This window comes from Kitasatospora griseola, from assembly GCF_014648555.1.
Classification (GTDB): domain Bacteria; phylum Actinomycetota; class Actinomycetes; order Streptomycetales; family Streptomycetaceae; genus Kitasatospora; species Kitasatospora griseola.
The window spans coordinates 30240-80199 of the sequence record NZ_BMRI01000015.1; the positions used below are offsets into that span (position 1 = coordinate 30240).

41 protein-coding genes, 1 tRNA gene, 1 other RNA gene, 2 pseudogenes and 1 riboswitch are annotated in these 49960 nt (G+C 73.5%); of the genes and pseudogenes, 36 read left to right on the top strand and 9 right to left on the bottom strand.

The genetic code is table 11. The features are described from left to right. Positions 1–513, top strand: a pseudogene (locus IEZ12_RS38770) (NAD-glutamate dehydrogenase domain-containing protein); the annotation flags it as partial. Between the two features lie 67 nt (positions 514–580). Further along, on the top strand, positions 581–1114 hold the full coding sequence (locus IEZ12_RS20200; RefSeq protein ID WP_189273334.1) for an SMI1/KNR4 family protein: 534 nt from the start codon (positions 581–583) through the stop codon (positions 1112–1114). Here the strand turns inward: IEZ12_RS20200 and IEZ12_RS20205 are convergent. Next, positions 1065–2201, bottom strand: a complete 1137-nt coding sequence (locus IEZ12_RS20205; RefSeq protein WP_229847720.1) for a sensor histidine kinase — start codon at positions 2199–2201, stop codon at positions 1065–1067. The two genes, IEZ12_RS20200 and IEZ12_RS20205, sit on opposite strands and share 50 nt — an antisense overlap. Next, positions 2198–2860, bottom strand: coding sequence for a response regulator transcription factor (locus IEZ12_RS20210; RefSeq protein WP_189273504.1), 663 nt, complete (start codon positions 2858–2860; stop codon positions 2198–2200). The genes IEZ12_RS20205 and IEZ12_RS20210 overlap by 4 nt, the downstream gene beginning before the upstream one ends. Before the next feature lie 142 nt (positions 2861–3002). On the opposite strand from IEZ12_RS20210, the gene IEZ12_RS20215 reads away from it, so the two are divergent. Next, the gene (locus IEZ12_RS20215) at positions 3003–3536 is read left to right on the top strand and encodes a M15 family metallopeptidase (RefSeq protein WP_189273336.1); all 534 of its coding nucleotides are present in this window, start codon (positions 3003–3005) and stop codon (positions 3534–3536) included. A 27-nt stretch (positions 3537–3563) separates the two neighbouring features. On the opposite strand, the gene IEZ12_RS20220 is transcribed toward IEZ12_RS20215, so the two are convergent. Further along, a complete protein-coding gene (locus IEZ12_RS20220) occupies positions 3564–6269 on the bottom strand; it encodes an FtsK/SpoIIIE domain-containing protein (protein ID WP_189273508.1) in 2706 nt (901 codons plus the stop codon). Positions 6270–6611: 342 nt separating this feature from the next. Here IEZ12_RS20220 and IEZ12_RS20225 point away from each other — a divergent pair, with 342 nt between their 5' ends. The 3 genes from IEZ12_RS20225 to prfB all read left to right on the top strand — a co-directional run bounded on the left by IEZ12_RS20225 (position 6612) and on the right by prfB (position 10967). Continuing rightward, entirely contained in the window at positions 6612–8447 is a 1836-nt protein-coding gene (locus IEZ12_RS20225; protein WP_189273338.1) for a serine/threonine-protein kinase, read from the top strand. 130 nt (positions 8448–8577) lie between these two features. Then, positions 8578–9828: a serine/threonine-protein kinase gene (locus IEZ12_RS20230; RefSeq protein ID WP_189273339.1), complete on the top strand. Its 1251-nt coding sequence runs from the start codon at positions 8578–8580 to the stop codon at positions 9826–9828. A 35-nt stretch (positions 9829–9863) separates the two neighbouring features. Next, complete coding sequence (gene prfB / locus IEZ12_RS20235; protein ID WP_043916412.1) at positions 9864–10967, top strand: peptide chain release factor 2; 1104 nt, start codon at positions 9864–9866, stop codon at positions 10965–10967. 96 nt (positions 10968–11063) lie between these two features. Here prfB and IEZ12_RS20240 read toward each other — a convergent pair whose 3' ends face one another. Beyond that, entirely contained in the window at positions 11064–11252 is a 189-nt protein-coding gene (locus tag IEZ12_RS20240) for a hypothetical protein (RefSeq protein WP_189273341.1), read from the bottom strand. Between the two features lie 261 nt (positions 11253–11513). On the opposite strand from IEZ12_RS20240, the gene ftsE reads away from it, so the two are divergent. The 10 genes from ftsE to IEZ12_RS20290 all read left to right on the top strand — a co-directional run bounded on the left by ftsE (position 11514) and on the right by IEZ12_RS20290 (position 22989). Next, positions 11514–12203 (top strand): cell division ATP-binding protein FtsE, encoded by a 690-nt coding sequence (gene ftsE / locus IEZ12_RS20245; RefSeq protein ID WP_033253741.1) that lies wholly within the window; start codon positions 11514–11516, stop codon positions 12201–12203. 11 nt (positions 12204–12214) lie between these two features. Further along, positions 12215–13123 carry a permease-like cell division protein FtsX gene (gene ftsX, locus IEZ12_RS20250; RefSeq protein WP_043914200.1) on the top strand — a complete coding sequence of 303 codons (909 nt, stop codon included), beginning with the start codon at positions 12215–12217 and terminating at the stop codon, positions 13121–13123. Positions 13124–13166: 43 nt separating this feature from the next. Beyond that, on the top strand, positions 13167–14276 hold the full coding sequence (locus IEZ12_RS20255) for a S41 family peptidase (RefSeq protein ID WP_189273344.1): 1110 nt from the start codon (positions 13167–13169) through the stop codon (positions 14274–14276). Between the two features lie 44 nt (positions 14277–14320). Next, positions 14321–14797, top strand: a complete 477-nt coding sequence (gene smpB, locus IEZ12_RS20260) for an SsrA-binding protein SmpB (protein WP_043914198.1) — start codon at positions 14321–14323, stop codon at positions 14795–14797. A gap of 90 nt (positions 14798–14887) precedes the next feature. Beyond that, positions 14888–16156: an alpha/beta hydrolase gene (locus tag IEZ12_RS20265; RefSeq protein WP_189273345.1), complete on the top strand. Its 1269-nt coding sequence runs from the start codon at positions 14888–14890 to the stop codon at positions 16154–16156. Between the two features lie 78 nt (positions 16157–16234). Then, entirely contained in the window at positions 16235–17521 is a 1287-nt protein-coding gene (locus tag IEZ12_RS20270) for an alpha/beta hydrolase (RefSeq protein ID WP_189273347.1), read from the top strand. A gap of 90 nt (positions 17522–17611) precedes the next feature. Continuing rightward, positions 17612–17990, top strand: a transfer-messenger RNA (tmRNA) gene (gene ssrA / locus IEZ12_RS20275). A 173-nt stretch (positions 17991–18163) separates the two neighbouring features. Continuing rightward, positions 18164–20464 carry a HelD family protein gene (locus IEZ12_RS20280; RefSeq protein ID WP_189273348.1) on the top strand — a complete coding sequence of 767 codons (2301 nt, stop codon included), beginning with the start codon at positions 18164–18166 and terminating at the stop codon, positions 20462–20464. Between the two features lie 328 nt (positions 20465–20792). Next, entirely contained in the window at positions 20793–22268 is a 1476-nt protein-coding gene (locus IEZ12_RS20285) for an NAD-dependent malic enzyme (protein WP_189273350.1), read from the top strand. A gap of 439 nt (positions 22269–22707) precedes the next feature. Beyond that, complete coding sequence (locus IEZ12_RS20290; protein ID WP_014136004.1) at positions 22708–22989, top strand: HU family DNA-binding protein; 282 nt, start codon at positions 22708–22710, stop codon at positions 22987–22989. A gap of 75 nt (positions 22990–23064) precedes the next feature. On the opposite strand, the gene murA is transcribed toward IEZ12_RS20290, so the two are convergent. Then, entirely contained in the window at positions 23065–24420 is a 1356-nt protein-coding gene (gene murA / locus IEZ12_RS20295) for a UDP-N-acetylglucosamine 1-carboxyvinyltransferase (protein ID WP_043914191.1), read from the bottom strand. A 218-nt stretch (positions 24421–24638) separates the two neighbouring features. Here murA and IEZ12_RS20300 point away from each other — a divergent pair, with 218 nt between their 5' ends. The 9 genes from IEZ12_RS20300 to IEZ12_RS40120 all read left to right on the top strand — a co-directional run bounded on the left by IEZ12_RS20300 (position 24639) and on the right by IEZ12_RS40120 (position 35475). Next, a complete protein-coding gene (locus tag IEZ12_RS20300; RefSeq protein ID WP_043914190.1) occupies positions 24639–25217 on the top strand; it encodes a YqgE/AlgH family protein in 579 nt (192 codons plus the stop codon). Between the two features lie 60 nt (positions 25218–25277). After that, a complete protein-coding gene (locus IEZ12_RS20305; protein WP_030459614.1) occupies positions 25278–25553 on the top strand; it encodes a DUF3039 domain-containing protein in 276 nt (91 codons plus the stop codon). 69 nt (positions 25554–25622) lie between these two features. Continuing rightward, positions 25623–27254 (top strand): beta-N-acetylhexosaminidase, encoded by a 1632-nt coding sequence (locus IEZ12_RS20310; RefSeq protein ID WP_189273352.1) that lies wholly within the window; start codon positions 25623–25625, stop codon positions 27252–27254. A gap of 221 nt (positions 27255–27475) precedes the next feature. Continuing rightward, on the top strand, positions 27476–28372 hold the full coding sequence (locus tag IEZ12_RS20315; protein WP_189273354.1) for an FAD binding domain-containing protein: 897 nt from the start codon (positions 27476–27478) through the stop codon (positions 28370–28372). Beyond that, on the top strand, positions 28369–29418 hold the full coding sequence (locus IEZ12_RS20320; protein ID WP_373295503.1) for a (2Fe-2S)-binding protein: 1050 nt from the start codon (positions 28369–28371) through the stop codon (positions 29416–29418). Before IEZ12_RS20315 ends, IEZ12_RS20320 begins: the two co-directional genes overlap by 4 nt. Next, positions 29415–31733, top strand: coding sequence for a xanthine dehydrogenase family protein molybdopterin-binding subunit (locus tag IEZ12_RS20325; protein WP_189273356.1), 2319 nt, complete (start codon positions 29415–29417; stop codon positions 31731–31733). The genes IEZ12_RS20320 and IEZ12_RS20325 overlap by 4 nt, the downstream gene beginning before the upstream one ends. A 390-nt stretch (positions 31734–32123) precedes the next feature. After that, positions 32124–33479 carry a S8 family serine peptidase gene (locus tag IEZ12_RS20330; RefSeq protein WP_229847721.1) on the top strand — a complete coding sequence of 452 codons (1356 nt, stop codon included), beginning with the start codon at positions 32124–32126 and terminating at the stop codon, positions 33477–33479. Between the two features lie 129 nt (positions 33480–33608). Beyond that, on the top strand, positions 33609–33938 hold the full coding sequence (locus tag IEZ12_RS20335) for a hypothetical protein (RefSeq protein WP_100588588.1): 330 nt from the start codon (positions 33609–33611) through the stop codon (positions 33936–33938). A gap of 55 nt (positions 33939–33993) precedes the next feature. Further along, complete coding sequence (locus IEZ12_RS40120) at positions 33994–35475, top strand: WXG100 family type VII secretion target (RefSeq protein ID WP_444542894.1); 1482 nt, start codon at positions 33994–33996, stop codon at positions 35473–35475. 175 nt (positions 35476–35650) lie between these two features. Here IEZ12_RS40120 and IEZ12_RS20345 read toward each other — a convergent pair. After that, positions 35651–35722 (bottom strand) — tRNA-Cys (locus tag IEZ12_RS20345). Positions 35723–35999: 277 nt separating this feature from the next. Then, a riboswitch (guanidine-III (ykkC-III) riboswitch) is annotated at positions 36000–36066 on the top strand. A 33-nt stretch (positions 36067–36099) separates the two neighbouring features. On the opposite strand from IEZ12_RS20345, the gene IEZ12_RS20350 reads away from it, so the two are divergent. Next, positions 36100–36414: a DMT family transporter gene (locus IEZ12_RS20350; RefSeq protein WP_189273362.1), complete on the top strand. Its 315-nt coding sequence runs from the start codon at positions 36100–36102 to the stop codon at positions 36412–36414. Between the two features lie 97 nt (positions 36415–36511). Beyond that, complete coding sequence (locus tag IEZ12_RS20355; RefSeq protein WP_189273364.1) at positions 36512–37954, top strand: MFS transporter; 1443 nt, start codon at positions 36512–36514, stop codon at positions 37952–37954. Positions 37955–37969: 15 nt separating this feature from the next. Here IEZ12_RS20355 and IEZ12_RS20360 read toward each other — a convergent pair whose 3' ends face one another. Further along, entirely contained in the window at positions 37970–39271 is a 1302-nt protein-coding gene (locus tag IEZ12_RS20360) for a polysaccharide deacetylase family protein (protein ID WP_189273366.1), read from the bottom strand. A gap of 286 nt (positions 39272–39557) precedes the next feature. Between IEZ12_RS20360 and IEZ12_RS20365 the strand changes: the two genes are divergently transcribed. Together IEZ12_RS20365 and IEZ12_RS20370 are read left to right on the top strand one after the other, a co-directional pair. Next, on the top strand, positions 39558–42080 hold the full coding sequence (locus IEZ12_RS20365; protein WP_189273367.1) for a phosphatidylglycerol lysyltransferase domain-containing protein: 2523 nt from the start codon (positions 39558–39560) through the stop codon (positions 42078–42080). A gap of 91 nt (positions 42081–42171) precedes the next feature. Next, on the top strand, positions 42172–42792 hold the full coding sequence (locus IEZ12_RS20370; protein WP_189273369.1) for a class F sortase: 621 nt from the start codon (positions 42172–42174) through the stop codon (positions 42790–42792). A 35-nt stretch (positions 42793–42827) separates the two neighbouring features. Here the strand turns inward: IEZ12_RS20370 and IEZ12_RS20375 are convergent, their stop codons facing one another. Continuing rightward, positions 42828–43322 carry an SsgA family sporulation/cell division regulator gene (locus tag IEZ12_RS20375; RefSeq protein WP_189273371.1) on the bottom strand — a complete coding sequence of 165 codons (495 nt, stop codon included), beginning with the start codon at positions 43320–43322 and terminating at the stop codon, positions 42828–42830. Between the two features lie 125 nt (positions 43323–43447). Between IEZ12_RS20375 and IEZ12_RS40620 the strand changes: the two are divergent. The 7 genes and pseudogenes from IEZ12_RS40620 to IEZ12_RS20405 all read left to right on the top strand — a co-directional run. After that, positions 43448–43795 (top strand): annotated as a pseudogene (locus IEZ12_RS40620) (RNA polymerase sigma factor); the annotation flags it as partial. Positions 43796–43922: 127 nt separating this feature from the next. After that, positions 43923–44393: a hypothetical protein gene (locus IEZ12_RS38785; protein WP_229847724.1), complete on the top strand. Its 471-nt coding sequence runs from the start codon at positions 43923–43925 to the stop codon at positions 44391–44393. 184 nt (positions 44394–44577) lie between these two features. Further along, the gene (locus IEZ12_RS20385) at positions 44578–46401 is read left to right on the top strand and encodes a DEAD/DEAH box helicase (protein WP_189273512.1); all 1824 of its coding nucleotides are present in this window, start codon (positions 44578–44580) and stop codon (positions 46399–46401) included. A 215-nt stretch (positions 46402–46616) separates the two neighbouring features. Then, positions 46617–46853, top strand: coding sequence for a TM2 domain-containing protein (locus IEZ12_RS20390; RefSeq protein ID WP_043914175.1), 237 nt, complete (start codon positions 46617–46619; stop codon positions 46851–46853). An 80-nt stretch (positions 46854–46933) separates the two neighbouring features. Continuing rightward, positions 46934–47311, top strand: coding sequence for a DUF2752 domain-containing protein (locus IEZ12_RS20395; RefSeq protein ID WP_189273514.1), 378 nt, complete (start codon positions 46934–46936; stop codon positions 47309–47311). Positions 47312–47665: 354 nt separating this feature from the next. Further along, positions 47666–48316: an IclR family transcriptional regulator gene (locus IEZ12_RS20400; RefSeq protein WP_043914174.1), complete on the top strand. Its 651-nt coding sequence runs from the start codon at positions 47666–47668 to the stop codon at positions 48314–48316. Between the two features lie 60 nt (positions 48317–48376). Beyond that, positions 48377–49192, top strand: a complete 816-nt coding sequence (locus tag IEZ12_RS20405; RefSeq protein ID WP_229847725.1) for a S16 family serine protease — start codon at positions 48377–48379, stop codon at positions 49190–49192. A 73-nt stretch (positions 49193–49265) separates the two neighbouring features. Here IEZ12_RS20405 and IEZ12_RS20410 read toward each other — a convergent pair. Further along, on the bottom strand, positions 49266–49960 hold a 695-nt coding region (locus IEZ12_RS20410), incomplete at its 5' end, for a helix-turn-helix domain-containing protein (RefSeq protein ID WP_189273375.1).

Sequence of the window (49960 nt, forward strand, 5' to 3'; positions counted from 1 at the left end):
AAGCCGCTGCGCGGCGAGGACCTCGCCTGGTACGAGTCGGTGTACCAGAAGCTGTCCTCGGCCGGCGTCCCCGACGAGCTGGCCGGCCGGATGGCCGGGCTGTCCTCCGCGTTCCCGACGCTGGACATCGTCGGTGTCGCGGACCGCTCGGACGCCGACGTGATGGACGTCGCCGAGCTGTACTACGACCTCGGCGACCGCCTGGAGATCAGCCACCTGCTCGACCGGATCATCGAACTGCCGCGCACCGACCGGTGGTCCTCGATGGCCCGCGCCGCGATCCGCGAGGACCTGTACGCCGCGCACGCCGCCCTCACCGCGGACGTGCTGGCCGTCCGCCCCGCCGGGGCCAGCCCCGAGGAGCGCTACACCGAGTGGGCCGACCTCAACGGCAACCTGCTCAGCCGGGCCCGCACCACCCTCGACGACATAAGGGGTTCGGACAACTACGAGCTGTCCAGCCTCTCGGTCGCCATGCGGGTCATCCGCACCCTGCTGCGCGCCGGTCGCTGACCGCACCGAAGGGGCCCCGGGCACTGCGCCCGGGGCCCCTTCGGGCGTTTCCGGCACAATGGCGGGCATGACCGATCCCGTGTTCGACCGGCTCACGGAACTGCTCGGCGAGCCCGACCGGCAGGCCGCGCACGGCAGTTGGGACGCCGCCGAGACGTACCTCGGGGTCCGGCTGCCGACCGGCTACAAGACCTTCGTGGACCGCTGGGGCGCCGGCACCCTGGACGACTTCCTCAGCGTCGTCGGACCGGTCGACGGCAGCTCGGAGGAGGCCCGCGGGCTGTGGGGGGTGTGGTACGGCTCGCAGCCCGGCCAGACACGCAACCACGACATCGACCCGTTCCCGTACCACCCCGAGCCCGGCGGGCTGATCGGCTGGGGAGTCGACAAGTACGGCGGCGCCTGGTTCTTCCTCGCCCAGGGCCCCGACCCGGACCGCTGGCCGATCGCCGTGGTCAGCGACACCGGCCAGTGGTACGCCACCCGCGGCGCCTTCCCCGAGTTCCTGCTGCGCTGCCTGGAACGCCGGGACTACCCGCTGTTCCTCGACCTCACCTGGCCGCGCCCGCAGCCCCACTACCGGCCGTACCGGGCAGACTGAGCACCGCCGTCAGCCCCCCGTCCGGGTTGCCCGCCAGCCGCAGCCGCCCGCCGTGCGCCTCCGTCACCGCCGCGACGATCGCCAGCCCCAGGCCGTGTCCGCGCCGCACCGGACCGCGCTGCGCCGTCCGGCCGCCGCCGCGCAGGAACGGCTCGGTGAGCGTGGCGACCAGCGAACCCTCCAGCACCGGGCCGGAGTTGCGCACCGTCAGCCGGACCCGGCCCGGATGCTCCGGGTCCGGCCCGGTGGCCAGCTCCACCCGGCCGCCGGCCGACAGATTGTGCCGGACGGCGTTCTGCAGCAGGTTCACCGCCGCCTGCCGCAGCAGCACCTCGTTGCCGACGGCCGGAGCGGCGGACAGCTCCGCGTCGATGGCGACACCCAGCTCGGCGGCCTCGGCGGCCACCGCCGCCAGCGCCTCGCGGACCGGCGCGGACAACTCCAGCGGCGCCGACTCCGGCGCGCCGTGCGAGAGTTCGGCGAGCTGCAGCAGCGCCTCGGTGACCTCGATGCCGCGCCGGTTGGTGTCCAGCAGCCGCTCCACCAGCCGCGGCCAGTTCTGCCCCGCCGGGTCGGCCGCCGCCACCTGCAGCATCGTCCGGTTGATCGCCAACGGCGTGCGCAGCTCGTGCGAGGCGTTCGCCGCGAAACGCTGCTGCGCCTCGAACGAGCGCTCCAACCGGGCCAGCATCTCGTCGAAGGCGTCCGCGAGTTCGGTGAACTCGTCCCTCGGCCCCGCCAGCGCGATCCGGTGCCCCAGATCCCCGCCGGACGCCCGCCGGGCCGCCGCCGTCACCTCCTGCAACGGCCGCAGCACCCGCCCCGCCACCAGCCAGCCGCCCGCCATCCCCACTGCCGTCAGCAGCGTCAGCGCGTACCCCGAGGCGGTCAGCAGCGAGTCCAGGATCTCCTGCCGCGACGGGGCGTCCGAGCGGTAGCGCGGATTCGCCGACGTCAACGGGTAGTTGGGGACGTACTTCATGCCGACGTACACCACGCCCAGGCACAGCACGCCGGTGGTCACGGTGAACAGCGTGTAGCTCAACGTCAGCCGCAGCCGGGCGGTCAACCGGCGCGGGCGGCTCACACCGCGTCCAGGCGGTAGCCGACGCCCGGCACGGTGTGGATCACCCACGGCTCACCGAGACGCTTGCGCAGACCCGAGATGGTGATCCGCACCGCGTTCGTGAACGGGTCCGCGTGCTCGTCCCAGGCACGCTCCAGCAGGTCCTCCGCGCTCACCACCCCGCCGCGCGCCGCCATCAATACCTCCAGCACCGCGAACTGCTTGCGCGCCAGCGCGACGTACCGCCCGTCCCGGAACACCTCGCGCCGGAACGGATCCACCCGCAGCCCCGCGAACTCCAGCACCGGCGGCGCGGACTGCTCCGGCCGACGGGCCAACGACCGCAGCCGCACCACCAGTTCGGCCAGATCGAACGGCTTGGTCAGGTAGTCGTCCGCGCCCAGCTCGAACCCCGCCACCTTCTGGTCCAACCGCGCCGCCGCCGTCAGCATCAGCACCCGGCAGCCCAGTTCCGCCGCGACGATCCGCCGGCACACCTCGTCGCCCGACATCCCCGGCAGGTCCCGGTCCAGCACCACCACGTCGTAGCGGTGCACCCCCAGCCGCTCCCACGCGGCCTCACCGTCCTCCGCCACGTCGCACGCGATCGCCGCCAGCCGCAACCCTGCCTGCACCGCCTCGGCGAGGTACACCTCGTCCTCCACCACCAGCACCCGCACGCACAGCTCCGCTCCTCGACGATCGAACATCCATTGAACCCGACCCCGCATCTCGAAAACGTATGCAGAAACGCAGACGCCCTCGCAACACCGCCCGCCCTGCAATGGAGCCCGGAAACAGCGCACGGAGCAGGAGGCGGATATGCGGAAGACCACACGGCGGACGATCACCGCGGCGGGGACGGTGGCGGTGCTCGGAGCGGTGGCGGCGTTCGCCGTGGGGGGATCGGAGCAGGTGCGGGCCGCCGACGGCGAGCTGGCCGCTGGTGTCTCGGCCAGTCCGTTCGACGACGGTTCGGCGGCGGTGAGCAGGCTCGATCCGGCGCTGCTGGCCGCGTTGCGGGCGGCGGCCACGGACGCGAAGGCGCAGGGGATCGAGCTGCGGGTCACCTCGGGGTGGCGCAGCCGGAGCTATCAGCAACGGCTGCTGGACGCCGCGGTGGCGAAGCACGGCAGCCTGGAGCTGGCACGGCGGTTCGTGAACACGCCGGAGAAGTCCTCGCACGTGTCCGGCAAGGCGGTGGACGTCGGGCCGACCGACGCCGACGACTGGCTGAACCGGAAGGGCGCCAGGTACGGGCTGTGCCAGGTGTACGCCAACGAGATGTGGCACTTCGAGCTGCTGACGACGCCGGGCGGCCGTTGCCCGGCGCAGCTTCCGGACGCCGCCGGCTGAGCGGCGCCGTCCGGAAGCCCCAAGAGGTCAGCTCTCGGTGGCGCGGCGCAGGGCGGAGGCGAGCAGGGCGAGGTCGGTGGGGCCGTTGCCGAGTTCGCGGACGGGGCGGGGGGACGGGGCGGCGCCGTGGTCCTCCAGGCGCTGGGCGACGACGGTGGGCCGGAGCGTCGCGGTGCGCGGGATGCGGCCGCTGACCCGGGCGCCCTGGAAGGCGGTGACGGCGCCGTCGGGGCGGCGCAGGTAGCCGCGGCCGGGGGTGGTGCCGGGGAGGGCGGCGGCGTCGGGCAGGTCGATCAGGAGGTCGGAGTCGCCGGGCTGGTCGGTGCGCAGGGCGATCCGCAGCTGTGCGGCGTCGTCGAGTTCGGTGCCGACGGTGGCCCCGGGCGAGCCGGTCGCGGCGACCACGTGCACGCCGAGGCGGGCGCCGCGGGTGGCGGCGGCGGCCAGGGCACGGGCGAGCGGCCGGCCGCCGGGGGAGGCGGGGCCGAGCAGTGCGTCGAGGTCGTCGACGACGACGACCAGGCGGGCGGGGGCGGTGTCGGCGGACGGGGCGTCGGGGGAGCGGCGGGGTTCGACCACCCGGCGGCGGTCGCCGGGGTCGTCGGCGGGGCCGCCGACCAGTGCGGGGGTCTTGTCGAAGATCTGCCGGGTGTGCCACTCGGTGAAGCTGAGGCCGTCGAACAGGGCTTCGCGGTGGGCGAGTTCGTCGAGCAGGCGTTCGGCGGCGAGGAGGGCGCCGCGCGGGTCCTCGGCGGCGTTGACGTGGTCGGTGACGTGCGGCAGGTCGGTGCAGCCGGCCAGGCCGCCGTCCTCGGCGCGGTCGCCGTCGATCATCAGCAGCGACAGCCGGCCGGGGCGTTCGGAGACGGCGAGCGAGGCGGCCAGGCTGCGCAGCAGTTCGGACTTGCCGGAGCCGGGGCCGCCGCCGATCAGCAGGTGGTCGCCGTCCTCGGCGAGGTCGACGGCGCAGGTCTCCTCGCCGGCCGGGCCGCGGGCGGTGCCGAGCAGGGCGGCGGCGGCGCCCGCGCCGGCGGGCAGCGCGTTCCAGTTCTCGGCGAGCCGGGCGGGGGAGAGCGATTCGGAGCGCAGCAGGTCGAGCAGGCGCAGCGCCTCGGGGAGCGGCCCGCGGGCGGCCTCGGTGTCGGTGGCGGCCTCGCGCAGCGGGGCGAGGGTGCGGGCGAGGCGTTCGGCCCAGGCGGGGGAGACCGCGTCGAGGGCGATGTCGGTGAGGCGTTCGCGGGCGCCGCCGACCGGGCGGTCGAGGGTGAGGCGGGTGGCGACCTCGCCGGTGATCAGGCCGAACGCACCGAGCCCGGTGGGGAGGTCCTCGGGGGCTTCGGCGAGGCAGAGGACGAACACGCCGGCCGCGGGGCCCTGTCGGAGCAGCAGGCCGAGGGCGCGCCGACCGGCCTCGGTGCCGGGGTCGCCGTCGATCAGGACGACGGTGGCGGGGACGGCGGCGGTGGCGGAGGCGAGTTCGGTGAGCCGGGCCTCGGCCTGGTCGGGGCCGAGGCCGTACAGCAGTCGGCAGGCCTGGTTGTGGGCGGGCCGCAGGTGGGGCAGCCACTGGGCCCAGGCCCAGTCCTCGGCGTGCTGCTCGGGGGCGATCACCACCAGGGCGAGGCCGCTGGGCGGGTGCAGCGCGGCGAGTTGGGCGAGCGCGGCGCGGGCCAGGCCGGTGAGGCGGTGGCGCGGGCCGGCCAGGCCGAGGCTGCCGGCGGTCTGCAGGTCGACGGTGGCGGGGACGGCGGGCAGCAGGGTGCCGGGGGCGGTGCCGGGGCCGCCGGGGAGGTCGGCGGTGCCGAGGCGCAGGGTGAGCGCGTCGGGGTGGTCGGGGCCGCGTTCCCACAGCCGGGGGCCGGCGCCGAGGGCGGCGAGCAGCAGGGCGGCCGGGTCGGGCCAGCGTTCGCGCTGGTTGGCGGCCTGCCGCAGGCGGGCGGTGGCGTGCTGCCGGTCGGTGTCGACGGCGGGCGGCTCGGGGCGGGTGCGGCGCAGCCAGCGGCCGCGGCGCTCGCCGGTCTCGGCGGCGGGTTCGGCGGCGGGTGCGGGGCCGGCCGGGCGGGCGGGCGCGGTGCGGGCGGTGGGGCGGGGGGCGAGCCGGAGCCGGCCCTCGCCGTCGGGGGTGGCGGTGCGGGCCGCTATGTCGGCGGGGTGGGCGAGCTGGAGGGTGGACTCGCCGATCCGCAGCAGTGCGCCGGGCGCGAGGTCGGCGCTCTCCTCGCGCAGGTAGCGCTCGTCCAGCAGGGTGCCGTTGGTGGAGCCGAGGTCCTGGACGGTGGCGTGGCCGTCGGCGGTCAGGTGCAGGGCGAGGTGCAGCCGGGACACGTCGGGGTCGTCGAGCGGCACGTCGGCTTCGGTGGAGCGGCCGATCCGGATGCGTTCGCCGTGCAGGCGGTGGACGCCGCCGGCGTCGGGGCCGCCGACGACGCGCAGTTCGGCGGCGGGCCGGCCGGCGGTGTCCTCGGTGTCCGGGTCGGGTTCGCCGAGGGCGAGGACGGCGCCGTCGACCAGCGGGGGGTGGCCGAGCGGGAGCTGCTCGTCCAGCCGTTCCTCACCGGCGTACAGGTGGACGTGGGTGGCGGAGCGCGGGCCGCGGACGCCGACCGCTCCGGCCAGCGCGGTGGCGACGGCGCCGAGCGTGGTGCCGGCCGGTGCGGTGACCAGGACGTCGGCAGAGCTCCCGGGGCCGGTCGGGCCGCTGCGCGGTCGAAGGACGGTGAGCCGGATCTGCATCACGCCCGGGGTCCCTTCTGCACACGTGTGGTGCCTGCCATCCTGCCACTCGGGACGGACAGTCCGCGCACGGTACCGGATTTGACGATCTTGCGATCATCGACATGGTGAATCCGACGCCGAGTCAGGTCAAGGATGCCCGGACACCCCAGGTGGCCGACAGTGCGCGTCCGACCTCGGCAACACCTCGGAAACCCGCACGGGCACCGTTAGAGTTGCCGAAAAACCGGGAGCCCTCGCGCGCGGGCGGTTCACCGGAGGCCCCGGCGCCGTTCACGGGAACGGGGGAGTGCCGGAACGCGGCCCCGCAGCGGGCGCGGGGTGACCGAACGGAGTGCACAGGTGCGGCCTGTCGGAAGCAAGTACTTGCTCGAGGAGAGCCTCGGACGCGGAGCGACCGGCACGGTCTGGCGCGGCCGGGTGCGCGAGGACGTCGCCGTGCCGGGCCTGCAGCCCGGCCAGGCGGTCGCGGTGAAGGTGCTGCGCGAGGAGCTCGCCGCCGACCCGGACGTGGTGATGCGCTTCCTGCGCGAGCGCTCCGTCCTGCTGCGGCTGACCCACCCCAACATCGTCCGCACCCGCGACCTGGTGGTCGAGGGCGAGCTGCTCGCCCTGGTGATGGACCTGATCGACGGCCCCGACCTGTTCCGCTACCTGCGCGAGTCCGGCCCGCTGTCGCCGATCGCCGGCGCGCTGCTGATGGCGCAGATCGCCGACGCGCTGGCCGCCAGCCACGCCGACGGCGTGGTGCACCGGGACCTGAAGCCCGCCAACGTGCTGCTGGCCACCCTGGCCGTGGACGGCGGCGAGCAGATGTACCCGATGCTCACCGACTTCGGCATCGCCCGCCTCGCCGACTCCCCGGGCATCACCCGCACCCACGAGTTCGTCGGCACCCCCGCGTACGTCGCCCCGGAGTCCGCCGACGGCCGCCCGCAGACCGCCGCGGTGGACGTCTACGGCGCCGGCATCATGCTGTACGAACTGGTCACCGGCCGCCCGCCGTTCCAGGGCGACAACCCGCTGGCGATCCTGCAGGCCCACCTCGCGCAGGAGCCGCAGCGCCCGCGCACCATGCCCGAGCCGCTGTGGACGGTGGTCGAGCGCTGCCTGCGCAAGGACCCGGCCGAGCGGCCGACCGCCGTCTCGCTGGCCGAGGCGCTGCGGGTGGTGGCGGCCGGCATCGGCGTGCACTCCTCCCCGGCCGCCGTGGACGCCGCCCTCTCGGTCGGCGCGCTGCTGGTGCCCGACCCCGCGCTGGCTCCGCCGGCGCCCGCCCACGAGCCCGGGCTCGGCGGCAACGGGTACGACCCGGCGGCCGCCACCCAGGTCATGACGCACCGTCAGGCCGTCCCGGGCGCCGAGGACCGCACCCAGCTGATGAGCCCGCAGCCGCCCGCGCCGCCCGCCGACCGGACCGCGGTGATGCCCTCGGTGCCGCCGGCGCCGCCCGAGCAGCAGCCGGACGGGCCGCACCCGTGGCAGACCCAGATGCAGGCCGCCCGGGACCGCAACGAGCAGACCCGGATCGGCTACTTCGAGCCGGAGGACCTGGCCGACCCGCAGGTCGCACCCCGCCCGTACCAGGCCGGCCAGTACCCGCCGCCCGGGCAGCGCCCGCCGGTCGCCCCGCCGCCGTACCAGGCCCCGCACCCGCAGCAGCCCGGCGGCGGCCGGTACGCCCCGCAGCAGGGTCCGTACCAGCCGCAGCCCGGCCGGCACCCGCAGCAGGGCGGTCAGTACCCGCAGCAGGGCGGCGGCCGGCAGGGCGGCCAGTACCCGCAGGGCCGCGGCGGGCGTCCGCCGGTCGCGCCGCCGCCGTACCAGGCGCAGCAGCAGCCCGCCGGCCCGCCGCCCGGCTACGACGGCCGGCCGCAGGGCCACGGGGCGCCGCAGCGCCGGGCCGAGCCGGCCCCGCCGCGCCGCCAGGAGCCGCCGTACCGGGAGCCGGAGCCGTCCCGCGAGCGGGAGCGCGAGCCGCGCCGGCGCAGCCGCAACCGGATGTGGATCCCGGGCCTGGGCTGCGCGAAGGGCTGCCTGCTGGTGCTGGTGGTGCTGGCGCTCGGCTGCCTGGCGCTGTGGAACTTCACGCCGCTGCCGCACTACTGGGACAACGTGGTGGGCTGGTTCGACTCGGCGAGGGACTGGGTCGGCAGCCAGACCGGCAACCAGAATTGACGCTTTGTCGACAATGCCGCGAAATTCCACCGGATCGGAACCCCTCCGGGGGCCCTCCACGGCCCCCGGATGCCGCTCGGACGCGTAGGTTGTTCGTCGAGCACCGACCTCACGAGCCCACGGAGCAGCATTGGCACGCAAGATCGGCAGCCGGTACACGGTCCACCAGGTGATCGGCCGCGGCTCGGCCGGCACGGTGTGGCTCGGCGAGGGCCCGGACGGGCCGGTGGCGGTGAAGCTGCTGCGCGAGGACCTGGCCGCCGACCAGGTCCTGGTCGGCCGCTTCGTCCAGGAACGCACCGCCCTGACCTGCCTCGACCACCCGCGGGTGGTCGGGGTGCACGACATGGTGGTGGACGGCAGCGACCTCGCCCTGGTGATGGACCTGGTGCAGGGCACCGACCTGCGCACCCGGCTGGAGCACGACGGCGTGCTCGCCCCGCTGGTCGCCGCCTCGGTGATCGCCGACGTCGCCGACGGCCTGGCCGCCGCGCACGCCGCCGGCATCGTGCACCGCGACGTCAAGCCGGAGAACGTGCTGCTCGACCTGGCCGCCCCGCCCGGACCCGGCGGCGCCCCGCGGGCCAAGCTCACCGACTTCGGCATCGCCCGCCTGGTCGACGCCCCCCGCCGCACCCGGGCCACCCGGATCATCGGCACCCCCGACTACCTCGCCCCCGAGATCATCGAGGGCCTGGAGCCGCGGGCCGCCGTCGACATCTACGCCCTCGCCACCGTGCTGTACGAGCTGCTCACCGGCACCACCCCGTTCGGCGGCGGCCACACCGGCGCGGTGCTGCGCCGGCACGTCACCGAGAACGTCCCCCCGGTCGAGGGGATGCCGGACGGCCTGTGGCGGATCATCTCCGAATGCCTGGCCAAGGCCCCCGCCTCCCGGCTGCGCGCCTCCGAGCTGGCCTCCCGGCTGCGCCTGCTGCTGCCCGAGCTGGCCGGCGTCGGCCCGCTCGCGGTGCCCGCCCAGCGGACCGCCACCGAGGAGGCGCCCACCCCCGGCGAGGCCGTCTACGCCGAGGCGGACTCCGGCCGCGGCACCCACCGCCGCCGGCGCGGCCCCGCCGTCCCGCTGGTGCCCGGGCCCACCCCCGACTCCACCCGGGACACCCACACCAGCCTGCGCCGCCCGTCCGCCGGGGAGCTCGCCTCCTACGCGGAGGAGTCCCGCGCCCAGCGCACCCAGCCCGCGCCCGGCGCCCACCGGCGCACCCGGGCGCAGCAGATCCGCCGTCGCCGCACGCTGGCCGTGCTGATCGCCGTGATCCTGCTGCTCGCGGGGGCCGCCGCCGCCTGGACGGCGTTCGCCGCCGAGCCCCCCGCGCACGCCGCGGGCGCCCTGTCCGGCACCTGGCACCCCCGGTTGTAGCCGAGCCCCCCCGGCGAACCATTACCCTTGTGGGCGTGGCAGCCGTCGATCCTTCCGAAGAGCTCAAGAACCTCGATTCGACCATGGCGTCGATCGAGGCCGTCCTCGACCTGGACAAGATCCGGGCCGACATCGCGACCCTGGAGGAGGAGGCAGCCGCCCCCAGCCTGTGGGACGACGTCGCGAACGCGCAGAAGATCACCAGTCGCCTCTCCTTCCTGCAGGGCGAACTGCGCAAGGTGGAGTCCCTGCGCGGCCGGGTCGAAGACCTGGGCGTCCTGTTCGAGCTCGCCGAGGCCGAGGACGACGCGGACACCCGCGTCGAGGCCGAGAACGAGCTGGAGGCCGTCAAGAAGGCCGTCGAGGAGCTGGAGGTGCGCACGCTGCTCTCCGGCGAGTACGACGCCCGTGAGGCCCTCGTCAACATCCGTGCCGAGGCGGGCGGCGTGGACGCCGCCGACTTCGCCGAGCAGCTGATGCGCATGTACCTGCGCTGGGCCGAGCGGCACGGCTACCCGACCGAGGTCTACGACACCTCGTACGCCGAAGAGGCCGGCATCAAGTCCGCGACCTTCACCGTCAAGGCCCCCTACGCCTACGGCACCCTCTCCGTCGAGCAGGGCACCCACCGCCTGGTGCGCATCTCCCCGTTCGACAACCAGGGCCGCCGGCAGACCTCCTTCGCCGGCGTCGAGGTGCTCCCCGTCGTCGAGCAGTCCGACCACGTCGACATCGACGAGGGCGACCTGCGCATCGACGTGTACCGCGCCTCCGGCCCCGGCGGCCAGGGCGTCAACACCACCGACTCCGCGGTCCGCATCACCCACATCCCCACCGGTGTGGTGGTCTCCTGCCAGAACGAGCGCTCGCAGATCCAGAACAAGGCCTCGGCGATGAACGTCCTCCAGGCCAAGCTGCTGGAGCGGCGCCGCCAGGAGGAGCGCGCCGCGATGGACGCGCTCAAGGACAGCGGAAGCTCCTGGGGCAACCAGATGCGCTCCTACGTCCTGCACCCGTACCAGATGGTCAAGGACCTGCGCACCGAGCACGAGGTCGGCAACCCGCAGGGCGTGCTGGACGGCGACATCGACGGCTTCATCGAAGCGGGCATCCGCTGGCGCAAGCAGCGCGAGAGCTGAAACCGGCAGTAGCGAGCCGAAGCCGGTAGTCACCGGCATGAAGAAGGGCCCCACCGCCTCGGCGGTGGGGCCCTTCCCGTCGAACGGTCCCGGGGGTCAGCGCATCAGCAGTGCCAGCGCGAGCACCGCGGCGCACAGGACGGCCAGCAGCACCGTCGGGTTGAGGGTGGCGAACGGCCCGTGCTGCTCCTGCTGGAGCCGGGCGCGGTTGGCGCGACACACCGGGCAGCGGCCGTCGACGACGCGGCCGTTGCAGTTGGCGCACACCAGTTGGTCGCAGGTCATGCGTGTCCTCCTTGCTGCAGAGCCAACGTGCCGGAGGCGGCTTCGGTTCCGACTCTCCTACCACTCTGCCAGGTTCCGGACACCTGGGCCCCCGGAGGGGAAGGGTCGGCGGGCTGTGACGTAGCTCGCAATTCCGGGTCCGAACCGGAACCGAAGCACACGGAATCCCGATCGGTAGCCGTGCGGTTACTGCGGGTACGCGAGGACGTCGCGTAAGGTCACTGGCTCCGATCCACCTAGGATGGCCCCCGTGATGCAGCCGTGATCAGATTCGACAACGTCTCCAAGACCTATCCCAAGCAGAACCGTCCGGCCCTGGACAACGTCTCGCTGGAGATCGAGAAGGGCGAGTTCGTCTTCCTGGTCGGCTCGTCCGGTTCGGGCAAGTCGACGTTCCTGCGCCTGTGCCTGCGCGAGGAGCGCCCGTCCACCGGCGCGGTGCACGTGCTCGGCAAGGACCTGGGCAAGCTCTCCAACTGGAAGGTGCCGCACATGCGGCGCCAACTGGGCACCGTCTTCCAGGACTTCCGCCTGCTGCCGAACAAGACCGTGGGGCAGAACGTGGCGTTCGCCCTGGAGGTCATCGGCAAGCCGAAGAGCGCCATCAACAAGGTGGTGCCCGAGGTGCTCGACCTGGTCGGCCTCGGCGGCAAGGAGGAGCGGATGCCCGGCGAGCTGTCCGGCGGTGAGCAGCAGCGCGTGGCGATCGCCCGCGCGTTCGTGAACCGGCCGATGCTGCTGATCGCCGACGAGCCGACCGGCAACCTCGACCCGCAGAACTCGGTTGGCATCATGAAGCTGCTGGACCGGATCAACCGGACCGGCACCACCGTGCTGATGGCCACTCACGACCAGGCGATCGTCGACCAGATGCGCAAGCGCGTCATCGAGCTCGACAAGGGCCTGCTGGTTCGCGACCAGGCCCGCGGCGTCTACGGCTACCAGAGCTAGAAGAGAGAAGCATGCGCGCCCAGTTCGTTCTGTCGGAGATCGGCGTCGGTCTCCGCCGCAACCTGACCATGACGATCGCCGTCGTGGTCAGCGTCGCGCTCTCGCTCGCCCTCGCCGGTGCCTCGCTGTTGGTCCGCGACCAGGTCAACTCCATGAAGGACTACTGGTACGACAAGGTCGAGGTCAGCATCTACTTCTGCGCGAAGGCGGACCACAACTCGCCCCAGTGCGCGGCCGGAGCGGCCACCGACGACCAGATCAAGCAGGTCAAGGCCGATCTGGACAAGCTGACGCCGCTGGTGCAGAGCTCCACCTTCGAGAGCCCGCAGGAGGCGTACCAGCACTTCAAGCAGTCCAACCCGGACAACCCGCTGCTCGCGGCGGTCGGTGCGGACGCGCTGCCGGCGTCCTGGCGGGTCAAGCTCAGCGACCCGACCAAGTACGACGTGATCCAGAGCGCCTTCGCCGGCAAGCCCGGCGTGAAGTCGGTCGAGGACCAGCGCAAGATCCTGGAGAACCTGTTCGGCCTGCTGCGCGGCCTGCAGACCGCGGCGTTCGTGATCATGGCGCTGATGCTCTGCGTGGCGCTGCTGCTGATCGTCAACACCGTCCGCGTCTCGGCGTTCAGCCGACGGCGTGAGACCGGCATCATGCGACTGGTCGGCGCGTCCAACTTCTACGTGCAGATGCCGTTCATCGCGGAGGCCGCGTTCGCGGCGCTGCTCGGTGCGGGGCTGGCCTCGCTGCTGCTGGTGGGCGGGCACTTCTTCATCCACGGGTGGCTGGCGAAGAAGGTGCTGTTCATCAACTTCATCGGCCTGTCCTCGGTGTTGGCGGTCATTCCGCTGCTGGTGGTGGTCGGCATGGCGATGGCCGGCATCGCCGCGTTCTTCACCCTCCGCAAGTACCTGAAGGTCTGACGGTCCGTCGGCGGACCCGGCGGGTGGCCCTACACTCGCCGGTATGCCGTCAGGACCGCGTGTACGCCAGGGGATGACCCTCGGCCTGGTGTTCGGCGCCGTGCTGTTCGCCGGAGCCGCTTCCGGGGCCTGGGGCGAGCCGATCGGTTCGCCCCGGGCCCCGTCGTCGTCCGACGGGGCCCGCGGCGCCGACCTGTCCGGGGCGGACCTGAGCCCGCAGGAGGCCCGGCAGCTGGTCGGCGCCAGCGGCGACCGGTGGGCGGCCTACCTCAGCCCGCAGCAGTACCGGGACTTCACCGGCGGCCGCTACCCGGGCATCGGGCTGTCCCTGGACCGCGCCGCCGACGGCCCCACGGAGGTGGCCGAGGTGCTGCCCGGCTCGCCCGCCGCCCGGGCCGGGATCACCGCCGGCGAGAAGCTGGTCAGCGTGGACGGCGTCCCGGCCGACCGGCTGCCCGTGACCGAGGTGGTGTCCCGGCTGCGCGGCGGCCCGGCCGGCAGCGCGGTCGCGGTCGGCGTGCAGGGCGGCGACGGGCCGGTCCGCGAACTCAGCCTGACCCGGGCCGAACTGGCCGCCCGCGAGGTCGAGTCCGACCGTCCCCGCCCCGGGGTGGCCCGGATCGCCGTGCACGCCTTCACCGAGGGCGTGGCCGACCAGGTGCGCGCCGCCGCGGCCGGCGCCCGCGGCGTGGTGCTGGACCTGCGCGGCAACTCCGGCGGCCTGGTCGAGGAGGCCGTCGGCGTCGCCTCGGCGTTCCTCGACGGCGGCCCGGTGGCCAGCTACCAGGCGCACGGCGAGCGCCGCGAACTGACCGCCGCCCCGGGCGGCGACACCGCGGTCCCGCTGGTGGTGCTGGTCGACGGCGGCACCATGAGCGCCGCCGAACTGCTGGCCGGCGCGCTGCAGGACCGCTCCCGGGCCGTCCTGGTCGGCGGGCGCACCTTCGGCAAGGGCACCGTCCAGCAGCCCAGCCGGCTCGCCGACGGTTCGGTGGTCGAACTCACCGTCGGCCGCTACCAGACCCCGGCCGGCCGCTCCCCGGACGGCACCGGCGTCCAGCCCGACGTTCCCGCCCCCGCCGGCGACGACGACGGGACGGACGCCCTGGCGCTGAGGGTGCTGGAGGGGCTGAGTCCGACCGGCGCGCCGTAAAGGGGCTGCCGAGGCCGCCCCCGAGGTGCGAGAATGACGGAGCTATGGCAAAGGAAACGGGCAAGAAGCTGGTCGCGCAGAACAAGAAGGCGCGGCACGAGTACACCATCCTCGACACCTACGAGTGCGGCATGGTGCTCACCGGAACCGAGGTCAAGTCGCTCCGCGAGGGCCGGGCCAACCTGGTCGACGGCTACGCGTACATCCAGGGCGGCGAGGCCTGGATCGACAACGTCTTCATCCCCGAGTACACCCAGGGCACCTGGACCAACCACTCGGCCCGCCGCAAGCGGAAGCTGCTGCTGCACAAGATGGAGATCCGCAAGCTCGAGTCCAAGGCCAAGGACACCGGCCACACGCTGGTCCCGCTGTCCCTGTACTTCAAGGACGGCCGCGCCAAGCTCGAAATCGCCCTCGCCGTCGGCAAGAAGCTCTACGACAAGCGGCAGACCCTGCGCGAGCGCCAGGACCGCCGCGAGTCCGACCGCGCGGTGGCCGCGGCCCGCCGGCGGCAGGGCTGACCCCGCCGCCGGGGAACGGCTGAACCGGAGTCAGGTAAACAGTACCTCCCGGTTGTACGCGGACAGTTGGCGCGACCGTACGATCTGTGCGTGGAGATCTCACTGCTCAGCGGCTGGCTGCCCTGGACCTTGCGGATACTGGCCCTGGTGGCGGTCGCGGCGGCGCTGGCCCGCATCAGCCCGTTCTGGCTGCGCCGCAGACTGCCCTGGGTGGTCGGCGGCTCGATCGGCCTGACGGCGCTGACCGCGCTGCTGGTCGCCCTGGTCGGCGGCGTCGACGACCCGCTGCCGTTCGGCCTGTGGTTCTGGCTGTGCTGCGCCCTGCTCGGGCTCGGCGGCCTGGCGGCGGGCCTGCGCAACTCCAGCTGGTGGAACCTGGCCGCGGTGCCGGTGGCGGCCGGGCTGTCGCTGCTGTGCGCCGCCAACTCGCTGAACATCTCCACCGGGTACTACCCGAGCGTGGACGCCGCCGTGGGCGACCTGTCGGGCGCCCCGGTGCCCCAGCAGATGAGCCTGGACGAGGCCCGCAACACCGTCGGCAAGGCGACCGAGGGCCGGGTCGTCCAGGTCGACATCCCCGCCGAGCCGAGCGGCTTCAAGCACCGCCGCGAGCTGGTCTACCTGCCGCCGGCCTGGTTCCGCAGCAAGGTGCGGCCCAAGCTGCCCGTGCTGGAGATGATCGGCGGCCAGTACGCCGCCCCCGACAACTGGATCCGGGCCGGCGAGGCGATCAAGACCGCCGACGAGTTCGCCGCCGCGCACAACGGCTTCGCCCCGATCCTGGTGATGGTCGACGCCACCGGAAGCTTCAAGACCGACACCGAGTGCGTCAACGGCGCCCACGGCAAGGCCGAGGACCACCTGGTCAAGGACATCCCGCAGTACATGGAGAAGACCTTCGACACCGCCACCGGGCCGCGTTCCTGGGGCGTGATCGGCTGGTCGATGGGCGGCACCTGCGCCGTCGACCTGGCCGTGGTCCACCCCGACGTGTTCGGCCGGTTCGTCGACATCTCCGGCGACGACGGCCCCAACGTCGGCAGCAAGCAGGTCACCATCGCCCAGCTGTACGGCGGCGACGCGGCCGCCTGGGAGGCGCACGACCCGGCGACGGTGCTCGGCAAGGCCAAGAAGGGCGTCTACCAGAACTCCAGCGGTCTGTTCGTGGTCGGCGACCAGGAGACCGAGAAGCACCTCACCGCCGCGCAGAACCTCGACAAGGCCGCGAAGACCGCCGGCCTGGCCACCGAGGTGCGGGTCCGCCCCGGCAAGCACGACTGGCAGCTCGGCTCGCTGGCCTTCAAGGAGTCGCTGCCCTGGCTGGCCAAGGAATTCGGCCTGCCGGGCGTCACCGGCTGACCGGCGGCACTGTCGCAGCTTCGTCACCGTCCGCCGGGCGGTCCGCACCGGGGCCGCCCGGACGCCTACCATCCCGGGGTGGACATCTCGCTTCTGGACGGCTGGTTCCCGTGGACGGTGCGGGCGCTCGCCGTCGCCGCGCTGCTGGCCGTGATCGGCCGCCGTGGGCGCGCCTGGTGGCAGCGGCGGCTGCCGGTGGCGGTCGCCGCGGCGGCCGGCACGGCGGCGCTGCTGGCGGTCGGGGTGCTGGAACTGTCCGGGATCACCGACCCGCTGCCGACCGCGCTGTGGATCTGGCTGGGCGTGGCGCTGCTGGCCGTCCTGGCCGTGGCGCTGGGCCGCCGCGGGGCCCGCTGGTGGCACTGGGCGGCGGCGCCCGTCGCGGTGCTGCTGGCGGTGCTGGCCGGCGCGAACACGCTGAACGCGGAGACCGGCTACTACCCGACGCTGGGCGACGCGGTCGGCGAGCTCTCCGGCTCCCCGGTGCCCGACCAGATGAGCCTGGACCAGGCCCTGCACACCACCGGCCGCACCGGCACCGGCCGGGTGGTCGCGGTGGACGTCCCCGCCGACCCGAGCGGCTTCGCGCACCGGCAGGAGCTGGTGTACCTGCCGCCGGCCTGGTTCCGCAGCAAGGTGCGGCCCAAGCTGCCGGTGGTGGAGATGGTCGGCGGCGAGTTCGCCGCCCCCGACAACTGGGTGCGGGCCGGCAACGCGGTGAAGACCGCCGACCGGTACGCGGCCAAGCACAACGGCTTCTCCCCGGTGCTGGTGTTCGCGGACGCCACCGGCGGCTTCAAGGTCGACACCGAGTGCGTGGACGGCCCCGCCGGGAACGCCGCCGACCACCTGGTCAAGGACCTGCCGAAGTACGTCGAGAAGACCTTCAACGCGTCCGCCGACCCGAAGAAGTGGGCGATGGCCGGCTGGTCGATGGGCGGCACCTGCGCGATCACCCTGACCGCCGCGCACCCCGAGGTGTTCGGCCACTTCCTCGACATCTCCGGCGACCTCGGCCCGTACATCGGCGACAAGCAGCAGACCATCGCGAAGCTGTACGGCGGCGACGCCGCCGCCTGGGCCGCCTACGACCCGCAGACCGTGCTGGCCGCGCACCGCGGCAAGTACCGGGGCGTGACCGGGATGTTCGACGTCGGCGACCAGGAGAGCGGGCAGCTCGCGCACGCCAAGCAGCTGGAGGCGGCGGCCGGGAAGGCCGGGCTGGCCACCCACCTGAGCGTCGAGCCCGGACGCCACGCCTGGCAGTTCGCCGCGGGCGCGTTCGAACGCCAGCTGCCGTGGCTGGCCCAGCAGTTGAGCACCCCGGGGACGGTCGGGAAGAACCCGCCGGCCGCCGCCGGTTAATGCGCTGGACCCTTGACGCGCTGCCCGAGTACTATGGCAGCGCATCACCCGGAGGGCTCGTCCCGCCGGTGCTGTTTGTCAAATCAACATGGGGATGATCGGTTTCGACAGTGGTAGTCGAAACAGGAGAAGCGAGCCGAGGAACGCGGCAATGATCTCGTTAACCATCTGTCGCAAAAAAATAATCGCCAACTCTAAGCGCGATTCCCAGCAGTTCGCTCTCGCTGCCTGATCAGCGAAAGTGAATGGGTGTCAGCCCGGGGCGTTCCCGACCCGGATCCTGGCATAATCTAGGGAACTCAACCTTCCACCCCGGCCGCGGGGGTGGCGGGGAAACCAAACAGTGGCTGGGCCTGTTGGCGGCTTGTCCGCGTGACCGCCAGGGCCGAGAAACTCACAGCGGACTGCGCTCGGAGAAGTCCTGAATCCGCTCCACTGGACCCGGGTTCGATTCCCGGCATCTCCACCACCCCATGTGCATCGCAGAGCCGTCCTCCGCCCGGAGGGCGGCTCTCGTGCGTTCCGGAACGTGCGGTCCGGCCCGGGCCGCCCGCACGCTTCGGGGCGGGGGACCTCGTCGGCGGAACAGTTCATCCCTTAAGATCGTCCGTCCGCCTTTTTCTCCGCACCTCTGGGGGCTCCTTGGGCGCGCACGGCTCTGCCGAGCACCACACCGACACTGTCCGCGACCGCGAGATCGCGGGGGAGCAGCAGCATCTCGACACCGTCTACCAACGGCTCGAGGAGAAGCTCGCCGAGGCGGAGTACATCCTGGAGGACGCCGCGAAGCGCGTGCAGGTGGGCACACCCGGCGCGCTCGCCGAGCGTGACGCCCAGGTGTACCGCGCCGGCGCGCACCTGCAGCGACTCAACAACGAGTTCGAGGACTTCCTCTTCGGACGCATCGACCTCCAGCAGGCCGACGCGCCCGAGGAACACGGGATCCCCTCGCAGACACCGATGGACCCGGCCGACCCGGCGGTCGCCGAGAGCCTGCACATCGGCCGGCTCGGCGTGCTCGACGCCGAGTTCGGCCCGCTGGTGATCGACTGGCGGGCCCCCGCGGCCGCGCCGTTCTACCGGGCCACACCGCTGGAGCCGGGCCGGGTGATCCGCCGCCGGGTGATCCGCTCCAAGGGCCGCAAGGTCATCGGCGTCGAGGACGACCTGCTGCGTCCCGACCTGACCCCGACGCTGGACGGCGAGGAACTCGCCGTGGTCGGCGACGGCGCGCTGATGGCGACGCTGGGCCGGGCCCGCGGCCACACGATGCGCGACATCGTCTCGTCCATCCAGAAGGAACAGGACGAGGTGATCCGGGCCGCCGCGGCCGGCGCCACCCTGGTCACCGGCGGCCCCGGCACCGGCAAGACCGCCGTCGCCCTGCACCGCGCCGCGTTCCTGCTCTACCAGGACCGCCGCCGCTACGCGGGCGGCATCCTGGTGGTCAGCCCGACGGCGCTGCTGGTCTCCTACACCGAGGGCGTGCTGCCCTCGCTGGGCGAGGAGGGCCAGGTGGCGATCCGCGCGGTCGGCAGCCTGGTCGACGGCATCGAGGCCGGCCGCTACGACACCCCCGAGACGGCCCGGATCAAGGGCTCCTCGCGGATGGTGCAGCTGCTGCGCCGGGCCGCCCGCGCGGCCCTGGAGCTGGGCGCGCCGACCGAGCTGAAGGTGTTCGCCCGCGGCCGGGCGCTGCGGCTGGACGCCGGACGGCTGAAGACCGTGCGCGGCAACGTGGTCGGCGGCGGCGGCACCCCGCTGAACCTGCTGCGCCCGCGCGCCCGCCGCCTGCTGCTGGACGCGCTCTGGTCGGAGGCGGTCCGCGACCTGCCGAAGCCGGTCAGCCACGGCGAGCGCGAGCAGCGCCAGGAGGAGCGTGAGTCCTTCGACGAGTACGTGTCCGACGAGGCGGTGTTCCTGGACTTCCTGGACGCCTGGTGGCCGGCCGTCACCCCGCGCCGGGTGCTGGCCACGCTGCGCCAGCACCGGCACACCAACCGGATCGCCCGCCGGGCCGTCACCCCGGAGGAGTCCCGGCTGCTCGCGGCGTCCTGGCGGCACCTGGACGACCGGGGCGCCGGCGAGCTGTCGGCGCACGACGTGGCGCTGGTCGACGAACTGCAGGTGCTGCTCGGCGAGCCGGCCCGTCCGAAGGTCCGCGAGGTCGACGCGATGGACCTGCTGACCGGCCTGGACGAAGTCACCACCTACGGCGAGCGGGCCTACGGGCGGCGCGAGCGCGAGAGGGTCCCGGAGGAGCGCCGCGAGTACGCGCACGTCATCGTCGACGAGGCGCAGGACCTCACTCCGATGCAGTGGCGGATGATCGGCCGCCGCTCCCGGATGGCGACCTGGACGATCGTCGGCGACCCCGCGCAGTCGTCCTGGCCGTTCCCCGAGGAGGCGCAGGCGGCGATGGACGAGGTGCTGGCGGGCAAGCCGCGCCGCCGGCACACGCTGACGGTCAACTACCGCAACCCGGCGGAGATCGCCGAGGTGGCGGCGAAGGTGCTGGCGCTGGCCGCGCCCGGCACCCCGTCGCCGAGCGCGGTCCGGGCGACCGGCGCGCACCCGCGGTTCGCGGCGGTCCGGGACACCGGCGCGGAGTCCTTCGGCAAGGCCGCCCGGGCCGAGCTGGAGCGGCTGCTGGCCGAGGTCGACGGCACCGTCGCGATCGTCGTCCCGATGGACCGCCGGGCGGAGGCCGCGAGCTGGGCCGAGGGCCTGGGCGAGCGGGTGGTGGCGCTGGGCAGCCTGGAGGCGAAGGGCCTGGAGTACGACGCCACCGTGGTCGCCGACCCGACCGGCATCGCGGGCGAGTCGGAGGCGGGCCTGCGGGTGCTGTACGTGGCGCTGACCCGCGCCACCCAGCGGCTGACGGTGCTGTCCGGCCCGGACGACCTGCCGGATGCCGCCGGAGTCCCCGCCCTGCTGAAGTAGCGACCAGCACGAAGGCCCCCCACCAGGAGGTGGGGGGCCTTCGTCAAGCAGAACACCGACCCGCCATGCTCGCCTCGCGGCAAGTGGTCCCTCGAAGGGACGAAGGTTGGGCCCGGGGGCTTGGATCGAGCCGGTGCCGTTCCAATGTAACGCATCCGGGCCCACGGGCAAGGAGGCCGCCGGTCGGGCCCGGGCCGGTTTGTCGGATCCGCACACTCAATGAACGTTATTTCTGGCTAGCCCTCGGTAGGTGCGACGATCGATACCTAGCATGCTGCGCGATTACCAGGCCGTACACGGTCTGCTGATTCTAGGAAGAAGGACGTCGATGGCGACGGTGCCCAGTGTCTCGAACTCGATCACGGTCCGGTTGGAGGTGCCGGCCACCGGCAACGCGGTGAGCTCCATCACCACCGCGGTCGAGTCCTCCGGCGGCTCGGTCACCGGCCTCGACGTCACCGCCTCCGGCCTGGAGGCGCTGCGCATCGACGTCACCGTGGCGGCGTCCTCGGTGGCGCACGGCCAGGAGATCGTCGAGAAGCTCCGCGCGATCGACGGCGTCACCATCGGGAAGGTCTCCGACCGGACGTTCCTGATGCACCTCGGCGGCAAGATCGAGATGTCCTCGAAGCTGCCGATCCGCAACCGTGACGACCTCAGCATGATCTACACCCCGGGCGTGGCCCGGGTGTGCATGGCGATCGCGGAGAACCCGGAGGACGCCCGCCGCCTGACCATCAAGCGCAACTCGGTCGCGGTGGTCACCGACGGCTCGGCGGTGCTGGGCCTGGGCAACATCGGCCCGAAGGCCGCGCTGCCGGTGATGGAGGGCAAGGCGGCGCTGTTCAAGCGCTTCGCCGGCATCGACGCGTGGCCGCTCTGCCTGGACACCCAGGACGCCGACGAGATCGTGGCGATCGTCAAGGCCATCGCCCCGGGCTTCGCCGGCATCAACCTGGAGGACATCTCCGCGCCGCGCTGCTTCGAGATCGAGGCCCGGCTGCGCGAGGCGCTGGACATCCCGGTCTTCCACGACGACCAGCACGGCACCGCGATCGTGGTGCTGGCCGCGCTGACCAACGCGCTGAAGGTGGTCGGCAAGGAGATCGGCGAGATCCGGGTCGTGATGAGCGGCGCCGGCGCCGCGGGCACCGCGATCCTCAAGCTGCTGATGGCCGCGGGCGTCTCGCACGCCACCGTGGCGGACGTGCAGGGCGTGGTCCACCTGGGCCGCGAGGACCTGAACGACAACCTGCGCTGGATCGCCGAGAACACCAACCGCTCCGGCCGCACCGGCACCCTCAAGGAGGCGGTGGCCGACGCCGACGTGTTCATCGGCGTCTCCGCCCCGAACGTGCTGGACGGCGACGACCTGGCCACCATGGCCAAGGACGCGATCGTCTTCGCGCTGGCCAACCCCGACCCGGAGGTCGACCCGGCGGTGGCCCGGCAGACCGCCGCGGTGGTCGCCACCGGCCGCAGCGACTTCCCCAACCAGATCAACAACGTGCTGGTCTTCCCGGGCGTCTTCCGCGGCCTGCTGGACGCCCAGTCCAGCAGCGTCGACACCGAGATGATGCTGGCCGCCGCCCGTGCGCTGGCCACCACCGTCACCGACGACGAGCTGAACCCGAACTACATCATCCCCAGCGTCTTCCACCCGGGCGTCGCCAAGACCGTCGCCACGGCCGTCCGGGACGCCGCCGTGGCGGCCCGTGGCGACGCGGAGACGGCCCCGTCGAAGCCCACCCCGGGCATCGTCGGAACGCTCGACACCGCCGCGTTCCCGGCCGTTCAGCTCTGAGTCGGTGAGCGCCCGGCGCGTTCGTCGCACCCCGATTGCGGCGAACGTGCCGGATCCCTTGCGACACAAGGGAAAGGGGCGTGTTTGGGCTTGTCGGTGCCAGGGCGTACGGTAGCCCTGCGACGGGGTGGCGTGTCCGACAAGTACGGAACGTCCCTTGTTGCGCAACGGCGTGTCGTCCCGGCCGCCGCCCGCCCCGGCCACCCCGGAGCCGACGGAGCGTCACACCTCTGTCCGGTGGGCGCTGTTCGGGTCAACCACGCCGGTGCCCGATTGGCTTTCTCAGTGCCGGTCGGGGCAGGATTCGTACCCAGGCGGGCAGTTTGCGGCGCTTCGCGGTGCGAGCCCGGCCCCTGACCACCCCTCGCCTGAACGAGCACCGTCGCGCGGACCGGCCATGCCTCCGCGCACGGCAGAGCAACAGACCACAGGAGTACACATGAACCGCAGTGAGCTGGTGGCCGCGCTGGCCGAGCGCGCCGAGGTGACCCGCAAGGACGCCGACGCCGTGCTGGCCGCCTTCGCCGAGATCACCGGCGAGGTCGTCGCCAAGGGCGACGAGAAGGTCACCATCCCCGGTTTCCTGACCTTCGAGCGCACCCTGCGCGCCGCCCGCACCGCCCGCAACCCGCAGACCGGCGAGCCGATCCAGATCGCCGAGGGCTTCAGCGTCAAGGTGAGCGCCGGCTCGAAGCTGAAGGAAGCCGCGAAGGGCAAGTGACCCTCCGCTGAACGCACCGGTGGCCGGTCTCCCCTCGGGGGAGGCCGGCCACCGGCTTGTGCGGGCCCTGCGCGGTCAGGCGGTCAGCTGGACCTCGGCCGACTCGACCTCCGACGGCAGCTCGATGTGCGCGCCCAGGTCGCGCAGCTTGTCCATGAAGTTCTCGTAGCCGCGGTTGATCAGGTCGATGCCGTGCACCGTGGAGGTGCCCTCGGCGGCCAGCGCCGCGATCAGGTACGAGAAGCCGCCGCGAAGGTCGGGGATGACCAGCTCGCCGCCCATCAGCTTGGACGGGCCGGAGACCACCGCGGAGTGCTTGAAGTTGCGGGCCCCGAACCGGCACGGGGTGCCGCCCAGGCACTCGCGGTACAGCTGGATGTGGGCGCCCATCTGGTTCAGCGCGCCGGTGAAGCCCAGCCGGGACTCGTACACCGTCTCGTGCACGATCGACAGGCCGGTGGCCTGGGTCAGCGCCACCACCAGCGGCTGCTGCCAGTCGGTCTGGAAGCCCGGGTGCACGTCGGTCTCCAGGGCGATCGCCTTGAGCTCGCCGCCCGGGTGCCAGAACCGGATGCCCGCGTCGTCGATCTCGTAGGCGCCGCCGACCTTCCGGAAGGTGTTCAGGAAGGTCATCATCGGGATCTGCTCGGCGCCGCGGACGTAGATGTCGCCCTTGGTGGCCAGCGCCGCGCAGGCCCACGAGGCGGCCTCCAGGCGGTCCGGCAGCGCCCGGTGGGTGTAGCCGTCCAGCTCGTCCACACCGGTGATCAGGATGGTGCGGTCGGTGCCCAGCGAGATGATCGCGCCCATCTTCTGCAGCACGCAGATCAGGTCGACGATCTCCGGCTCGATCGCGGCGTTGCGCAGCTCGGTGACGCCCTCGGCGAGCACCGCGGTCAGCAGCACCTGCTCGGTGGCGCCGACCGACGGGTACGGCAGCTCGATCTTGGTGCCGCGCAGCCGCTGGGTGGCCACCAGGTAGGTGCCCTGCGGGTGCTTCTCGATGGTGGCGCCGAACTGGCGCAGCACCTCGAAGTGGAAGTCCACCGGCCGGCCGCCGATGTCGCAGCCGCCCAGGCCCGGGATGAAGGCGTGGCCGAGGCGGTGCAGCAGCGGGCCGCAGAACAGGATCGGGATGCGCGAGGAGCCGGCGTGCGCGTCGATGTCCGCCACGTTGGCGCTCTCGACGTGCGACGGGTCGAGGATCAGCTCGCCCTCCTCGTCGCCGGTGCGGACGGTGACCCCGTGCAGCTGCAGCAGGCCGCGGACGACCTTGACGTCCCGGATGTCCGGCACGCTGCGCAGTCTGCTGGGGCCCTGGCCGAGCAGCGCGGCGACCATGGCCTTGGGGACCAGGTTCTTGGCGCCGCGGATCTGGATCTCGCCTTCGAGCGGGTTTCCGCCGTGGACCAGCAGGACGTCGTCGGTCATCGTTCTCGCAATCCGGGTGCGCAGGGGAGGTTTTCGGCTGCGGAGCTGAGGGAACGGCCCTTCGCCACCTCATAGATGGTAGAGGGTGGGCGATTGGTTCCCGTGTGCCCTATTGGTGATCATGCTGTGAGGCGTGCCGACCGGCACCGCCATTGGGCCGGACGGGTGGCCCTGCGCACGGCCTGCCGGGTGTCCCGCAGGGCCCGTCGGGAGGCATCATGGCAGGCATGGAAGCGGCCCCCGTGCTCACCGGCCGACTGCTCGTGGCCACGCCCGTGCTGACGGACCCGAACTTCGCCAGGTCGGTCGTCCTGCTGCTCGACCACGACTCCCAGGGGGCGCTCGGGGTGGTGCTCAACCGGCCCACCCCGGTGGACGTGGCCGCCGTGCTGGACGGCTGGGCCGCGCTGGCCGGCGACCCCGCGGTGGTGTTCCAGGGCGGGCCGGTCGGGCTGGACTCGGCGCTGGCGATCGCCGTGGTGCCCGGCGAGGAGACCCACCCGGGGCCGCTCGGCTGGCGGCGGGTGCACGGGGCGATCGGCCTGGTCGACCTGGAGGCCCCGCCGGAGGTGCTGGCCGGGGTGCTCGGCGGCATGCGGGTGTTCGCCGGCTACGCGGGCTGGTCGCCGGGCCAGCTGGAGCAGGAGATCGCCGAGGGCGCCTGGTACCCGGTGGAGTGCGAGGCCGGCGACGTCTCCTGCGTCGAGCCGGACCGGATGTGGCGGGCCGTGCTGCGCCGCCAGCGCGGGCCGCTGGCGATGCTCGCCACCTACCCGGACGACCCGACGCTGAACTGACCGGCGGGCCGGTTCCACATGGTGGCCGGGTTCCGGGCGGCCCCCATAGACTTGGCACCCATGAGCACTCTTGAGCCCGAGCGCGGCCTCGGCACCGGCACCCTGGTCGAGCCCGTCCCGCAGACTTCGCACGGGGACGGCGACCACGAGCGCTTCGCCCACTACGTCCAGAAGGACAAGATCATGGAGAGCGCGCTCTCCGGGTCCCCCGTGGTGGCGCTGTGCGGCAAGGTCTGGGTGCCCGGCCGCGACCCGAAGAAGTACCCGGTCTGCCCGATGTGCAAGGAGATCTTCGACGGGCTGAACAACCCGGGCGGGGACGACAAGAAGGACTGACCGTCCGGTCGGAGCGAAGCCCCCGAGTGGTCTATGCCAATCGGGGTGAACCGGGGCAGGATGAGGCGCATGGACCTCATCCCTGCCCCGTTGCACGTCCACGCCCCCGCCGACGCCGCCCCGTTCGAGCTGCACGCCGGCACCCGGATCGCCGCCGCCCCCGGCGCCGAGGGCGTGGCCCGTCGGCTGCGCGCCGAGCTGTCCGCCGCCACCGGCTTCGACCTGGACCCGGCCCCGGCGGGGCAGGAGGGCGGCCTGGTGCTCGCACTGGACGACGCCCTCGCCGCCGAGGAGTACCGGCTGAGCGCCGGCCCGGACGCGGTGCGGCTCACCGGCGGCGCCGCCGCGGGCCTGTCGTACGCCGCCCAGACGCTGCGCCAGCTGCTCGGCCCCCCCGTGTACCGCACCGCCCCGCTGCCCGGCGCGCGCTGGACGGTTCCCGCGGTGGAGATCCACGACGCGCCCCGGTTCGGCTGGCGCGGCGCGCTGCTGGACGTCTCCCGGCACTTCATGCCGAAGGCCGGGGTGCTGCGGTTCATCGACCAGCTGGCCGCGCACAAGCTGAACGTCCTCCACTTCCACCTGACCGACGACCAGGGCTGGCGGATCGAGGTCAAGCGCTACCCGGAACTCACCGGGACCGCCGCCTGGCGGGAGCGGTCGATGGTCGGCTTCCGGGCCGGCCGGCGGCACGACGACCAGCCGCACGGCGGCTACTACACCCAGGACGACCTGCGGGAGATCGTCGCCTACGCCGCCGCCCGGCACATCACCGTCGTCCCCGAGGTCGACCTGCCCGGCCACAACCAGGCCGCCATCGCCGCCTACCCCGAGCTCGGCAACACCGACGTGGTGGACACCGCGGCGCTCGGCACCTGGACCGACTGGGGCGTCAGCGAGAACATCCTGAACGCCTCCGAGGCCACCCTGCGGTTCTACGAGCACGTGCTGGAGGAGGTGCTGGAGATCTTCCCCTCCACCTTCGTCCACCTCGGCGGCGACGAGTGCCCCAAGGACCAGTGGAAGGCCAGCCCCGCCGCGCAGGCCCGGATCGCCGAACTCGGGCTGAGCGACGAGTTCGAGCTGCAGAGCCACGTCATCCGGCACTTCGACGGCTGGCTGGCCGAGCGCGGCCGCCGGCTGATCGGCTGGGACGAGATCCTGGAGGGCGGCCTCGCCCCCGGCGCGGCGGTCTCCTCCTGGCGCGGCTACGAGGGCGGCATCGCCGCCGCGCAGGCCGGGCACGACGTGGTGATGTGCCCCGAGCAGCACGTCTACCTCGACCACCGGCAGGACGGCGGCGAGGACGAGCCGATCCCGGTCGGCTGGGTGCGCTCGCTGGAGGACGTCTACCGCTTCGAGCCGGTGCCGCCGCAGCTCGACGAGCGGGCCGCCCGACACGTCATCGGCACCCAGGCGAACATCTGGACCGAGTTCATGTTCGACGGCCGGGACGTCGACTACAAGGTGTTCCCGCGGCTCGCCGCGTTCGCCGAGGTCGCCTGGTCCGACCTGCCGCGCGACCCCGAGGCGCGCGACTGGGCCGGTTTCGAGGCCCGGATGGCCGGCCACTACCCGCGCCTCGACGCCCTCGGCATCGAGTACCGCCGCCCCGAGGGCCCGCGCCCGTGGCAGCGCAAGCCCGGCATCGTCGGCCGGCCGATCGAGGGGCGTCCCGGCGCCGGGCCGGCCGTCGGATAGGACCTGCCGGAACTCCGGGCGCGGCCGCCTCGTCAAGATCAAGTGAACAACCGATCACCTGGACATCGGCCCGGTCGCGTTCGTGCGCGTTCGCGCCCGGAGTTGTCCCGAGTTGTTCGGACCTGTCCGCGACCTCGGAAATGATCAGCGGTCTTTGTGTGCCAGAGTTGCCCAACCCGCACCGATCGCCCGTACCCTACGGGCGGCAGGCCGCACTGCAAATGGAGCACGGTGGGAACCTGGTGAACCGGACGATCATGATGCCGGCCTCGGTGGACGAGGCGGTCGAAGCGCTGGCCGCCACCCCGGGGGCGGTGCCGGTGGCGGGCGCCACCGACCTGATGGAGGCCGTCAACGGCGGGCGGCTGCGGCCCGCCGCCCTGATCGGACTCGGCCGGATCACCGAACTGCGCGGCTGGCGCTACGAGGACGGCGGCACCGCCGTCCTCGGCGCCGGCCTCACCCACGCCCGGATGGACCGCCCCGACTTCGCCGCCCTGATCCCGGCCCTCGCCGACGCCGCCCGCACCGCGGGCCCCCCGCAGGTGCGCAACGTCGGCACCCTCGGCGGCAACATCGCCACCGGCGCCCCCGCCGGTGACACCCTCCCGGTGCTCGCCGCCCTCGAAGCCACCGCCACCCTCGCCCGGCCCGGCACCGTCCGCGAGGTGCCGATCAGCCACCTGCTCACCGGACTCGACCCGCTGCGACCCGGCGAACTGCTCACCTGGGTGCGGGTCCCGCTGCTGCACGCCCCGCAGGTGTTCCTGAAGTCCACCGGCCGCAGCGGCCCGTCCCGCGCCGCCGCCTCCGTCGCCCTGGTCCTCGACCCCGCCCGGCGCGGCGTGCGCTGCGCCGTCGGCGCCGTCGCCCCCGTCCCGCTGCGGCCGCTGGAGGCCGAGAGCTGGGTGGCCGGCTGCATCGACTGGGACGCCCGCGGCGAGGACGGCGCGGTCCTGATCGACCCCGCCGCGCTCGCCGCGTTCGGCGAATACGTGGCCGCCGCCTGCGTCCCCGAGGGCGCCGCCGGCGGCGAGGGGGCGGGCCCGGCGGGCGCCCGCCTGCGGCGTACCGTAGCCGTGCTGGCCCGCCGGGCGTTGGGAAGGGCGCTGAAGTGACCGACGAACTGCTGAACCACCCCGGAGCGCTCACCGGCGACGTGCGCCCCACCGCCTCGTACACGCTGCGCGTCAACGGCGTCGAACGACCCGTCAGCGACGCCTGGATCGGCGAGAGCCTGCTGTACGTGCTGCGCGAACGCCTCGGCCTGGCCGGCGCCAAGGACGGCTGCGAGCAGGGCGAGTGCGGGGCCTGCTCGGTGCAGGTCGACGGACAGCTGGTGAACGGCTGCCTGGTGCCCGCCGCGCTCGCCGCCGACAGCGAGATCAACACCGTCGAGGGCCTGTCCGGCGCCGGCGGCGCCAGCGACGTCCAGCAGGCGCTCGCCGACTCCGGCGCCGTCCAGTGCGGCTACTGCACCCCCGGCCTCGCGATGGCCGTCCACGACCTGCTGCAGCGCAACCACCGCCCCAGCGAGGTCGAGGCCCGCCAGGCGCTGTGCGGCAACCTGTGCCGCTGCACCGGCTACCGGGGCGCGCTGGCCGCGGTCCAGACCGTCGCCGAGGCCCGCGAAGCCGCCCTCGAAGCGGAACTCGACGCCGCCGAACAGGCCGCGGCCACCGCTGAACCGGTGGCGCCGGCACAGGCCACCGAGCAGTCCTTCGCCGACCTCGCGCTGGCCGGCGAGCTCCCGCTCTACGCCGACTCCGAACTCTGGCACGAGGCCGACCAGTTGATCCCCCCGCAGGCGCAGCCGCAGGCCCAGCCGCCCCGGCCCGCCGAACCGGCCTGGTCCGGAACCCCCGCGCACGGCACCGCCGTCCCCGTCGGCTGGGAGCCCACCCCCGCGCACGGCACCGCCGCCGACGCCGCGGCCTACGGCACCCCCGCGCACGGCACGCCGTACCTGCCCACCCCGCCGCACGGCATCCCGCACCAGGACCCGGGCGTCTACGAAGGCGCCCCGCCGCACGGCGCCCCGCAGCAGGACCCGGGCGGCTACGACGGCACCGTCTACGCCACCGACGGCTACGGACACCAGTACCCCGGCTACGACGCCACCCCCGCCCACGGCATCAGGCTCCCCGAGGACGAGAACGCATGACCTCCGCCACCGAGCTCCCGGCGGCCGCCCCCGCGGACGACGAGACCGGCTCCACCGGCCTCGGCAGCTCCCCGCTGCGCACCGACGCCCTCCCCAAGGCCCTCGGCATCTACCCGTACGCCGCCGACCTGTGGGCCGAAGGGCTGCTCTGGGGCGCCGTGCTGCGCTCCCCGCACCCGCACGCCCGGATCGTCTCCGTCGACACCTCCGCGGCCCTTGCCGTCCCCGGCGTGCACGCCGTGGTCACCGCCGCCGACCTGCCCGGCGGCAGCGACGGCGGCGCCGACGGCGCGACCCCCGGACCCGTCGTCGCCGACCGGCCGGTGCTCGCCTCCGGTGTGGTGCGCCACCACGGCGAACCCGTCGCCGCCGTCGCCGCCGACCACCCCGACACCGCCCGGCTCGCCGCCGCCGCGATCCTGGTCGAGTACGAGGTCCTGGAACCCGTCACCGACCCCGAGGCCGCCTTCCACGCCCCGCCGCTGCACCCCGACGGCAACCTGCTGCGCCACCTGCCGCTGCGCACCGGCGACCCCGACGCCGTCGGCGAGATCGTCGTCGAGGGCCTCTACCAGGTCGGCCGACAGGACCCCGCCCCGATCGGCGCCGAGGCCGGCCTCGCCGTGCCCCGCCCCGACGGCGGCGTCGAACTGCACCTGTCCTCCACCGACCCGCACGGAGACCGCGACCGCACCGCCGCCTGCCTCGGCCTCGACCCCGACCGGGTCCGGCTGGTCGTCACCGGCGTGCCCGGCGCCACCGCCGACCGCGAGGACCTGTCCTTCCAGGTCACCCTGGCGCTGCTCGCGCTGCGCACCGGACGCCCCGTCAAGATGACCCTCACCCGCGCCGAGTCCTTCCAGGCGCACACCACCCGGCACCCCGCGCTCCTGCGCTACCGGCACCACGCCGACGCCGACGGCAGGCTGGTCAAGGTCGAGGCGCAGATCCTGCTGGACGGCGGCGCCTACGCCGACGTCTCCGCGGAGGCGCTGGCCGCCGCCGTCGCGTTCTCGGTCGGCCCCTACACCTGCCCCAACGTCTTCGTCGACGCCTGGGCGGTGCGCACCAACAACCCGCCGGCCGGCCGGATGCGCGGCGAGGGCGCGCTGCAGACCTGCTTCGCGTACGAGTCGCAGCTCGACCAGCTCGCCAAGCAGCTCGGCGTCGACCCGCTGGAGATCCGCCGCCGCAACGCGATGTCCACCGGCGACCCGCTGCCCACCGGACAGGCCGTCACCTGCCCCGCCCCCGTCACCGCGCTGCTCGACGCGCTCGCCGACTCCCCGCTGCCCGCCCTGCCGCTCGACGACCCCGAGGCCGACTGGCTGCTGCCCGGCGGCCCGGGCGGCGCCGGCGACCCCGCCGCGGTGCGCCGCGGCATCGGCTACGCGGTCGGCATGGTGCACATGCTCGGCGCGGAGGGCGAGGACGAGGTCGCCACCGCGACCGTCCGGGTCTCCGGCGACCACGCCACCGTGATCTGCGCGGCCGTCGACTCCGGACAGGGCTTCGCCACCCTCGCCCGGCAGATCGTCCAGTCCGTCCTCGGCGTCAGCGAGGTGTACATCGCGCCCGTCGACTCCGACCAGTCCGCGGCCGGCCCCGCCGCCCGCGGCCGGCACACCTGGGTGTCCGGCGGCGCGGTCGAACGCGCCGCGCTGATGGTCCGCCACCAGATGCTGCAGCCGATCGCCGCGGACTTCGGGATGTCCGTCGAACTGCTCACCATCAGCGACGGGAAGATCACCTCGTACGACGGCGTGCTCGGCATGCCGGTCAGCCAGGCCCTCGAAGGCCGCGAGCTCTGGGCCACCGCCCAGTGCCGCCCCCACCCCACCGAACCCCTCGACCCCGAGACCGGGCAGGGCGACGCCTTCGTCTCCATCGCCTTCTGCGCGATGCGCGCCGTCGTCGACGTCGACATCGAACTCGGCGCCGTCCGGGTCGTCGACGTGACCGTCGCCCAGGACGTCGGCCGCGCCCTGAACCCCCGCCAGATCGAGAACCGCATCGAGGGCGCCGTCGCCCAGGGCGTCGGACTCGCCCTGCTGGAGAACCTCCGCACCGAACACGGCATCCCCCTCAACGCCTCCCTCACCGGCTACCGCCTCCCCACCGCCCTCGACACCCCCGACATCCGGATCGCCGCCCTCCTCGAAGAACGCGACGTCGTCGCCCCCTTCGGCGCCAAAGCCGTCAGCGCCGCCCCCGCCGTCGTCGCCCCCGCCGCCGTGGCCGCCGCCGTCCGCGCCGCCACCGGCCTCCCGGTAGGCCGCCTCCCGATCCTCCCGGAGGACGCCACCCTCGCCTGACCGGCCACCCGGACCGCCGGCACCGGGCGAACGAGCCCGGTGTGCCGGCGTGGGCGCCCAGTACTGCAGACGGCTGTGACATCCTCGCGCCGACCGAAGCCCTGGCCAAGGACATCCCGACAGGCGCCGGCTACCCGCAGCGGCCCTACCGGAGCGGTAGTTGGCAGTAGGTCGGCCGATTCGGCGATCGAATCCCGCTCGCACGTCCGGACCTGACCGACAGTCGGCATCGCGGTGAGGCGAAACGTAGCGAACTCGTCACTGGAGGTCTGCGCAGGGCCCGGGCCGGGCGATACGATCGGACGGTCCTGCGTTCCGGGGGCGTTGCGAGAACGAACGGGCTGTCACTCGACCGACGGGGTACTGATGAGGCTGACGAGACTCACGCGCGTGCTCGGCGCGACCACGCTGACTGCGGGGTTCCTACTGACCGGACTGCCGGCGGCGTCCGCGGACCAGGTGCGGGACGGGCAATGGGCGAACCAGTACTTCAACCTCAGCAAGGTGTGGTCGATCACCAGGGGTGAGGGCGTCACCGTCGCGGTCATCGACAGCGGAGTGAACCCCAACCATCCGGACCTTGCGGGGCACGTGCTGCCCGGGTACGACCCGAGCGGTGGCGGCAACGAAGTAGGAACTGCCAATCCGCACGGCACCGGGGTGGCGAGCCTGATCGCCGGCCAGGGCCACGGCAGTGGTGACGGCGTGGTGGGGTTGGCTCCCGGCGTCAAGATCCTGCCGATCTACAAGCTCGGCCCCGGAGGCGCGGGCGGGATTGGCGAAGGCATCAAGTGGGCGGTGGACCACGACGCGAAGGTGATCAACATTTCGCAGGGCGGTCCGGACCTCAGCGCGCGTGAGAAGGACGCGATCGCCTACGCCTATCAGCACGATGTTCTGATTGTGGCCGCGGCGGGCAATGTCGGGGCTGGGGTGGACTATCCCGCCAAGGCCCCAGGGGTTCTCGCGGTCGGCGCGGTCGCCAAGGACCTGAAGATCTGGCCGAAGTCCAACTTCGGTCCTGAGGTGCTCCTTTCGGCACCGGGCGTGCGAATCGTCTCCGCAGGTGACTGTGGCACCAGCCAGTACTGCATGGACGACGGAACCTCGTTCGCGACGCCGTATGTCGCCGCTGCCGCGGCGTTGGTACGAGCGAAGTTCCCGAAGCTGACGGCCGGACAGGTCGCGGAGCGGCTGGTCAAGTCGGCGGCACGGCCTGACGGGGTGAGTAAGCTCCCCGATCAGCACTACGGTTACGGGATCGTCAGCCCGTACGAGGCGCTGACCATGAACATTCCGACCGGTGCCGCCCAGGGACCGCTGGCGCTCCCGGAGGGCGTGGACGATGGCGGCTCAAGTCCTGCGGCCAGCCAGGGGGCGACCACCGGTGGTGGGAGTTCCACTGATCCCGGGTCCGGACTGGGAAATCCTGGGGCGGCGCCGGAGTTGGAGCAGTCGTCCACTTCGACCATGCCGCTGATCCTCGGTGCGATCGGCGGAGCGGTGGTGCTGCTCATCGTGATCATCGCGATCGTGGTGGCGAACAGTCGGAGGCGCAACCGGTCGCAGAGCGTGCCTGGTCAGCCGGGTGGTCCTGCTCCGTACGGTGCTCCGCAGGGCTGGCCGCCCGCTCAGCAGCAGCCTTACGGCCAACAGCCCGGGGCCCCGCAGTACGGCCAGCAGCCGCCGCCCGGCTACCCTCAGCAGCCGCCGACGGGCTATCAGAACCCTTACCAGGGGCAGTAACCAGTCGCGTTCAGGACGTGTCAAGACACGCCCTGAACGCGATACGATCGAACGCTCTGAGTAAACGTCAGCCCACCCACCAGAGCGCTACCACGGGGAAGTTTCGACACTCCAGGGGGAGAGGGCCTCGTGTCCGACGGATTCAGCGTAAACCCGGATGAGCTGGAGGCAGTGGTCAAGCGACTGCGGGCCCTCCAGCAGAACATCAGTACGTGCGGCACCAACACGAAGTACAAGACCGACATCTCTCGGGATGCCTTCGGCGGCAACTTCGTCGAGGCGCAGGCGCTGTACGAGGCGCACGGCAAGATGCAGGCGTTCCTGACCCAGACGATCGCGGATCTTGACGCCCTGATCAACGAGTACGGCGACAAGACCCAGACCGCTCATGCCAGGTACACCGGCGGTGAGCTCGACAAGCAGGCGACGATGAACCAGCTGACCCCGAGGACGGTCTGACATGGCGTCACACAAGACTCCGTTCGACTCCTACGCCCTCATCCCGCTCAAGGACATGGTCGGGCACTCCAGCCCGGACCAGATCCGCCAGGTCGGCGAGCACTGGAAGAGCGTTCACCAGGAGTTGAACGACGTCGCCGCGAAGCTGCAGGAGGCCGTGCAGCACGCCACCGCGAACTGGCAGGGTGCTGCGGCCCAGGGCTTCGCGCAGAAGGGCGGTCAGATCCAGCAGAGCCTGGCCAACACCGCCGCGCATGCGTCGAACACCTCGGTCGCCATGGACTACGCGGCGACCGCGCTGCAGCAGACCAAGTCGACGATGTCGCAGATCAAGGTTCCCGGCTTCTGGGACCGGGTCGGCAAGACTCTCAACGACGGCTTCGCCTCTTCCGACGAAGGCCTCAAGCGGGACCTTGCCTCGGGGATGAACCGCATCGACGCGGTGAACAAGAACGCCCATGAACTGTCGGCGACCGAGGTCGCCCACCAGTACGCGATCGGTGTCATGGAGCACCTCGGTCCCCAGTACACCGAGGCGGCGAGCTACATCGACGAGCCGCCGAAGCGGGATTCCGGTGACGGCGGGACTCACGAGGCCTATCCGCCCCAGCCTGCGGTCTCTCCGCCGCCCGGGCACACCCCGCCCACCATGCCGATGCCGAAGTACCCCGAGGGGCACCCCAAGGACCAGCCCCCGCCCGGGTACGTGCCGCCCAAGGATCCCGGGCAGCCTTCGCCGTGGGCTCCCGGGCAGGTGGAGCCGATGCCTCCGACGCACGGGGTGCCGCCGATTACGCCGGGGCAGCCGTGGAAGCCGCCGTCCACCGGGTTGGACGGGTGGACTCCGCCTGAGACGGGGCCCGGGTTGCCTACGGGGCCCGGGGGTGGGTTGCCCGGTGGGGTGGGGACCCTGCCGGGGCCCGGTACGGGTGGTGGTGGTACCGGTGGTGGCGGGTTCCCCGGTGGCGGTGGTTACGTGCCCGGGGTCGGCGGCGGCGGGTACCTGCCCGGTGGCGGGTCCGGTGGCGGTCGTACCGGTGGCGTCGGGACCGGCGGGCTCGGGACCGGTGGCAGTGGCGGCGGCAAGGTCGGCGGGTCCGGCGGTGCCGGGGCCGGTGGCGCGGGCAAGGCCGGCGGTGCCGGTGGCGCCGGGGCTGCGGGCGCCGGTGCCGCGGGTGGTCGTGGCGCGGCCGGTGCCGGCGGCATGGGCGGCGGTATGCACGGCGGCGGCATGGGTGGCGCCGGCGGCGCGAAGGGCGGTGCCGGTGGGAAGGGCAGCGGCCTGGTGCGCAAGGCCGGCGGCACGATCGGCGGCGCCAAGGCCGGCGGTGCCGGTGGCCGGGCGTTCACCGAGGGCGGTTCGGGCATCGGCAAGGGCCGCGGCGGCGGCCAGGGCGGTGCGGCCGGTATGCACGGCGCGCCCGGGTCCGGCAGTGCCAACCGGAAGAAGAAGGGCGAGGGCCACCGTCCCGACTACCTGATCGAGGACGAGGAGACCTGGCGCGGTGGCACGGCGAACCCGCCGGTCATCGAGTAGCAGGCGGGTGGCAGCCGGGCAGTCGGCAGCGCGCGGCGGGCGCCGGTGGTGGTCCTGGGGGATCACCGCCGGCGCCCGCCGCATTGTGCCGGGAAACTCGCCGAGGAAAAGGAAAAGGGCAGCGGAATTCACCGGGCGCGGCGGTGCATGAATGGCGCCCGGTGAATTCCGGAAGAGACCGTGACGGGAATCGAACCCGTGTAAACCGTTTTGCAGACGGTTCCCTGAACCACTCGGGCACACGGTCGGGAAGGGGTGCGCGCAGGCGTCAAGAGGCCTGTCGGCGCGGGGGAGTTGCGGTCAGGCGCAACAGGGGAGGGAACACCGGCAGCCGGGACAGGAGGCACAGGTGCGGGGCGCTGCGAGGGCCACCAGCTTCCTGTTCATCGCCTTCTCCTGCCGTCGTGGGCTGCTCCGGTTCGTTCCGGTGAATTCACTATAGCGGGCGGGATCGGGGCGGCGTCAATGGAAAGCGGTAATTCGTCGATGAATTCCGCGTGTCGGCGCTGTGCTACGGTCGGGAACGAGGCGGGTGCTGGTGGCCCGTCCCGGACGAGGTGCGTCGTACCCGGTATGACAAGACGGCGCGGTAGGTGGTTCGACTACTGCGAGGAGTCCGTCGTCATGGCGTGGGTGGTTCTGATCGTCGCCGGTGTGCTGGAGACCGTCTGGGCGGTGGCCCTGGAGGCCAGCAAGGGGTTCTCGCGGCTGGTGCCGAGTCTGGTGTTCGCGGTGGGTCTGGTCCTGTCGATGGGCGGGCTGGCGTACGCGATGCGGTCGATTCCGTTGGGGACCGGGTATGCGGTGTGGGTCGGCATCGGCGCGGTGGGGACGGCGCTGTACGGGATGGCAGCGATGGGGGACGCGGTGAGTGCGGCCCGGATCACCTGCCTGGTGCTGATCCTGGCCGGGGTGGTGGGGCTGAAGGTGCTGCACTAGCGGAACCGGCGGAGGCAGGGCCTAGGGCCGGCGGCGGAGGTCGTCGTCGGCCGAAGGGTCAGGACCAAGAGGCGATGACGGCACTTACCATGTCGTGGTGACCACCACCTCCCCGGCCGAAACGGCAGCATCGCGGCAGATACCCGACGACGACGGCACGGGAGGTGTGCTCAGCGGCCCCTGGCGGGCGCTGACGCTGGGCATCGTCTCGGTGGTGCTGCTGCTGGCGTTCGAGGCGACGGCGGTGAACACCGCGATGCCGACCGCGGCGCAGCAGCTCGACGGTATCGGCCTGTACGCGTTCGCGTTCTCCGCGTACTTCACCACCACGCTGCTGGCGATGGTGGTGTCGGGGCAGCTGTGCGACCGGCGCGGGCCGCTGGTGCCGCTGTTCAGCGGGATCGCGGTGTTCGCGGCCGGGCTGGTGATCGCCGGCACCGCCGTGAACATGTGGATGTTCGTCGCGGGCCGGGCGGTGCAGGGCCTGGGCGGCGGCCTGGTGATCGTGGCGCTGTACGTGGTGGTCGGCCGGGCGTTCCCGGAGCGGCTGCGCCCGGCGGTGTTCGCCGCGTTCTCGGCGGCCTGGGTGCTGCCGTCGATCCTCGGCCCGGTGATCTCCGGCGCGGTCACCCAGCACCTGGGCTGGCGCTGGGTGTTCCTCGCGGTGCCGGTGCTGGTGCTGCTGCCGCTCGCGGTGATGGGCCCGGCGCTGCGCCGTTCCGAGCGGCGCCAGCCGCCGCTGCAGGTGCAGCCGTACGACTGGCGGCGGACCCGGGACGCGGCGATGGTCGCGGTCGGCGCGGCGCTGCTGCAGTACGCGGGTCAGCGGCTGGACGGCTGGTCGCTGCTGCCGGCGGCCGCCGGGGTGGCGCTGATCGGCCCGGCGGTGCTGCGGCTGCTGCCGAAGGGGACGCTGCGGGCGGCCCGCGGTCTGCCGACGGTGATCCTGCTGCGCGGGCTGGCGGCGGGCGCGTTCTTCGCGTCCGAGCTGTTCATCCCGCTGATGATGCAGACCCAGCGCGGCCTGTCGGTGACCATGGCGGGCCTGACGCTGGCGCCGGGCGGACTGTCCTGGGCGCTGGGGTCGTGGCTGCAGGGCCGGCCGGGTGCGGAGCGCCACCGGGAGGCGATGATCCGGTACGGGTTCGTGCTGACCGCGGTGGCGATCGGCGCGGCGGCGCTGGTGCTGTTCTCGTCGGTGCCGGTCTGGGTGACGGCGGCGGCCTGGGCGGTCGGCGGCTCCGGCATGGGCATGGCGATCGCCAGCATCAGCGTGCTGATGATGAAGCTGTCGGCGCCGGCGGAGACCGGCGAGAACTCGGCGGCGCTGCAGCTGAGCGACGCGCTGGGCAACGTGCTGCTGACCGGTCTCGCGGGTGTGCTGTTCGCGGCGTTGGGCGGCGGGGCGGTCAGCGCCGTGGCCCGCGACGCGGCGCTGCCGGCGGGGGCGTTCGCCGCGGTGTTCCTGACGATGCCGGTGGTGGCGCTGGCCGGTGCGGCGCTCTCCGGCCGGGCCGTGCCGGCCCGGCCGAAGGCGTGAGGACCTGACGGAGGACTACTTGCCGCCGGCCACCGGCGGCACGGACGGGCGGGTGGTGGCGGCGGGGGCGCCCGCCCCGCCGAGGTAGCTGCTCCAGCCGCCCTCGGGGCTCTGGCCGGGGGTGAGGGCCTGGAGCTTCTTGAGCACGGCCGGGTCCTGCACCTCCAGCCACTCGACCAGCTGCCGGAAGGACACCATCCGGACCTCGGGCTTGTCGGCGATCGCCTTCAGGACCTCCTCGACGGCGTTCATGTAGATGCCGCCGTTCCAGCCCTCGAAGTGGTTGCCGATGATGAACGGCGCCCGGTTGCCGCGGTAGGCGCGGTCGAAGCCGGCCAGGTAGGCGTCGCGGGCCTGGGCCTGCCAGAAGGCGCGGCGGCCGGGGTCGCCCTTGGTGTTGTCGCCGGACTGGTTGTACATGATGTTGTAGTCCATCGAGAGCACCTGGAAGGTGTGCCCGGGGAACGGGATGGACTGCAGCGGCATGTCCCACAGCGCGCCGCCGGCGAACTTCTGCGGCCACATCTGCAGCCCGCCGGGGCCGGAACTGTCGTACTTCCAGCCGCGCTTGACGGCGGTGGGCAGCAGGCCGCGCTGGCCCTCCAGGCAGGGGGTGCGGCCGCCGATCAGCTCCTTGCGGTAGTCGAAGGGCAGCGCGGGCAGATCGGTGTTGCCGGTGTTGGTCTTCCAGTTCATGACGAAGTCCATCGCCTGCTGGATCTCGCTGTCCCAGTCATCGGGGGACCAGCGGCCGCCGCCGTTGGCGCCGCAGAAGTGCCCGTTGAAGTGGGTGCCGATCTCGTGTCCGTCCAGCCAGGCCGCGCTGATCTCCTCGATGGTGGCGCGGATGTGGGCGTCGCTCAGGTAGCCGATGTCGGAGGCGCCGACCTGGTGCTGCGGCGGGTGGTACATGGACTTCTTCGACTCGGGCAGGGTGTAGATGCCGGAGAGGAAGAACGTCATGGTGGCGTCGTGGTCCTTGGCGAGCTGCCGGAACCGGCTGAACAGGCGGTCGTCGAGCTCGCCCGCGCCATCCCAGGAGAACACCACGAACTGAGGGGGCTTCTGGCCGGGCTCCAGCGGTTCGGGGGTGGGCTGGCCCGGCTGGGGGCCGGTGTCGGAGGTGGAGCCGTCGCCGATCAGGGTGGCGGGGGGCTTGGGGACGGCGCTGGGGGTCTCGTTCGCGGCGAGGCCGTCGGCCCGGGCCGGCCCGTCGGCTCCGCCCCCGCTCCCGGAGGTGCTCGCGCAGCCGGCCGCGAGGGTGGCGGCGGTCGCCGCACCGGCGGCCAGCAGCGTCCTGCGGGAGAAGGCGTCCATGTCTCACATCCGTTCACCAGGGAGTATGGGGAAGGCACCGGCCGGAGGTGCGGTCCGTCGGATGGAATGAACGGTGCGTCGTCCGGGGGAGTCGGCCCCAGCATCGCACGGGCCGCCACGCCGTGCCGGGAAGCACGGCCCGGGGTACGGATGACCGGGGGACGCCGCTCCGGAAGGCTCACCTGTTCGGCGCACCGGGCCGGTGCGGCACCGCCGTCCGGGCGTTGACCTGGCATCAGATGGCACGGACCGGATCGGACCCCGGACGAGGAGGACGCACCCGCCGATGTGGCAGTCGCTGCTGGACGCCTACCGGGACCGGATCGTCGACACCGGACGGGAGCCGCTGTTCCTGCTGCTGCTCGGTCTGGTGCTGGCGTTCCTGTTCATCCGGATCAGCACCCGGCTGATCCGCGCCCAGGTCCGCTGGTGGCCGGGCAACGTCACGCCCGGCGGGCTGCACATCCACCACGTGGTGTTCGGCCAGGCCCTGTTGCTGATCTGCGGCGTCGCCGCGTTCGCGGTGCGCGGCGACGGCGGCTCCTGGTGGAACCTGCTCGGCTTCGGGTTCGGGGTCGGCTGCGGACTGGTGCTGGACGAGTTCGCGCTGGTGCTGCACCTGAAGGACGTCTACTGGTCGACCCAGGGCCGCACCTCGGTGGACGCCGTGATGCTCGCCGTCGCCACCATCGGCCTGCTGCTGCTCGGCGAACTCCCGCTCGGCGGCTTCGCCCGCCACCCCGACGGGCCCACCCTGGCGGGGGCCTGCGGGCTGCTCGCCCTGGTGGTGGTCAGCCTGCTCAAGGGCAAGACCTGGACGGGCCTGCTCGGCATCATGCTCTGGCCGCTCGCCCTGGTCGGCGCGGTGCGGCTGGCCCGGCCGCAGAGCCCGTGGGCCCGCTGGCGCTACCGGTCCCGGCCCCGCCGGCTGGCCCGCGCCGAGCGGCGCGAGGAGCGCATCCACCGCCGCCTGGTCGCGGCGAAGACCGCCGTCTACGACCTGGTGGCCGGCACCCCCGACGCCGACCTCGAACCCGCGCCGGCGGCGCCGGCCGCCGCGCCGCCGGCCGTCCCGCCGCCCGCCGTCGCCGAGGCGCCGCCGCCCGCGCCGTGGCGGCTGCGCTGCGCCGCGTCCGTCCAGTGGTACCTGCGGATCGTCACCCTGATCGACCTGCTCGGCGCGGTCGTCGCGCCGTTCCGCGCGCAGGTCCAACGGGTCGACCGCGGCGAGTACTTCACGCCGGTGCTGGTCACCTCCGGGTTCACTGCGGCGCTGCTGTCCGGCCTGCTCGCGGTGATGCTGCGCCGCCGCAAGCGCGCCGCGTGGATCGCCGCGCTGGTCGTCGTGCTGGCGCACGCCGGGCTGTACGGGCTGGCGCTGGCCTTCCCGGAGTTCCGCGCGCACCCGTTCAACTGGTTCTCGGCGGCGCTCACCCTCGCCGTCCTGCTGGCGCTGCTGCTGAGCCGCCCCGTGTTCCGGGTGCGCGGCGGGCGCGGCAACGTGCCGCTGGCGGCCGCCGTGCTGGTGGTCGGCGGGGCGCTGCTCACCGCCCTCGGCGCGGTCGCCGTCCGGCTCGGGCACACCGACGGCGTGCCGGACTGGGGCGAGGCTGCCCGGTACGGGCTGCTGCGGCTGGTCACCCTCTCCGGCGTCGTCAAGGTCAGCGGGGTGGAGGTGCCGCGCTGGATCGACCTCGCGCTCAACCTGCTCGGCACCGCCCTGCTGCTGCTCACCCTGCGGATCCTGCTGCGCTCCCCGCTCGGTGCCGAGCAGCTCGGCCCGGAGGACGAGTCGAGGCTGCGCGGGCTGTTGGAGCGGCACGGCGGGCGGGACTCGCTGGGCTACTTCGCGCTGCGCCGCGACAAGTCGCCGTGCTTCTCGCCGAGCGGGAAGGCCGCCGTCGCCTACCGGGTGGTCAACGGCGTGGCGCTGGCCTCGGGCGATCCGATCGGCGACCCGGAGGCGTGGCCGCAGGCGATCGAGGAGTGGCAGCGGCTGGCCCGCGCGCACGCCTGGATCCCCGCCGCCGCCGGCGCGGGCGAGCAGGGCGGCACGGTGTACGCCCGGGTGGCGGGGCTGCGGGCGCTGCACCTCGGCGACGAGGCGGTGGTCGAGCCGGCCCGGTTCACCCTGGACGGGCGGGAGATGGACGGCCTGCGGCAGACCTGCCGCCGGGTCGAACGGGCCGGGTACCGGGTGGTGGTCCGCCGGCACCGGGACATCCCCGCCGAGGAGTTCGCCGACCTGGTGCGGCTCGCCGACGCCTGGCGGCACGGCCGCACCGAACGCGGCTTCTCGATGGCGCTCGGCCGGCTCGGCGACCCCGCCGACGGCGACTGCCTGATCGCCGAGTGCCGCGACGAGGCCGGCCGGACCGCCGCCCTGCTGTCCTTCGTCCCGTGGGGCGCGGACGGGCTGTCGCTGGACCTGATGCGCCGCGACCGGGAGTCCGACCACGGGCTGGTCGAGTACACCGTGACGAGGCTGCTCGAACACGCCCGGGGCGGTGAGCCCGCGGTGCGGCGGGTGTCGCTGAACTTCGCGATGTTCCGCGAGGTGTTCGAGGAACGGATCGGCGCGGGGCCGGTGCTGCGGCTGTGGCGCGGGGTGCTGCGGTTCCTGTCGCGCTGGTGGCAGCTGGAGTCGCTGTACCGGGCCAACGCCCGCTACCGCCCGCACTGGCAGCCCCGGTACGTGCTGTACGAGAAGCCCTCCGAACTGCCCGCGATCGGCCTGGCCACCGCCCTCGCCGAGGGCTTCCTGACCCGCCCCCGGCTGCGCCGCGGCCGCCCGGCGGGCCGGTCCTGACGGCCGGTCACCCGGGCGGAACGCCGGGCGTGCCGGGGCGGGCGGCGATCGGTTGACTGGGCGCAGCGGTTCGGCGCGGGCGGAGGGTGCGGTGGGCGAGCGGGCATGGAGCAGGGCGGCGCTGGCCGCGGGGGCGATCGTGGCGGGGGCCTGGCTGCTGCACGGGGGAGCGCTGGGCGTGCTGCCGCCGGCCCCGGTCGCCGCGCAGGCCTACGACGGGACGCCGGTCGGGCCCGCGGTGCCGCCACTGCCGTCCTCGCCGCCGGTGCGGGTCCGGATCCCGGCGCTCGGCGTGGACGCCCCCGTCGGCCCGCTGGGCCTGGACGGCGAGGGCCGCCTGGAGGCGCCGCCCGGGGCGGACGGCAATCTGGCGGGCTGGTACCGGGACGGCGCGGCCCCCGGGTCGAGCGGCGCGGCGGTGCTGGCCGGGCACGTCGACACCGCGCACGGCCCGGCGGTGTTCTACCGCCTGGGTGCGCTGCGCAGAGGAGACCAGGTGGAGGTCGCCCGGGCCGACCGGGCCACCGCCTGGTTCCAGGTGGACGGCGTGGAGATCTACCCGAAGCGGGAGTTCCCCGACGCCAAGGTGTACACGGCCACGCCCGATGCCCAGCTGCGGCTGATCACCTGTGGGGGCGCCTACACCCGCGAGGGCGGCTGGGAGGGGAACGTGGTGGTGTACGCACACCTGGTGCGCACTCAACGGGCCTGACGGCCACCCGATGAGCGCCTGCCCCCGACGGGAGCTCAGGCCAGCAGCTGGGCGAGCGCCCGGTCGCAGTCCAGGTGCCGCAGCTCCTGGCCCTCCGGGACGGCCAGGTGGCTGCGCCACAGGAAGCGGCGCAGGTCCGCGCGGGCGAACTGGAGCAGCGCGACGCCCTCCGGGGAGCGCAGCTCGACCATGGTGCGCATGCCGAACGCGGGCCGGATCCGGACGTCGCCCTCGCCGGCCAGCTGCTCCAGGCCGACGGAGAGCAGCTGGCGGGCGAACACCCACTCGATGTCGGGCGCCGACTGGTCGGCGGGGACGGCGGCGGTGTCGAACGGGTCGCTCGGGTCGTAGGGGCCGTGGGGGTCGTACGGGTCGGTGTCCAGCGCGTACTCGGCGGGGAAGACCATCCGGACCGCCAGCGGGTCCTCGCAGCGGTAGCGCAGGGTGACCCGGAGCAGGGCGGAGCGGTGGGAGCCGAGGATCAGGCGGGCCTGGGTGTGTTGTTCGATCGGTGCAGGGGCTGCGGACACGACGATTCCTCCGGAGTGTGGGGGTGCGACCGGTGTCGCCTTCCGTGACTGAAGAGTCGGAAGGGGCAGGAGCAATTACACCGGTTTTGGGGTCCTTTCGAGTGATCTGCGCCACATCGGCAGGGATGAGTCGGGCATTTCGGTCGTCGAGCGCGGGGGTGTCGTGCGCAGCGGCCCGGCCGCCCGGGCAGGATCGCAGGAATCGACCGGGCTGCCGCCGGTCCGACCGGGCCAGGGGGGGCGAGATCGTGGAGTCGTCAGTGCGGACGGCCGAGCGCCGGTCGCTCGCCGCGTACACCGAGCTCTACCGCAGCCACCACCCCGGCCTGCTGCGCTACGCCGGCATCCTCACCGGCGGCGACCGCTGGCGGGCCGAGGACCTGGTCGCCGAGGCCCACCTGCGGGTGTGGCGGCGGCTGGCCGCCGGGCAGCGGATCGAGGACCCGTGCGCCTACCTGGCCACCACCGTCCGCCACCTGGCCGCCGCCCCGGTGCGCGAGAAGGCCGTCCCGGACGTGCCCGGCGGCGAGAGCGGCGGCCCGGCCGCCGGGTGGCCGAGACCGGCCGGATGCGCCGGCTGCTCGCCCAGCTGCCCGAGCGGTGGGCGCACGCGCTGTGCCGGCCGAGGTGGAGGGGCTGCCGCCCGGCGAGATCGGGGCCCGGCTCGGGGTGCGGCGCGGCGCGGCGGCGGTGCTGGTGCACCGGGCCCGCGAGGGGCTGCGGCCGGCCCACCTGCGGGCCGGCCCGGGCAGCCCGCACCGCCCGTCCTGCGCCGGGCGCTGGGCGGCGCCGGCCGGGCACGCCCGCGGCCGGGCCGGACGGCGGGCCGGGCAGCGGGTGGAGCGGCACCTGCCGCACTGCGCCGACTGGCCCTGCTGCGCCGGGTCAACCTGGGCCTGGCCGGGCCGGCGGGCGGCGCTGCTGGCCGCGCTGTTGGGGCCCCCGGCGGGCGGCGCGGGGCAGCGCGGCGCCGGCGCCGAGGCCGGCTCCACGGGCGCCGCGACGGACCCGCGCGCCGCCCCGGAGGTGTTCACGGTGAACGGCCGGCCGTGCCGCGTGAAGGTGTGGTGAGGGCCGCGCGACCGGAGTGGGACGCGCGCCACAGGACCTCGGCAACGCCGTGGTCCGCCCCCCGGAAGGGGCTAGGCTGGGCGGGTTCCACGACCGCCCGCCGACCGCGGGAGACGGGCCTCAAACTGGCCCTGACCTGCGACGACCCCGTTCGGAGACCGTGACTACCGCCGCCTCCTCCTCGATGTCCCCGCTGTTCTCGCACGCCGACAGCCTCCACCCCCGCCCCACCGGCACCTCCGCCGCCGCGCACCTCTCCCCGGCCTTCCCCGGCCGTGCCCCCTGGGGCACCGCCGGCAAGCTCCGCGCCTGGCAGCAGGGCGCGCTGGACAAGTACATCGAGCAGCAGCCCCGGGACTTCCTCGCGGTCGCCACCCCGGGCGCCGGAAAGACCACCTTCGCCCTGACCCTGGCGTCCTACCTGCTGCACAACCACCTGGTGCAGCAGGTCACCGTGATCGCGCCCACCGAGCACCTGAAGAAGCAGTGGGCCGAGGCCGCCGCCCGGATAGGCATCCGGCTGGACCCGGCGTACTCCTCGGGCCCGCTGTCCAAGGACTTCCACGGCATCGTGGTGACCTACGCGGGCGTCGGCGTGAACCCGATGCTGCACCGGAACCGCACCGAGGCCCGCAAGACGCTGGTGATCATGGACGAGATCCACCACGCCGGCGACTCCAAGTCCTGGGGCGAGGCCTGCTTCGAGGCGTTCGAGCCCGCCACCCGCCGGCTCGCGCTGACCGGTACGCCGTTCCGCTCGGACACCAACCCGATCCCGTTCGTCCAGTACGAGGCGGGCGGCGACGGCATCCGCAAGTCGGTCGCCGACTACACCTACGGCTACGGGCACGCGCTCGCCGACCACGTCGTCCGCCCGGTGATCTTCCTCAGTTACTCCGGCAACATGCGCTGGCGCACCAAGGCCGGCGACGAGCTGGAGGCCCGGCTCGGCGAGCCGATGACCAAGGACCTGATCGCCCAGGCCTGGCGCACCGCGCTGTCCCCGCAGGGCGAGTGGATCCCGGCGGTGCTGCAGGCCGCCGACCGGCGGCTGACCGAGGTCCGCAAGGGCATCCCGGACGCCGGCGGCCTGGTGATCGCCACCGACCAGACGGTGGCCCGCGCCTACGCCAAGATGCTGCGCGAGATCACCGGCGAGAAGGTCTCGCTGGTGCTCTCCGACGAGACCGAGGCGTCCAAGCGGATCTCCGACTACGCCGAGGGCACCTCGCGCTGGATGGTCGCGGTGCGCATGGTGTCCGAGGGCGTCGACGTGCCCCGGCTGTGCGTCGGCGTGTACGCCACCTCGATCTCCACCCCGCTGTTCTTCGCGCAGGCCGTCGGCCGCTTCGTGCGCGCCCGCAAGCGCGGCGAGACCGCCTCGGTGTTCCTGCCGACCATCCCGATGCTGCTCGGCTTCGCCAACGAGATGGAGCTGCAGCGCGACCACGTGCTGGACCGTCCGAAGAAGGACGGCGAGGGCCTGTTCGACGAGGAGGACCGGCTGCTCGCCGAGGCCGAGAAGGCCAACGACGGGCCGGACACCGGCAGCGAGGAGTTCTCCTACGAGGCGCTGGGCAGCGAGGCGGTCTTCGACCGGGTGCTGTACAACGCCATGGAGTTCGGCATGCAGGCGCACCCCGGCAGCGAGGAGGAGGAGGACTACCTCGGCATCCCGGGCCTGCTCGAACCCGACCAGGTGCAGATGCTGCTGCAGAAACGTCAGCACCGGCAGATCCAGCGCTCCAAGGCCCGCCCCGCCGAGGAGGCCGACCTGCTGGAACTGCCCGCCGAGGAGCGCCCGGTCGTCACCCACCAGGAGCTGCGCGAGCTGCGCAAGGAGCTGAACGCGCTGGTCGCCGCCTGGCACCACCGCACCAGCCAGCCGCACGGCACCATCCACAACGAGCTGCGCCGCCAGTGCGGCGGGCCGCTCACCGCGCAGGCCACCGCCAACCAGTTGAAGGCGCGGATCGGCCGAATTCGGGAGTGGGCGACGACGGGCTGATCGGGGCGCCCGGAGGGAGGTTGACTGCCCGTCAGGAGCTCGCGGCGGAACTTGGCGAAGGAAGTGTGGAGACGAGCGGTCCTACGATCCGCTAATCTTCCGCGTGCCGGTGCTGGGGGGACCAACACTCATGTGTGGTGCGCCTCGGCATGCGGTCGACCTGCCGATGCCGTCCCGTCCGACGCTCCGGCCCGCACTGCTAAGAGGAGCCCACGGTGGCGTACCCCAACCAGAACCCCGAGCTGTCCGACAAGTCCAAGGTCGTCGCCGGAATCCTGCAGATCCTGCTGGGCGGCTTCGGCGTCGGCCGCTTCTACACCGGCCACATCGGCATGGGCATCGCCCAGCTGCTCACCTGCGGCGGCCTCGGCTTCTGGGCGCTGATCGACGGCATCATCTTCCTGGTCAGCGACACCCGCACCGACGCCCAGGGCCGTCTGCTGCGCAGCTGACCTTGCACGCCGAGGAGAACGGCCGGCACCCCCGCCCCGCGGACACCCGCGGCGGGGGCGCCGGCCGTTCGCCGTTCGCGCTGCTGCGCCACCCCGCCGCCGCCCCGCTCGGCCTGCTCGCCGTCGGCCTGACCGCCGCCGGCTACCTGTACACCCGCAATCCGCACCTGCCCGGCCAGGCCCTGCCGTTCTGCCCCTGGCGCCGACTGACGGGCCTCCAGTGCCCCGGCTGCGGCGGCACCCGGATGGTCTGGGACCTGATGCACGGCGACCTGCTCGCCGCCTGGCACGACAACGCCGCGCTGCTGCTCGCGCTCCCCTTCGTCGCCGCCTGGTACCTGGTGCGGCTGCGGCACGGGCTGGCCGGCCGGCACTGGAAGCTGCGCCTCGGGCCGCGTGCCGTCACCGCGATCCTCGTCGCCGCCGCGCTCTGGGCCGTCGGCCGCAACGTCCTCTGACCCCCGCCGCCGGGAGGCGGTGTCCGGCTACCGGTCAGATATCGAACACCAGAGCGGTCGAGGTCGGAGTTTTGGGTGTCTTGTCCGTTTTTTCATCGCGACTTTCCAACGATGTGGACCGGATTTTGAACAACCACTTCCGCAGCGCACCTCCCGTTCACTAGCGTCTCCCCAATCCCGACCGGGCCCCCACCCCACAGGCCGGTCGGACAACCGCGGAGCCCTGCGACCGGCCGACGACGCCGAGGCCGGTCTCCCGCGCCGGACACCCCTGCTGGCGTGTGATCAATTCCGGTGCAGCCAACGGTAGTTGTGCCGTAAGGTCGGATTCGCCGCGGAAAGGACCTGGCGTTCGTGACTGCTGAGACCTCCCAGACTCTGGACCGAGGTGTCCGAGTACTGAAACTGCTCGCCGACTCCGAGCGCGGGCTGACGGTGACCGAACTGGCCGCCCGACTGGCCGTCAACCGCACGGTGGTGTACCGCCTGTTGGCCACCCTGGAGCAGCACGGCCTGGTCCGCCGCGACATCGGCGGCCGCGCCCGGGTCGGCCTCGGCGTGCTGCGCCTCGCCCACCGGGTGCACCCGCTGCTGCGCGAGGCCGCGTTGCCCGCGCTGCGCTCGCTCGCCGAGGACCTCGGCGCCACCGCCCACCTCACCCTGGTCGACGGCAACGAGGCGCTCGCCGTCGCCGTGGTCGAACCGACCTGGACGGACTTCCACGTCGCCTACCGCACCGGCCTGCGCCACCCGCTCACCGAGAGCGCGGCCGGCCGGGCGATCCTGGACGCCCGCGGCTTCCCCGGCCAGCGCCGCCCCGAACAGGGCTTCGTGATCACCCGGGCCGAGGAGCAGTCCGGCGCCTGCGGCGCCGCCGCCGCGCTGATCGGCCTGAGCGGCATCGAGGGCAGCGTCGGCGTGGTGATGCTCAACGGCCTGGTGCCCGAGCGGGTCGGCCCGCGCGTGGTGGAGGCTGCCACCGAGGTCGCCGACGCGCTGCGCTGAACCGGCCGCGGCCGGGCCGATCCGCGCGGCCGTCCCTGGCGGCGGCCCCGGTGTGTTTGGATGCGGGGTGTGCCTCTCCAGAACCTGCCCACGGCCCTGACCGCCCCGCGCAGCCGCGCCCTCGCCCTGTGCGCGCTGCCGGTGCTGGCACTGTTCGCGGTGGCCGCGTTCGTGCCGCTGCCCTACACCGTGGAGTGGCCCGGCGTCACCGCCGACACCCTGGGCACGTACAAGGGCCGGCCGGTGATCACCGTCACCGGGGCGCAGCAGCGCGCCACCGAGGGCCAGCTGCGGATGGTCACCATCACGGCCACCGAGCCGGGGCACCGCAACTCCCTGTGGGACTCGCTGCGGGCCTGGGGCGACCCCGAGCAGGTGGTGGTGCCCACCGAGGAGGTCTACCCGCAGAGCAACCCGAAGCAGGCCAACGAGGTGACGCAGCAGCAGATGACGCAGTCCCGGGACGACGCCACCACGGCCGCCCTGAGCTACCTGCACCTGTCGCCCGACCAGGTGAAGGTCGCCATCGACCTCGGCGACATCGGCGGCCCCAGCGCGGGCCAGATGCTGGCCCTGGGCATCGTGGACAAGATCGCCGGCGACGGCCGGGGCGGCGACCTGACCGGCGGCCGGAACGTGGCCGGCACCGGCACGATCGACTCGGCCGGGCGGATCGGACCGGTCGGCGGCGTCCCGCTGAAGACCCAGGCGGCGGCCCGCGACGGGGCCACCGTGTTCCTGCTGCCGCGCAGCGAGTGCACCCAGGCCAAGGTCAACACCCCCGACGGGCTGCAGCTCGTCCCGGTGGACACCCTCGCCGAGTCGGTGGCCGCCCTCCAGGCGCTGCACGACGACGGCGCCGTCCCGCACTGCTGAACCGCCCGGCCGGGCGGCCCGTACTGCTGAACCGCCGCGTCGGGCGACCGGCCGAGTGTCCCGCAGGCCCGGCCTACACGCCGAACGCCGCGGTCGCCAGGTCCTCGCCGACCCGGGCCTGCAGCTTCCCGGCCACCGCGGTCAACCGGTGCGCCTGGGAGAGCGGCAGCGCCACCGCGATCGCCGCCAGTTCGCTGCCCAGCACGATCGGCACCGCCGCCCCCACCAGACCCAGCTGGTACTCCTGGTACTGGGTGATCGGCGCGGCCCGCTGCGGCCCCGGCCCGGGCAGCAGCGGCAGCTGGGCGGGCTGCCGCAGGGTGTACGGGGTGAACGGCACCATCGGGTGGCGGGCCAGGTACTCCCGGCGCTCCTCGGCGGACAGCAGCGCCAGCAGGGTCTTGCCGCTGGCGTGGGCGTGCGCGCCGGCCCGGAAGTTCGCCGGGTCGGCGGTGGCGGTGCCGGGCGCGGCCCGGGCGGCCACCAGCTCCACCTCGCCGTCCTTGTACCGGGCGTAGTGCACGGCGGCGTTCAGCTCGTGGGCGATCCGGCTGAGCATCCGGTCCAGCCGGATCCGCCCGGCCTCCGGCCCGTCCGGGTCCTCCGCGCTCAGCCCCAGCACCGCGGGCCCGGTCCGGTAGCGGCCCTCGCGGCGCTCCAGGTACTGGTCGTGCACCAGGGTGCGCAGCAGGTGGTAGGTGGTGCCGAGGGCCAGCTCGGTGTCCCGGGCGAGCTGCTTGGCGGTGGCGCCGGCCGGGTGCTGGGCGG

What these genes read in the sequence shown, in the direction of transcription:
- IEZ12_RS20200 (WP_189273334.1), top strand. Translation starts at nt 581, where the DNA reads ATGACCGATCCCGTGTTCGACCGGCTCACGGAACTGCTCGGCGAGCCC.
- IEZ12_RS20215 (WP_189273336.1), top strand. Translation starts at nt 3,003, where the DNA reads ATGCGGAAGACCACACGGCGGACGATCACCGCGGCGGGGACGGTGGCG.
- IEZ12_RS20220 (WP_189273508.1), bottom strand. Translation starts at nt 6,269, where the DNA reads ATGCAGATCCGGCTCACCGTCCTTCGACCGCGCAGCGGCCCGACCGGC.
- IEZ12_RS20240 (WP_189273341.1), bottom strand. Translation starts at nt 11,252, where the DNA reads ATGACCTGCGACCAACTGGTGTGCGCCAACTGCAACGGCCGCGTCGTC.
- ftsX (WP_043914200.1), top strand. Translation starts at nt 12,215, where the DNA reads ATGCGCGCCCAGTTCGTTCTGTCGGAGATCGGCGTCGGTCTCCGCCGC.
- IEZ12_RS20255 (WP_189273344.1), top strand. Translation starts at nt 13,167, where the DNA reads ATGCCGTCAGGACCGCGTGTACGCCAGGGGATGACCCTCGGCCTGGTG.
- smpB (WP_043914198.1), top strand. Translation starts at nt 14,321, where the DNA reads ATGGCAAAGGAAACGGGCAAGAAGCTGGTCGCGCAGAACAAGAAGGCG.
- IEZ12_RS20285 (WP_189273350.1), top strand. Translation starts at nt 20,793, where the DNA reads ATGGCGACGGTGCCCAGTGTCTCGAACTCGATCACGGTCCGGTTGGAG.
- IEZ12_RS20290 (WP_014136004.1), top strand. Translation starts at nt 22,708, where the DNA reads ATGAACCGCAGTGAGCTGGTGGCCGCGCTGGCCGAGCGCGCCGAGGTG.
- murA (WP_043914191.1), bottom strand. Translation starts at nt 24,420, where the DNA reads ATGACCGACGACGTCCTGCTGGTCCACGGCGGAAACCCGCTCGAAGGC.
- IEZ12_RS20300 (WP_043914190.1), top strand. Translation starts at nt 24,639, where the DNA reads ATGGCAGGCATGGAAGCGGCCCCCGTGCTCACCGGCCGACTGCTCGTG.
- IEZ12_RS20305 (WP_030459614.1), top strand. Translation starts at nt 25,278, where the DNA reads ATGAGCACTCTTGAGCCCGAGCGCGGCCTCGGCACCGGCACCCTGGTC.
- IEZ12_RS20310 (WP_189273352.1), top strand. Translation starts at nt 25,623, where the DNA reads ATGGACCTCATCCCTGCCCCGTTGCACGTCCACGCCCCCGCCGACGCC.
- IEZ12_RS20315 (WP_189273354.1), top strand. Translation starts at nt 27,476, where the DNA reads ATGGAGCACGGTGGGAACCTGGTGAACCGGACGATCATGATGCCGGCC.
- IEZ12_RS20325 (WP_189273356.1), top strand. Translation starts at nt 29,415, where the DNA reads ATGACCTCCGCCACCGAGCTCCCGGCGGCCGCCCCCGCGGACGACGAG.
- IEZ12_RS40120 (WP_444542894.1), top strand. Translation starts at nt 33,994, where the DNA reads ATGGTCGGGCACTCCAGCCCGGACCAGATCCGCCAGGTCGGCGAGCAC.
- IEZ12_RS20350 (WP_189273362.1), top strand. Translation starts at nt 36,100, where the DNA reads ATGGCGTGGGTGGTTCTGATCGTCGCCGGTGTGCTGGAGACCGTCTGG.
- IEZ12_RS20360 (WP_189273366.1), bottom strand. Translation starts at nt 39,271, where the DNA reads ATGGACGCCTTCTCCCGCAGGACGCTGCTGGCCGCCGGTGCGGCGACC.
- IEZ12_RS20365 (WP_189273367.1), top strand. Translation starts at nt 39,558, where the DNA reads ATGTGGCAGTCGCTGCTGGACGCCTACCGGGACCGGATCGTCGACACC.
- IEZ12_RS20385 (WP_189273512.1), top strand. Translation starts at nt 44,578, where the DNA reads ATGTCCCCGCTGTTCTCGCACGCCGACAGCCTCCACCCCCGCCCCACC.
- IEZ12_RS20405 (WP_229847725.1), top strand. Translation starts at nt 48,377, where the DNA reads ATGCGGGGTGTGCCTCTCCAGAACCTGCCCACGGCCCTGACCGCCCCG.